At 63.9% G+C, this 57,671-nt stretch carries 42 protein-coding genes (2 of these 42 only partly in view); 18 read left to right on the top strand and 24 right to left on the bottom strand.

Annotated features, from left to right (window positions below):
* Positions 1–571, bottom strand: the 5' portion of a protein-coding gene (gene floA, locus SH412_RS28225) for a flotillin-like protein FloA (RefSeq protein WP_336521386.1). The gene continues 377 nt to the left of window position 1, outside the view; 571 of the gene's 948 nt are visible here — the first part of the coding sequence; the start codon lies at positions 569–571; the stop codon falls past the left edge of the window.
* Positions 572–849: 278 nt separating this feature from the next.
* Between floA and SH412_RS28220 the strand changes: the two genes are divergently transcribed.
* Positions 850–2,919, top strand: a complete 2,070-nt coding sequence (locus SH412_RS28220; RefSeq protein ID WP_336521385.1) for a thioredoxin-like domain-containing protein — start codon at positions 850–852, stop codon at positions 2,917–2,919.
* A gap of 39 nt (positions 2,920–2,958) precedes the next feature.
* Entirely contained in the window at positions 2,959–3,966 is a 1,008-nt protein-coding gene (locus SH412_RS28215; protein WP_336521384.1) for a ThuA domain-containing protein, read from the top strand.
* 24 nt (positions 3,967–3,990) lie between these two features.
* Here the strand turns inward: SH412_RS28215 and SH412_RS28210 are convergent, their stop codons facing one another.
* Entirely contained in the window at positions 3,991–4,182 is a 192-nt protein-coding gene (locus SH412_RS28210) for a hypothetical protein (protein ID WP_336521383.1), read from the bottom strand.
* Positions 4,183–4,359: 177 nt separating this feature from the next.
* On the opposite strand from SH412_RS28210, the gene SH412_RS28205 reads away from it, so the two are divergent.
* Complete coding sequence (locus tag SH412_RS28205; RefSeq protein WP_336521382.1) at positions 4,360–6,363, top strand: flagellar basal body P-ring protein FlgI; 2,004 nt, start codon at positions 4,360–4,362, stop codon at positions 6,361–6,363.
* Between the two features lie 103 nt (positions 6,364–6,466).
* Positions 6,467–10,255 carry a chromosome segregation protein SMC gene (gene smc, locus SH412_RS28200; protein ID WP_336521381.1) on the top strand — a complete coding sequence of 1,263 codons (3,789 nt, stop codon included), beginning with the start codon at positions 6,467–6,469 and terminating at the stop codon, positions 10,253–10,255.
* A gap of 15 nt (positions 10,256–10,270) precedes the next feature.
* On the opposite strand, the gene asnS is transcribed toward smc, so the two are convergent.
* Positions 10,271–11,683, bottom strand: coding sequence for an asparagine--tRNA ligase (gene asnS / locus SH412_RS28195; protein WP_336521380.1), 1,413 nt, complete (start codon positions 11,681–11,683; stop codon positions 10,271–10,273).
* A 642-nt stretch (positions 11,684–12,325) separates the two neighbouring features.
* Here asnS and SH412_RS28190 point away from each other — a divergent pair.
* On the top strand, positions 12,326–12,817 hold the full coding sequence (locus tag SH412_RS28190) for a hypothetical protein (RefSeq protein WP_336521379.1): 492 nt from the start codon (positions 12,326–12,328) through the stop codon (positions 12,815–12,817).
* A gap of 302 nt (positions 12,818–13,119) precedes the next feature.
* Complete coding sequence (locus SH412_RS28185; RefSeq protein WP_336521378.1) at positions 13,120–14,199, top strand: transporter; 1,080 nt, start codon at positions 13,120–13,122, stop codon at positions 14,197–14,199.
* Positions 14,200–14,491: 292 nt separating this feature from the next.
* Here the strand turns inward: SH412_RS28185 and SH412_RS28180 are convergent, their stop codons facing one another.
* From SH412_RS28180 to SH412_RS28170, 3 genes are all read right to left on the bottom strand, one after another.
* Entirely contained in the window at positions 14,492–15,118 is a 627-nt protein-coding gene (locus SH412_RS28180; protein ID WP_336521377.1) for a response regulator transcription factor, read from the bottom strand.
* Complete coding sequence (locus SH412_RS28175) at positions 15,115–18,228, bottom strand: ATP-binding protein (RefSeq protein WP_336521376.1); 3,114 nt, start codon at positions 18,226–18,228, stop codon at positions 15,115–15,117. The genes SH412_RS28180 and SH412_RS28175 overlap by 4 nt, the downstream gene beginning before the upstream one ends.
* A 141-nt stretch (positions 18,229–18,369) precedes the next feature.
* Positions 18,370–18,822: an acyl-CoA thioesterase gene (locus SH412_RS28170; protein WP_336521375.1), complete on the bottom strand. Its 453-nt coding sequence runs from the start codon at positions 18,820–18,822 to the stop codon at positions 18,370–18,372.
* 511 nt (positions 18,823–19,333) lie between these two features.
* Between SH412_RS28170 and SH412_RS28165 the strand changes: the two genes are divergently transcribed.
* Together SH412_RS28165 and SH412_RS28160 are read left to right on the top strand one after the other, a co-directional pair.
* Positions 19,334–19,720: a BlaI/MecI/CopY family transcriptional regulator gene (locus tag SH412_RS28165; RefSeq protein WP_336521374.1), complete on the top strand. Its 387-nt coding sequence runs from the start codon at positions 19,334–19,336 to the stop codon at positions 19,718–19,720.
* A complete protein-coding gene (locus SH412_RS28160; protein WP_336521373.1) occupies positions 19,713–23,969 on the top strand; it encodes a M56 family metallopeptidase in 4,257 nt (1,418 codons plus the stop codon). Before SH412_RS28165 ends, SH412_RS28160 begins: the two co-directional genes overlap by 8 nt.
* An 880-nt stretch (positions 23,970–24,849) precedes the next feature.
* Here SH412_RS28160 and SH412_RS28155 read toward each other — a convergent pair.
* The 4 genes from SH412_RS28155 to SH412_RS28140 all read right to left on the bottom strand — a co-directional run bounded on the left by SH412_RS28155 (position 24,850) and on the right by SH412_RS28140 (position 29,979).
* The gene (locus tag SH412_RS28155) at positions 24,850–26,025 is read right to left on the bottom strand and encodes a serine hydrolase domain-containing protein (RefSeq protein ID WP_336521372.1); all 1,176 of its coding nucleotides are present in this window, start codon (positions 26,023–26,025) and stop codon (positions 24,850–24,852) included.
* Between the two features lie 106 nt (positions 26,026–26,131).
* Positions 26,132–28,063 carry a PQQ-binding-like beta-propeller repeat protein gene (locus tag SH412_RS28150; protein ID WP_336521371.1) on the bottom strand — a complete coding sequence of 644 codons (1,932 nt, stop codon included), beginning with the start codon at positions 28,061–28,063 and terminating at the stop codon, positions 26,132–26,134.
* A 141-nt stretch (positions 28,064–28,204) separates the two neighbouring features.
* Positions 28,205–28,708: a hypothetical protein gene (locus SH412_RS28145; protein WP_336521370.1), complete on the bottom strand. Its 504-nt coding sequence runs from the start codon at positions 28,706–28,708 to the stop codon at positions 28,205–28,207.
* A 56-nt stretch (positions 28,709–28,764) separates the two neighbouring features.
* Positions 28,765–29,979, bottom strand: a complete 1,215-nt coding sequence (locus SH412_RS28140) for a hypothetical protein (protein ID WP_336521369.1) — start codon at positions 29,977–29,979, stop codon at positions 28,765–28,767.
* A gap of 189 nt (positions 29,980–30,168) precedes the next feature.
* Here SH412_RS28140 and SH412_RS28135 point away from each other — a divergent pair, with 189 nt between their 5' ends.
* From SH412_RS28135 to SH412_RS28775, 8 genes are all read left to right on the top strand, one after another.
* Positions 30,169–31,278, top strand: a complete 1,110-nt coding sequence (locus SH412_RS28135; protein ID WP_336521368.1) for an alpha/beta hydrolase — start codon at positions 30,169–30,171, stop codon at positions 31,276–31,278.
* 220 nt (positions 31,279–31,498) lie between these two features.
* Positions 31,499–33,316 (top strand): ArnT family glycosyltransferase, encoded by a 1,818-nt coding sequence (locus SH412_RS28130; protein WP_336521367.1) that lies wholly within the window; start codon positions 31,499–31,501, stop codon positions 33,314–33,316.
* A 270-nt stretch (positions 33,317–33,586) separates the two neighbouring features.
* Entirely contained in the window at positions 33,587–35,008 is a 1,422-nt protein-coding gene (gene glnA / locus SH412_RS28125) for a type I glutamate--ammonia ligase (RefSeq protein ID WP_336521366.1), read from the top strand.
* Positions 35,009–35,132: 124 nt separating this feature from the next.
* The gene (locus SH412_RS28120; protein WP_336521365.1) at positions 35,133–35,780 is read left to right on the top strand and encodes an NAD(P)H-dependent oxidoreductase; all 648 of its coding nucleotides are present in this window, start codon (positions 35,133–35,135) and stop codon (positions 35,778–35,780) included.
* Between the two features lie 202 nt (positions 35,781–35,982).
* The gene (trpB, locus tag SH412_RS28115; protein ID WP_336521364.1) at positions 35,983–37,203 is read left to right on the top strand and encodes a tryptophan synthase subunit beta; all 1,221 of its coding nucleotides are present in this window, start codon (positions 35,983–35,985) and stop codon (positions 37,201–37,203) included.
* 117 nt (positions 37,204–37,320) lie between these two features.
* The gene (gene trpA / locus SH412_RS28110; protein WP_336521363.1) at positions 37,321–38,136 is read left to right on the top strand and encodes a tryptophan synthase subunit alpha; all 816 of its coding nucleotides are present in this window, start codon (positions 37,321–37,323) and stop codon (positions 38,134–38,136) included.
* A gap of 92 nt (positions 38,137–38,228) precedes the next feature.
* Positions 38,229–39,404, top strand: coding sequence for a WD40 repeat domain-containing protein (locus SH412_RS28105; protein WP_336521362.1), 1,176 nt, complete (start codon positions 38,229–38,231; stop codon positions 39,402–39,404).
* Positions 39,405–39,470: 66 nt separating this feature from the next.
* Complete coding sequence (locus SH412_RS28775) at positions 39,471–39,632, top strand: group II intron maturase-specific domain-containing protein (protein WP_419555763.1); 162 nt, start codon at positions 39,471–39,473, stop codon at positions 39,630–39,632.
* A gap of 15 nt (positions 39,633–39,647) precedes the next feature.
* Here the strand turns inward: SH412_RS28775 and SH412_RS28100 are convergent, their stop codons facing one another.
* The 3 genes from SH412_RS28100 to SH412_RS28090 form a co-directional block, all read right to left on the bottom strand.
* Positions 39,648–40,856 carry a methionine adenosyltransferase gene (locus SH412_RS28100; protein ID WP_336521361.1) on the bottom strand — a complete coding sequence of 403 codons (1,209 nt, stop codon included), beginning with the start codon at positions 40,854–40,856 and terminating at the stop codon, positions 39,648–39,650.
* A gap of 186 nt (positions 40,857–41,042) precedes the next feature.
* Positions 41,043–42,137: a DUF481 domain-containing protein gene (locus SH412_RS28095; RefSeq protein WP_336521360.1), complete on the bottom strand. Its 1,095-nt coding sequence runs from the start codon at positions 42,135–42,137 to the stop codon at positions 41,043–41,045.
* A gap of 405 nt (positions 42,138–42,542) precedes the next feature.
* Positions 42,543–42,989, bottom strand: coding sequence for a hypothetical protein (locus SH412_RS28090; protein WP_336521359.1), 447 nt, complete (start codon positions 42,987–42,989; stop codon positions 42,543–42,545).
* Positions 42,990–43,456: 467 nt separating this feature from the next.
* On the opposite strand from SH412_RS28090, the gene SH412_RS28085 reads away from it, so the two are divergent.
* Entirely contained in the window at positions 43,457–44,383 is a 927-nt protein-coding gene (locus tag SH412_RS28085; RefSeq protein ID WP_336521358.1) for a ParB/RepB/Spo0J family partition protein, read from the top strand.
* A 126-nt stretch (positions 44,384–44,509) separates the two neighbouring features.
* Here SH412_RS28085 and SH412_RS28080 read toward each other — a convergent pair whose 3' ends face one another.
* The 8 genes from SH412_RS28080 to SH412_RS28045 form a co-directional block, all read right to left on the bottom strand.
* Positions 44,510–47,575, bottom strand: a complete 3,066-nt coding sequence (locus SH412_RS28080; protein WP_336521357.1) for a sigma 54-interacting transcriptional regulator — start codon at positions 47,573–47,575, stop codon at positions 44,510–44,512.
* A 511-nt stretch (positions 47,576–48,086) separates the two neighbouring features.
* Positions 48,087–49,433: an excinuclease ABC subunit UvrC gene (locus SH412_RS28075; protein WP_336521356.1), complete on the bottom strand. Its 1,347-nt coding sequence runs from the start codon at positions 49,431–49,433 to the stop codon at positions 48,087–48,089.
* Between the two features lie 242 nt (positions 49,434–49,675).
* Positions 49,676–50,767, bottom strand: a complete 1,092-nt coding sequence (locus SH412_RS28070) for a hypothetical protein (protein ID WP_336521355.1) — start codon at positions 50,765–50,767, stop codon at positions 49,676–49,678.
* Positions 50,764–52,197, bottom strand: a complete 1,434-nt coding sequence (locus SH412_RS28065) for a cytochrome ubiquinol oxidase subunit I (RefSeq protein WP_336521354.1) — start codon at positions 52,195–52,197, stop codon at positions 50,764–50,766. The genes SH412_RS28070 and SH412_RS28065 overlap by 4 nt, the downstream gene beginning before the upstream one ends.
* Before the next feature lie 225 nt (positions 52,198–52,422).
* On the bottom strand, positions 52,423–52,797 hold the full coding sequence (locus SH412_RS28060) for a hypothetical protein (RefSeq protein WP_336521353.1): 375 nt from the start codon (positions 52,795–52,797) through the stop codon (positions 52,423–52,425).
* Positions 52,798–53,016: 219 nt separating this feature from the next.
* Complete coding sequence (locus SH412_RS28055; RefSeq protein ID WP_336521352.1) at positions 53,017–53,286, bottom strand: DUF5615 family PIN-like protein; 270 nt, start codon at positions 53,284–53,286, stop codon at positions 53,017–53,019.
* Positions 53,283–53,513 (bottom strand): DUF433 domain-containing protein, encoded by a 231-nt coding sequence (locus SH412_RS28050; protein WP_336521351.1) that lies wholly within the window; start codon positions 53,511–53,513, stop codon positions 53,283–53,285. The genes SH412_RS28055 and SH412_RS28050 overlap by 4 nt, the downstream gene beginning before the upstream one ends.
* A gap of 130 nt (positions 53,514–53,643) precedes the next feature.
* Positions 53,644–54,342, bottom strand: a complete 699-nt coding sequence (locus SH412_RS28045) for an ABC transporter ATP-binding protein (RefSeq protein ID WP_336521350.1) — start codon at positions 54,340–54,342, stop codon at positions 53,644–53,646.
* Between the two features lie 428 nt (positions 54,343–54,770).
* Here SH412_RS28045 and SH412_RS28040 point away from each other — a divergent pair, with 428 nt between their 5' ends.
* On the top strand, positions 54,771–55,643 hold the full coding sequence (locus SH412_RS28040; protein ID WP_336521349.1) for a fumarylacetoacetate hydrolase family protein: 873 nt from the start codon (positions 54,771–54,773) through the stop codon (positions 55,641–55,643).
* A gap of 112 nt (positions 55,644–55,755) precedes the next feature.
* On the opposite strand, the gene SH412_RS28035 is transcribed toward SH412_RS28040, so the two are convergent.
* From SH412_RS28035 to SH412_RS28025, 3 genes are all read right to left on the bottom strand, one after another.
* Complete coding sequence (locus SH412_RS28035) at positions 55,756–56,220, bottom strand: hypothetical protein (protein WP_336521348.1); 465 nt, start codon at positions 56,218–56,220, stop codon at positions 55,756–55,758.
* 79 nt (positions 56,221–56,299) lie between these two features.
* Complete coding sequence (locus SH412_RS28030; RefSeq protein WP_336521347.1) at positions 56,300–57,259, bottom strand: DUF1559 domain-containing protein; 960 nt, start codon at positions 57,257–57,259, stop codon at positions 56,300–56,302.
* A gap of 90 nt (positions 57,260–57,349) precedes the next feature.
* Positions 57,350–57,671, bottom strand: partial view of a carboxypeptidase-like regulatory domain-containing protein gene (locus tag SH412_RS28025; RefSeq protein ID WP_336521346.1) — the 3' portion only. It continues 194 nt past the right edge of the window; 322 of the gene's 516 nt are visible here — the last part of the coding sequence; its start codon lies off the right edge, out of view; it ends in the stop codon at positions 57,350–57,352.

Raw genomic sequence — 57,671 nt, 5'->3', positions numbered from 1 at the left:
CGCCGACACGCGCAATGACGGTTTCCTCAGTGGCCCCGCCGATGAGCTGCTCGAGATTCGTCCGCACGGTGACGCGGGCGCGGGCTTTGAGCTGAATCCCGTCCTTCGCCACGCCGTCGAGAGTATTCCGCCCGGTACTGCGGTCCGGGCAGTCGATGACCTTTGGCTCGACGCTGGTCTGCACGGCTTCGAGCACGTTGCGTCCGGCGAGGTCGATCGCCGACGCGGTGTTCCAGTCGAGCTTAATCTTGGCGCGGTGGGCGACAATCATGGCCCGCACAACGCGGGGGACGTCGCCGCCGGCGAGGTAATGCGCTTCCAGGCGGTCGGTCGTGATCTCGCGCAGTCCCGCCTGGACCGACATGATCTTGGCGTCGACGATCGCGGTCGGGCTCACTTTCCGCAGCCACATGAACAGCAGCGCGAACGGACCGATCCGGGCACGGGTGACGAATGCCCGCAGCCACAGTTTGAAAAAGGCCAGGAAGACCGCAATGGAGACAAACACGACCAGCCCCGCGAGGATGCTGATCACGATCATCACGATTCTGAAAATGTCTTTCGGATCCATTGCGGATAACGCCTCCGGGTGCGGTTTCGAATGAGAATCGGACGCGCCGCATTCTAAGGCCGCGCACGCCGCCAAACCAGCCGGTCTCGCGGCGACGGCTACGAATTCGCCCGCCGGTCGGATTGCGCAGATCGGCGAGAATTCCCATCGCATATTGGAACCATGTCGCCTCTCTGATACGATTGACGGGTGCGGTTTCCGGGCCGATTGTCGGAATTCCGTCAGCCATCGTCCCTGCCAGATTTTCCCACCAGCGATCTTTCCGGGAGTCCGCTGCCATGCCCCGCTCGAATTCCGGCCTTTTCCGTCAGCTCCTGACATTCAGTCTTCTGCTCGCTCTGCTCGCCTGTCCGACGACACTGTTCGCTCAGGATGGAGAGGCCGAAGTCGACGCCAAAAACCCATTTCCGAACCGCGTGAAGGCCGTCGATCTGGACGGCGGCGTGGAATGGCTCAACACGGCGGGACCGATCAACCTGCGGGACCTTCGGGGCAAGGTCGTGCTGCTCGACTTCTGGACCTTCTGCTGCATCAACTGCATGCACGTCCTGCCGGATCTGGAGTTCCTGGAGAAGAAATACGGCAACGAACTGGTCGTGGTCGGCGTCCACTCCGCCAAGTTCGACAACGAAAAAGAAACCGGAAACATCCGGAAGGCGATTCTGCGCTACGAAATCGAACACCCGGTGATCAACGACGCCGAAATGACCGTCTGGCGCAAGTATGGAATCCGCTCGTGGCCCACGCTCGTGCTGATCGATCCGGAGGGCTATTACTGCGGCTACATTTCCGGTGAAGGCAACCGCGAAGTCCTCGACAACGTCATCGGCAAGCTGGTGGCCTTTCACAAAGAAAAGGGCACTCTCGACGAAACCCCGGTACGGTTCGACCTCGAACGCCATCGCGCCCCCGCCACACCCCTGAAATTCCCCGGCAAAGTGCTGGCGGACCCCGCCGGCGGCCGGCTGTTCATTTCCGACAGCAACCACAACCGCATCGTCATCGCCGGACTCGACGGCAAACTGCAGGACGTCGTCGGCAACGGCCTCCTCGGCAGCAATGACGGCGGCTATTCCGAGGCCCGGTTCGACCATCCCCAGGGAATGGCGCTCATCGACAACACGCTGTATGTCGCCGACACCGAAAACCACCTCATCCGGACAATCGACCTGCAGTCGAAGACGGTCAGCACTCTGGCGGGAACCGGCCAGCAGGCCAGCTTCCGCGCCGGCGGCGGTCCGCTCCTCGAAACGGCTCTCAACAGTCCCTGGGATCTCCTGCCGATCGACGGCGTCCTCTACATCGCAATGGCCGGTCCGCATCAGATCTGGTCGCACAAACTCGGCAGCCAGTCCATTCAACCGTATGCCGGGTCGGGCAAGGAAGACATCACCGACGGCCCCCTGGCGGACTCCGCACTCGCCCAACCCTCCGGTCTGGCGACCGACGGCGCCTATCTCTACGTATGCGACAGCGAGGGGTCTTCGATCCGCCGGATCAGCACGCGCGCCGTCAACAACTTGAACCGGCCCGACGGCGCAGTCACGACCGTCGCCGGCACTTCCGGTCTGCCGAACGGGCGCTCTCTGTTCGAGTTCGGCGACATCGACGGCCCGGTGCTCAAAGCCCGGCTGCAGCATCCTCTCGGCATCGCCTACTACGACGGCGATCTGCTTGTCGCCGACAGCTACAACCACAAGATCCGACAGGTCCATCTGAAGAGCAAACGGGTCGAGACCTGGCTGGGAACCGGCAAGGCGGGGAGCGGCCTAGATCCCGTGCAGTTTGCTGAGCCGGCCGGTTTGACGATCGCCGGAGACAAGCTGTATGTCGCGGACACGAATAACCATCGCATCGTGCTGATCGATCTGAAAACCAAGGCCGCTGCGGAGCTCCCGATCGCCGGCCTGACCCCGCCCGCTCCCCCTGCCGGCGAACCTTCCGCCAGCATGCCCCGCGACGAGCAGCAGGTGGAGGAGCAGTCGGTCAAAGCCGCCAGCGCGCTGGCGATCGACGTCGAGTTTCTGCTTCCCGAAGGCTACAAACTCAACAAGCTCGCGCCGGTCAGCTATCGCCTGACGGTCGACGACGGACAGCAGCTCATCTCCGATGACAGCTTGAATGTTCGCACCGAAGCCAAGGCCGGCGAGGCCGCGGCGACGCTCGAAATCCCGCTCGCGGCGAAATCGGGATCGGCGGTCCTGCATCTGGCCGTGACCTATCCATTCTGTCGCGACGGCGTAGGCGGGCTGTGCAAGATCGACACTGCGTACTATCGCATTCCGATCAGCGTCGGCGCGGCGGGAACCGCGGACCGCATCAAGTTGACCGCCGCACCGCGCAAGTAAGCCGGGCGACCGTTCGAATTCTCTCCCAGGACGAGCAACATGCGATTGTCGGTTTCTGTCTGTGCGGTTCTGCTGACGCTGACGTCTGTCACTTTCGCCGCCGATCCGTGGGTCGTCTACGAGGGGCAGTCCGGACCGGGGCGCGGCAAGCACATCGTGCTTCTGAGCGGGGACGACGAGTACCGTTCGGAAGAAGCGCTGCCGCAGCTCGGCAAGATCCTGGCGCTCCAGCACGGCTTCAAGTGCACCGTGCTGTTTCCCATCGATCCGGCGACGGGCGAGATCAAGCCCGATTTCCAGACGAATATTCCGGGGACCGAAGCCCTCAAGACCGCCGACCTGTTGGTAATCGCCACGCGGTTCCGCAATCTTCCGGACGAGCAGATGGCGCCGATCGTCGAGTACATCGAGTCGGGCAGGCCGATCGTCGCCATGCGAACCGCCACGCACGGTTTCAACATTCCCGCCGACCGCAAGTACGGAAAGTATTCGTGGAACAGCAAGGCATGGGACGGCGGCTTCGGCAAGCAGGTTCTCGGCGAGACCTGGGTCAGCCATCACGGTCACCACGGCAAAGAGAGCACGCGGGGCCTGATCGCTCCGGGGGCCGCCGACAACCCCATCCTGCGCGGCATCAAGGACGGCGACATCTGGGGGCCGACCGACGTCTACGGCATCAACCTGCCGCTGCCGGGCGACGCGCAGACACTGGTCCTGGGACAGGTCCTGTCCGGCATGAAGTCGACCGACTCGCCGGTGGAAGGTCCCAAGAACGCTCCCATGATGCCGGTCGCCTGGACGAAATCGTACACGGGACAGTCGGGCAAGACCGCTCGAACGTTTACGACTACGATGGGCGCCGCCAACGATCTGGAAAGCGAAGGGGTCCGTCGCCTCCTCGTCAACGCCTGCTACTGGGGGCTGGGGATGGAGGAACAGATTCCCGCGAAGTCGAAGGTCGATCTTGTCGGCGACTACAAGCCGACCAACTTCAGCTTCGGAGGTCACAAGAAGGGCCTCAAGCCGGCGGACTTCGAGCTCCGTTAGCTCCCCGCAGAGAAGCCGCCCCGATTATGTGACAGCCGCCAGTCCCGCCGCGGGACCGGCGGCTGCTTTCGTCGACTGACCGGCGCTGCTCCAGCCCATTGCAGCTTTTGCCGTGTGTTGATCGCGACCGTATGCGATCCGGACGCCCCCCCCCTGCGGCGTCGGCGCGTGGGGCCTCAGTTTGTCGACGCGAGTCCTGGCCAACTCGTGTTTCACGACGACGCCATTTCACGCGCAGAACCTCGTCTTGACGCTGCCCGGCCTCAAGACCTATGGTTCCTCCCTCCCCAAGTTCTCTCAACACGTCTGCAGGATGTTCCGGTCCTCCGCAACCGTCGCGCCGGGTTGGCGCGCGAGCGGCAGGATCGGGTAGGCGAAAGGAATCGCCCGGCCATGCGCAGCTCCAATCCCGCTCGAATCTGGCTGACTACGGCCTGCGCCGTCACGCTGTTGACCGCAGGGGCCGTTTCCGTGGCCGCACCCCCTGCACAGCGTCCGGCAGGCGGCGTGAATCTGGAGACCACGCTGGTCGGTGCGCACACGACGTTCCAGGGATACGGTCCGGTGGTCCTGACCGGCGTGGGCCTGGTGGTGGATCTCCCCGGGACCGGCGGCGATCCGGCCCCCTCGGCCTATCGAACGATGCTCCTGGACGAACTCAAGCGCCACGACATCCGCATCCCCAATACGATTCTTGCATCGCCGAATACGGCCCTGGTCGTTGTGCGGACCTACCTGCCGCCGCTGCTGCAGCCCGGCGACAAGCTGGACGTGGAAGTCATCGCGCCGGAGAGCGCCAATGCGACGAGCCTGGCGGGCGGGTGGCTGATGGAGTGCCATCTGACCGAACAGACTCTCGTCCCCGGACAGGGATTGATGAAAGGTCATACGTACGCCCGGGCGAAAGGCCCTGTCCTGGCGGCCGGGGTCGCCATGCCCAGCGAAAAGACGGCGGCATCGCAGATGCTGCGCGGACGAGTGCTGGCCGGCGCCATGCTGACCCGGAGTCGCGAGCTGGCCATCAACCTGCGCAACGACTTCCGCAGCGTCCGCAACTCGTCGCGTATCGCCAACGCCGTCGGCACCCGGTTTCACGACTACGACAAATACGGCATTAAGAAGCCGATGGCCGTCGCCAAGACGGACGCCAAGATCGCACTCGAACTGCAACCCCGCTACAAGGACAACTATCCGCGATACCTCGAAGTCATCAAGCACATCGCCTTCGCCGAGAGCCCCGTGGCGCAGCGAGTTCGCATGCAGCGGCTGCAGGAAGAACTGTTCGAGCCCGAAACGGCGGAGGAGGCGGCGCTGCAGCTCGAAGCGATCGGGGGCGCGTCCGTCCCGCTGCTGAAGGCCGCTCTGAAGGCGCCGACGCTGGAATGTCAGTTCCAGTCCGCCATGGCCCTGGCCTACCTGGGCGAAGCGGATGGAATTCCGGTGCTTGCCCAGGCGGCCCGCGAGGAACCGGCGTTCCGCGTGTTTGCGCTCGCCGCTCTGTCGACGATCGACGACGCCGACGCCCACATGGCGCTTCGCGAGCTGATGAGTCAGAACAGTGAAGAGCTCCGCTACGGGGCTTTCCGGGCGCTCTGGACGCTCGACCGGAGAGATCCGTTTATCCGCGGCGAACCGATGCTGGAGCCGATCGATCCGTTGCTGGCGGATGACATTGAGGCTCAGAAAGACCGCCAGCTTCACTTCGTCCTGCACGTGCTGGAAACGAGCGGCGACCCGATGGTTCATATCACGCTCCGCACGCGTCCCGAGGTCGTGATCTTTGGTGCGGACCAGAAGTTCGCCACGCCGTTGCTGCTGTCCGCCGGCCGCAACGTGATGATCACCGCGCAGCCGGGCAGCGAAACCGCCTCTGTGGTCCGCTTCGAGGCGAATCGCCCCGACCAGCGTAAGGAGGTCTCGCTCAACGTCGCCGAGGTGATTCGGACCGCGGTCGAACTCGGGGCCCGTTATCCGGACGTGGTTCAGATGCTGTCGGAGGCGTCCCGTCAGCGGAATCTCGCGACGCGCCTTGCGACAGATGCTCTGCCGGAAGCCGGCCGCGTCTACAACCGCCCGCGAAGCGCCGACGCACCGAGCACGCTGGAGAAACCGGCAAAGCCGACGAAGATCGGTCGCGATCACATGGCCCCGAATCTCTTTCCGATCGACCACGAAAAGGCCGAGCGGGAAGGGAGCGGCAGCGGAGACTGGGCCGACTCGGAGGGGGTCCAGGCCAGCGTCCCGGCCGACACAAAACCGGTCGCCGTGAAAGACGAGAAGCCGGCAAATTCCGACAAACCATCAACCCCTGCTGCGCCGGCAGCGGACAAGGTCGACAGCGACGACGCCAAGAAGAAACCCTTTGGACTGATTCCCCGACTCCGCGAGAGATTCTGAGCGACCGGGCTCGGACCGTGACCCCTGGAAACGATTCCTTCGACCGGCGAGTCTTCTCGCCGGTCTGCGGGCCGTCGGCTGCCGCCGGCGGCAGGACCCCGTCATGCTGAAGTCACTGGAACTGTTCGGCTTCAAGAGCTTCGCCGACCGCACCAGGTTCGACTTCGCCAAGGGCATTACCTGCGTTGTCGGTCCTAACGGCAGCGGCAAGAGCAATGTCGTCGACGCGCTCAAGTGGATTCTTGGCGACCAGTCGGCCAAGAGCCTCCGCGGCAAGGACATGGTCGACGTCATCTTTAATGGCTCTTCGAGCCGCAAGCCGAGCGCATTCGCCGAAGCCACGCTGACTTACGACAATTCGTCCGGCCTGCTGCCGATCGACGCGCAGGAAGTCCACATCGGCCGCCGCATCTGGCGCAACGGCGACGCGGAGTATCTGCTGAACCGCGCTCCGTCCCGGCTGAAAGACATCAAAGACCTGTTCCTCGGCACCGGCGCCGGGAGCGCCGCGTACAGCATCATCGAACAGGGGCGCGTCGACCAGATCCTGCAGGCCAACCCGACCGCCCGACGGCTGGTCTTCGAAGAAGCCGCCGGCGTCAGCCGCTTCAAGGCGCGGCGGCTCGACGCGCAGCGGAAGCTCGAACGGGTCGCGCAGAATCTGCTCAGGCTGACCGACATTGTCGACGAGGTCGAAGCGCAGCTCAATTCCACCCGCAGCCAGGCTGCCAAGGCGGTCAAGTATCGCGAAGTCAGCGAGGATCTCAAGAAGTGGTGGCTGGGGCTGGCGGGCGACGACTATCGGCAGCTCACCGCGGAGATCTCGGTTGTCGACGCTGCCCTCGCCGAATCCGAGGGACGCCTCCAGGATCTGACCGACCGGCAGAAGGTCATCGAATCGGAGGAAGCCGCTTTCGATCACCAGATCTCCGCCCTCGACGATCGTCTGCGGACCGTCGACCGCCGGAATTCGGCAGTCCGCGAATCCATCGTCGGCCAGGAAGCCACGATTCAATTTCAATCGGCCCGGCTGCAGGAGCTCGAAGCCGAGCTGACGCGTCTGCAGAAACAGCAGGCCCACCTCCGCCGCCGGACGAGCGACGCCCGCGGAGAAATCGAACTGCAACACCGTCGGCTCCAGGAAGTCGAAGCCGAGTACGCCGAGACGCGGGTCCGCGTCACGGAGCGGGACGCCACGCTGCAGGGCCGGGCTGCGGAGCTCGTCCAGTTGCGCGAGCGGATCGAAGCCCGCAGGACGGAACGCGAACAGATCGTCCAGCAGTCGGCCGGCATCGCCAATCAGCTCGCGACGCTTCACGCGCAACTCGAAGCGCTGCAGAACTCGCAGCAGAGGGTGACCGGCCAGCTCGAACATCTCGACGAACTGATCGCCCGCCTGCAGGCGGATCGGATCGAACACCAGCAGCGCCTCGATGCCGCGCAGACCGGCCTGGCCGCCGCGCAGCAGTCGCTCCGCGATGTTCAGAGCCGGCGTTCGCAGCTTGTCGGTGCGCAGGATGATCTCAAGTCGCGACTGGCCGCCGATCGCGAGCAGCGCAGTGCAGCGCTGGCCCGGAAGAGCCTGCTCGAAGATCTCGAACTTCGCCAGGAGGGCCTGAATCTGGGCGTCAAAGAGATTCTCTCGCGCGCCCGGACCTCCGATCTCCCCCCGTGGAACACGGTCATCGGCGGCGTCGCCGACCTGCTCGACGTCGACCTGGAGCACGCCGCGCTGCTGGAAGTCGCCCTGGGAAGCCGGTCGCAACTCATCGTCCTCCGGGAGTACCAGCCGCTGCTGGACTATCTCCGCTCCGGCGCGGCACAATTATCCGGGCGCGTCGGCTTTCTGGCGATTCCCGACAGACTTGCCGGCGAACCTCTTCCTCCCACGCTGCGCGGCGAAGATTTCCTGCATCTGGAGTTGAACAGCGCACTTCTGCCGGACCTGACCGGTTTTCCAGGGATCATCTCGCGGGCGGACGAGCTGATTACCGGCGATCACGGCATCCTGGGCCTCGCCGCCGCCGTCCTCGCCGACACCTGGGTCGTGGGAACTCTGGACGATGCCGTGCGCCTCGCGACCGGTCCCGGCAGCGGATGCCGATTCGTCACGCTCCAGGGCGAAGTGCTCGAACACGAGGGGTCCTTACATCTGGGAGCCGTCCGGAGCGACACGGCGCTGCTCTCACGAAAGAGCGAGCTTCGTCGAATCAAGAATGATCTCATTCAGCTCGACCGGCAGATCGCCGAGCAGGAAGAATCTCTCAAAGGCGTGTTCCGCTCGCTGACGTCCGCCGACGGTGAACTCGAAGCGGCGGCGTCCGCCGTCGATGTCGCCACGGCCCGGATGGTTGAAGCGCGTGCCGAAGTCACAACCTGCGACCAGGATCTCGACCGACTGCAGGGAGACCGGCGGCATCACGCCGAACAACTCGAACTCGCCGGTCAGGAGCTCGCGGCCCGCGAACTCGACGTCCAACGGGTCAGGCAGCAGGCGGAAGAGCTGGCGGCGAATGCCGCCGCGCTGGAGCAGGACCTCGAAGCCCACAAGGAGCAGCTCGTCGCCGCGGAGCGGGAGACGCAGGGTCTCGAACAGGAACGGGCCGCCCGTCAGCTCGATCTCGTCAAACAGAGCGAACGACTCGACGCCCTCAGAGCACAGTGCGAACGGCTTGAGGAGGAAGTCCGCCAGCGATCGCTGCAGAGCGACGAGGCCGAACGTCGACTTGAAGCCGCCGTCGCGAAACGGCGGCAGACGGTTCTGCATATTCTGAACACGCGCGACGCCGTCAACGGGCAGTATCTCGCCGCGGAAACCGTGCAGATCGAAGCCGCCGCGCTCCACGCCGAGAAGCGAGAGCTCCGCCAGCGCCGCAGCCGGCTTGTCGAAGCGGAGCTGGCGCTGCGCAAGGAGCGCCGCGAACTGGCCGACCGCCGGCACGCCGACGAAATCCGTCTCCGCGACATGCGACACGCTCTGGAAAGTCTGGCCGAGCGACTCGACGAAGAGTACCAGGTCAAGCTCGAGGACGTCGCGGCGTCGGGCGTCTCCGCCTACGCGCTGCATCTCGACGAACGGCACTCCTCCCAAGACCGCCGGCACCACGTGGACGAGCACGCCGAAGACGCCGGGCCGGAACCGGCTCACAATCCCCGCAAATTCGACGGCGCCGAGCCGCCGCCGTTTTCTGAAGTCCGCCCGGAGCTGGACGCCCACGTCACCCGGCTGCGACGCAAGCTCAAGATGATGGGGAGCGTCAACACCGACAGCCTGCGCGATCTCGAATCGCTCGAAACCCGCTTTCAGCAGCTCAGCGCCCAGCTCCAGGACCTCGTCGAAGCCAAACAGACGCTCGAAGACATCATCCGGCGGATCAACGTCGAAAGCCGGAAGATGTTCGCCGAGACCTTCGAAGTCATCCGCACGAACTTCCAGGATCTGTTCCGCAAAGTCTTCGGAGGGGGCGAAGGGGACATCATCCTCGAAGACCCCGAAGACATTCTCGAATGCGGCCTCGACATCCAGGCTCGCCCCCCGGGCAAAGAGCTGCGCAGCATTTCGCTCCTGAGCGGCGGCGAGAAGACCATGACCGCCATCGCCCTGATCATGTCGATCTTCAAAGCCAAACCCAGCCCGTTCTGCATCCTCGACGAAGTCGATGCGGCCCTCGACGAAGCCAACGTCGAACGCTTCACCTCGGTCGTCCGCGAGTTCCAGAGTTCGACGCAGTTCATCATGATCACCCACCATAAACGATCGATGGTGGTCGCCGACGTCCTGTACGGCGTGACGATGGAAGAGTCCGGCATCTCCAAACGGATGGCCGTCCGTTTCGAAGACGTCAGCGACGACGGCCACTTCAAACCGCCGGCTCAGGCTTCGGTCGCCTGACCGGAACGATCTCGCTCAGAAGTCGGCGCTCTTGGGCGTCCGCGGGAACGGGATGCAGTCGCGGATGTTCTGCATCCCGGTGATGAGCTGGACCGTCCGCTCCAGCCCCAGGCCGAATCCGCTGTGGGGGACCGTGCCGTATTTGCGCAGCTCCAGGTACCACCAGTAGTCGTCGGGATTGAGGTGCGACTCCCGCATGCGGTCGACCAGCACGTCGTAGCGTTCCTCGCGCTGGCTGCCGCCAATGATCTCGCCGATCCGCGGCACCAGCACGTCCATCGCGCGGACTGTCTTCCCGTCTGCGTTGCAGCGCATGTAGAACGACTTGATCGCCCGCGGGTAGTCGGTCAGGATCACCGGCTGCTTGAAGTGCTCCTCGGTCAGATACCGCTCGTGCTCGCTCTGCAGATCCTTGCCCCACGCGATCGGATACTCGAACGTCCGGCCGGACTTTTCGAGAATGTCGACGGCCTCGGTGTAAGTCAGCCGGATGAACTCGTGCGAAACGATGTTCTCCAGCGACGCCAGCAGCGTCGGTTCGATCCGCTCGTTAAAGAACTTCAGATCGTCCGGGCACTTTTCCAGCACGGCCCGGATCACGAACTTCACGAAGTCCTCGGCGAGCTGCATGTTGTCATCGAGCTCGTAGAAGGCCATCTCCGGTTCGACCATCCAGAACTCGGAGAGATGCCGCGTGGTGTTGGAGTTCTCCGCCCGGAATGTCGGCCCGAACGTGTAGATGTCCCCCAGCGCGCAGGCGTAGGTTTCTCCTTCGAGCTGACCGCTGACCGTGAGCCCGGCCTTCTTGCCGAAGAAATCCTGGCCGTAATCGATCTCGACGGGTTTCCCCTGTTCCTGTTTGAGCGCCGCCAGGCGAGCGAGATCCAGCGTCGTCACCTGGAAGAGCTGCCCGGCCCCTTCGCAGTCGCTGGTCGTGATGACCGGCGTGTGGACATACAGAAAGCCGCGGGACTGGTAGAACTCATGAATGGCGAAGCAGATCGCGTTCCGCACGCGGGCCACGGCCCCGAGCGAATTCGTCCGCGCCCGCAGGTGCGCCTTCTCTCGCAGAAACTCGAAACTGTGCCCCTTCTTCTGCAGGGGATACGTCGCGGGATCGGCCGTCCCGAGCACCCGCAGCGAACGGACGTGGACTTCAATCCGCTGCCCCTTGCCCGGCGACTCCTTCACTTCGCCGACGGCGTGAATGCTCGCTCCGGTCCCGATCTCCTTCATCAGGGCCGCGTAGTCGGGGACGTTTCCGTCGACGATGAGCTGCAGGTTGCCGAAGCAGCTTCCGTCGTTGACTTCGAGGAACGCGAACTCCCCCTTCGACTCGCGCTTTGTCCGCACCCAGCCGCGGACGTCGACGGTCTGCCCGGGCTGCCCGTCACGGAGAATCACGGCGATCCGGCTGAACGATGACATGGGGAACCTGAAAAGTAGTGAGTGATGAGTGATTCGTGGCGAGTGAGGAGCAGACTCCGGGCGCCACGTCCCTGAGTCTTCGAAGGGCATGTCTTCCGTCGAGAGTGACATCGCGTGACAGATTCTCGCTCTGTTCCGCTGCCTACCCACCTCTCTGCTTCTACTGAATCCAGCGTTCGGCGGCAAGCCGTCCGTTCACGGCATGGCGACGGCCCCTGCCCTCTCCTTGACCTCCGGGATTCCATTCGGATGTCGAGTTCCCTGACTCTACCCGGATTGCAGGTATCTGGTTTCTGTCGCCCATCAGAGAGGAGGAGGCCATCCCATCGGTTTGTGGAGTCAGTGTTCGCGGTCGCGTTTACCATTGAGCCGATGGGCCGGGCTGTCGTGAGGGCGCAGTCGGCCGCTGCGGGGGGCAAACGGGCGGAAGTTCCAGAGCAGCGCCCAACCCCGCAGGCGACGCTGCGCAGACGGTCAACACCGACGGCTGGGCGGCGACGCAGAACGTCTTCCACTCCCTGTTCGCCGCCATCACGGCGGACCTCTACGTTCTGCGCGGGTTCTTGAAACTCCGCGACCGCTGTCGCTCGTCGACAGGACTGCGACGATGTCCTGTTTGCGATCCGGGAGGGAACCGAACGAATGGCCGAGGTCCATCTTACCTGGCATCGGGAAACAGATCCCCGCTGGCCGCGTACCGTGCTGTTTCCGAACATGGCGGCCTGGATGGGATCGATGCGGTCCGAGCGAAAGGCGAAGGCCGAAAAGAATGCCGACGAGTTGCTTCGGCTGAATGGCTGGATCCAGCGCGCGGAACTGGCCGAGCCCTTTCCGGAATTTGATCCGCTGGCTGATGCTCGCAAGAAGATCGCCGACTCCACCTGGTCGTTCGATCGTCCGGCTCAAGGTCAGAAGGGGCGTATGACGTTTCACAAAGACGGCGCCTGGGAGACGACGATTCCACAAAAGGGTCATTGGATCATGGCCACCGAGCAGATGGTGATCTGCAGCTTCCGCGGCAAGGCGGGCGACGAAGTGTTCGTCTTTACGTTTGACGAGGATTATCGCAAGTACGAAGTGCGGGCGTTTACGGATACTCCGACGAATTTCGTCGGAGGACAGCGACAGCGCTGACGCCGATTCGACGCCGGCTCGCGGTCGGTGTTTACAGTCCGTTGGATGATTTTGTCGAGAAGCCCGGACGGGAATGTCTGGGCACCTTTAAGGGGTTTACTGCTGGCGGGGCAGGCATCTCTGTCAGTCGCCAATTCTTCAACAGGCTGTTCGTTGGAGAAACTGGTGTTGTCCAAATCGGCCAAGTCAGATACATCCCGCTCGCGCCCTTCAATCGCTCAGACTTCCAACTCGACTCGATTGCGAGTCGGGGGGAGGGGAGCAATCGTTTTTACCGGCGGTCGTCGAACTGGCGAAGCAATATGGCTGCGAGCCGCATTGGCACCGTCAGAGCCGTCGTGAGCCTGCTGTTGGCTGCGGCGATCCTGGCTCCGGGGACGTTTGCTTGCGCTGCACCGCCGCACAATGATTCCCTGGAATCTGTGGGGCAGATATCGCCGTCAGCCCCCTGGTGGTCGGCGGATTCCGAAGTCTTTCCCGCTCCGCGGGCAGCGGAGTTCGCGGCAACTGATGCGGAATTCCCCTGGCTGACTCAACGATCCGGCCTGGCCCGGAATCGGGCCGGAGATCCTGCCCGACTCCGCCTGACTCAGAATGACTCGAGTTCGACCGAAGAGGCGGATATCGCCAACCCCGGCCCGGACATGGGCGATTACCCGAATAGCGCGTACACGCTTCGAAAGGGGCAGGCATACGTCGAAATGGGGCCGGCGTCGTTCCGTACCAAGAACGCCAGCACCTCTTCAGCGTACGCCACTCCATTTCTGCTCCGGTATGGCGTCACCGACGACGTGGAGTTCCGCGTGCTGGGGACCGGGTTGACGTCTTTGATCAGCCCGAATCAAACAACCGGCTTTGGCGTCCTGACGTTCGACACGAAGATTCATCTCTGGAACGACCGGATGGAGTATTTCATCCCCGCTGTTTCGTTCGAGGCGTCGCTGCAGAGTCGACTCGGCAGCCCCGCATTTCAGGCGGGGATCGATCCGTCGCTGAATATCAACATGGACTTTCCGTTTACGGAGCAAACCAATCTGGAGGCGACCGTTTCGTATGCAGGAGGAGAAAGCAGCATCTACCTGATCACGGGGGGCGGCGGTCCGGCCGACAGGCATCCAACTGTCGTGAATGTCAGCCAGAACGATTTCACGTTCTCGGTCCAGGCGGCGTTGGAGCAGGAGGTGACCGACTCGTTTTCCGTATTCGTGCACGGCTACTACGGAGTGCCGGTCCAGGCATCCGGTGGGGCCGACGCGGTCGCTGGAGCCGGGTTCTTTTACCAGATCAACCGTCGGGTAATGACTTTCGGTTCGGCCAACGCCGGCCTGACAGAGACCGTGTCGCCGTTCCTGACGCAGTTGGGAGTCGCCATAGCGTTTTAGTTCCGACGGCTCTCGGTCCTGAAGTGGTCGGCGTGCCGGCGCCGGGCCGGCGATGAATTCACTACGTGGCCAGGCCGGGCTCTCTCCTTGAGCGAAAGAGGGGCGGGAGTTGAGACAGGGCCTCGGCAGCGAACGGTAACTCCGTGTTACCGTCGAGGGCAGAAGCCAACGTCCGCCGGGTTTCGCAGACCGGCGGGCGTTGGTATTTCAGACGATTGCAGCTCCTCCGGCCGTCGCGCCGGTACATCGCGTTGCCGCGGACCGCCAGCGCGTGTTTTGACCGGTCGGGCGTTCAGTTCCGCACCTGCCCCTGACGGGCCAGCAGGACCAGCGGAATCAGTTCGGCGAGCGAATCGACTTCGAATTTCTTGAGGAGCGATTGTCGGCGCGCCTCGACGGTCCGGAGGCCGAGATCCAGCTTTTGTGCGATCACCTTATTGGCTTCGCCTTCCATCAGCAGGTCGAGCACATCCTGCTCGCCCTGCGTGAGCAGGGCCAGGTGCGCCTGCAGTTCACGCTGGCGGGCTTCGAGCCGCACCTGCTCGACGTCCTGTTCCAGAGCCGCCCGGATCGCCTCCCACAATTCGGAATCGCGGCACGGCTTATCGAGCAGCGTGAAGGCGCCCTGCTTCATGGCCCGAACCGTCGTGGGGGTGTCGGCGTGCGCGGTCAGAACGATGACCGGCAGCAGCAGTCCCCGGCGGCCCAGTTCCACCTGCAGTTCCAGTCCGGTCATGCCAAGCATGCGAACGTCCGTCACGACGCAGGCGGGGCGTTCCCCCCGATAGCCGACAAGAAACGCTTCCGCCGACTCGAAGCCGGTCGCGGCGAGGCCGAGCTGCGTCACCAGGGTGGCGATCGCTTCCCGGACGTCGCCGTCGTCATCGACGATGAAAACTCGAGACTCTTTCGGAATCATGGCGAGGTCTCCGCAGCGCAAGGGAGCCAGACATGAAACGTAACACCGGGATCCGACGATTCGTACCAGATATGACCACGATGATCGGCGACGATGGTCTGACAGATTGCCAGGCCGAGTCCGGTGCCAGTCGGCTTCGTGGTATAGAGCAGTGTAAACAATTGATTGGCGGCTGCCTGCCCCAGACCGCGTCCAAAATCGCGGATCGAGATCTGGACGCCGCCATCTCCAGCGCGATCGGACCGGCGGCCCGTGACGACGATGCGCCGCCGGTCCGATTCGACTTCGGCGAGTTCATCGCAGGCATTTTTGAAGAGATTGACGAAGACCTGCTGCAATTGAATCCGGTCGCCAACGATCTGCGGGAGATCGTCGCCCAGCGACATCTCGATCGTCACTCCCTGTTCGTGGAGCTCGGTCTGCAGGATCGCGAGCGAGTCCCGAATCGGCAGCGAGACCGGCAGGCGTTCGCGTTCCTGCGTCGACGACCGGCAGAAGTCGCGGTATTTGCAGACGATCGCGTCGGCGCGGTCGACCAGTTCCGAGATCCGGCCGGCCCAGTACGCCAGTTTGTCGGCCGGCGGAGGCGCGCCATCCGGTGCGATTCCAGCGCGGGTCGCTCGTTCGATACTCGCCGAGAATGCGCGAATGGCGTGGAGGGGTTGCTTGACGTCGTGGGCGATGCCGGCGGCCATTTCGCCCATCATCGACAACCGCGACGCCAGGGCGAGTTCCTCGCGCTGGCGGTCGAGACTTCGCGCACTCCGTTCGCGCTGGATGGCGTGGCCGAGCAGGTCCCCGAGCATGGCCATCAGAGGCAGGCGATCGGCGGGCAGCTCCTTCACGCGTCGCAACGACACCAGGCTGAGCATGCCAATGGTTTCGAGTTCCACGGAGACAGGAATGATCACGATGGACTTGACCCCGTTGGCCAGCAGGACGCTGCGCAGCGAATCTTCGTCCTGCGACAGATCTTCCACGCGGGAGACCTGCCGAATTCGGGCGGGAGTAATCTCCGGCGCCAGTCGCAGAAAATCTCGTTCCATCAGCCGCCGACCTTCGTCGGACAACGGATCGATGCCCGGCGCGCACCATTCACTTCGGCGCTCCGCGACGTCGCGCGCCTCCGAAAGTTCAACGCACTGGCAGCGGTCGATCTGCAGAAATGTTCCGACGCGATCGAGCAGCCGCTCGATCTCCTGCGGGATTCGCCGCGCGTCGCAATTGATAAATCGCGAACTGGCGTCTCCGATCAGTCGCTCGAAATGCTCGCGAAACCGCAGCGAGCTCTCGTAGCGCGAGCGGGCGAGGACGTCGGCAAACAATCCGCCGATCAGGCGAATCCGATCGATCATGCCGACCGACCAGGCATGTTCGGTCCGGAGCGATTCCGCGTAGAGCGCGCCCAGCACCTTCCCTCCGGCGCGCAGCGGCACCTGCAGCAGCGACTTCACGGAGCACTGTTCCAGCTCGCGACGCTCATCGGCGGCGGATTCGGGCAGGTCGTCCAGCCGTTCGACGACGACAGTCGAACCCAGCACCGTCTGCTCGGCGAGCCAGCCGGCCGAGTTCCACAGGTCGCTCGATCTGGGGCGTCCCCAATCGCCCCCTTGCGTCAGTCCCGGGGCCCAGTATTCCGAGAGGACGCGCCAGGCCCCGGATTCTTCGACGAGTTCGATCAATCGCAGTCGGTCGACTCCCAGGTCGTTTCCCAGTTCGGTCAGAGCCTCGCGCAAGGCCGAGTCGTAGCGGCCCCGTTCGGCGTCCAGAAAGAGCCGACCGGTGCGGGCCAGCAGCTCGTCGAATCGCAGCCGCTCCTGAACCTGGTCTTCCAGGCTCTTGCGCGACGATACGTCGCGTCCGACCGACTGAATCTCGACAAGCCTTCCGGCTCCGTCAAAAAAGCCGCGATTCGTCCACTCCAGCCAGACGGGGAGATTGTCGTTCAGCACGGCGTACTGGGCGGACTGTTCGACGGGAGCTTCCGGGGTCAGGCGGGTGACGACGCTGAGGACGGCTTCAACGTCTGCGAACGGGAGTCTGTCCGGCGTTCGATGCTCCGGCGCGGCGCCCGTGGCTGCCATGAAGTTGCGGCAGGCGGAATTGGCGAACAGGATCGCACCGTCCGGGCGCCAGCGGACGATCAGATCCGCCTGGTCATTCACTACGGCCCGGTAGCGGGCTTCGCGGGTCGCGATGGCGCGCGTGCCCGCCACACAAATCGATCCCAGCAGCGTCGCCAGTCCGGCCGACAGCAGAAACAACTGCAACTCCACCGTCCAGACAGCGGGGATTCCGCGAGAGACGACCAGCGGGCCGATGGACAAATGGGGCGGGATGATCAGCGTCAGCGTCAGCAGCAACATGCCGATCGCTCCGACCCAGATCGGCAACCTCAGCGCCGCCCAGCCCTGCATGGAGAAGATGATCCCCAGCGGCAGCAGGACCCACGGAATCGCGCCCGAGGCCAACCAGCCGATGCCGCTGCCGAGCAGGATGAGGCTCCCCAGATAGATCAGCGATTCCCGGTCGATCGAGAGTCGCTGCCGGGCGCCGTTGACGTGGCGCAGCTCGAAGGCCAGCGGCGCCAGGAAAAGAACGCCCAGAACGTGAGCCAGCAGCGTCGCCGTGAAGACGGCGCTGGACGGTCCCAGATTCGGCAGCAATTGTCGCCACCAGGGGAGCGACAGCAGAATCGAGACTCCCACGGCGGCGGCCGCGCGCGTCACTGGTGGAGGGATCCGACGGACGCCAGACAGAGTCCCGACGCAGGACTCGATCCGGATCAGGAGCAGGGCGAGCAGCATCGATCCTGCCTGCAGCCCGGTGGACGCCACGATCCGGCTCAACAGAGGTTCGGCGGCCGTCCCGCAGAGCAGACCGCAGATGGCCAGGATCAGCCCGATCCGCGACCACTGACTTCGGGGCGCCTGGAGGTAAGCCACCAACGAGACGCCGGTCAGCAGATGGATCGCGGGGGGGGCCGACGGGGTGAGACGGGAGAGCTCCGTCAGACCGACGGCGAGAATCGCAGCGCCGGCCAAGGCTCCGCCGCGGGTTGCCGCGGAAGCCCCGTTGATGCCAACCCGTTCTGCAGCGGCGGACCCCATGCCAATTCGCCTTCCTGCTCGCCGCCAGTCCCGGAAGGAATCGCGCTGCGAATCGCCGATCGTAAGTTCCGAGGGAACGGAGTACCACGAGTCCGAAGCGAAACTCGCAGATGCTACCGACTGAAGTTCTCCCAGGGCCGGTCAAGTCGCCGGCTCGTCGATTTGCTCAGGAAGCGCAGGTCCGTCTGGAATGACGACAAATGCCGCCGCGACTTCCGGCGGGACCCGCTTCAGTCGATGTGTTGCGAAGTCGATGAAGGCCCAGTTGGTGGCTGCGACCGCCAGTCGGACGTTGTCGTGAGGGCGGAGAATCTGGTAGCGGCGGAGCGACGTCATTTTTTTCAGGTCGGCAATCCAGGTCTGAACAATGACCTCATCTCCGGGAAATGCCGGCCGCAGATACTCGATCTCGTGCGAGCGCACGACCCAGCCTGCATTGATGGCCCGATATTCGTCCATCCCCCAGCCCCGAGCGGCGGAGTGGCCGAACGCCGCGGACTGCATCCACTTGAGGTAGACGAGATTGCTGACGTGTCCCAGTTCGTCGGCTTCGTCGGCCCGGACGCGATGTCGCAGTTCGAAAATTGCCGGCATGAGGGGCTCACAGCTCAGGAATCGCGACGGACGAAGCGGGCAGGGACGATCCGCACCGGCCAGGACGAACGACGGTCACGGGAATGAAACCATTAAGGTAGCAGTCGCCCGTGGAACGGAACAGATGGTCCGTCTCCTCGAAGGGACGCGAGGGGAGAATCTGCTGATTTGGGAGAATCTTTGACGCAGCGAGAAACGGATGATCGCGCGCTGGAACGGACTGCGGTTGTGAGAGTATCGGGTGCCCTCTCTCTCTGCGGCAGCCGACGACCGGAGCATGAACGTCTCCCGGGTCGCCTTCGATCACATGGGATGGTGTGTTCAGCGGGCAGCCTGTGGCCCGGGGGGCGTTCTCCGGATCTTCTTTCCGGGCAAAGTATTACAGTTCGGAATCCCTCCCGTTGCGGCATTCCGCCTGCGTCCTTCGACACTCGCCCCGGAATCTCCTCTTGCTCCACGTACGCTTGTACGCCACACTCCGCGTACATTTGTTTGTCACGGAGGAGAGGCGATGGGCGACCGGCCGGGTTTATCGAAGGGCGAACTCGAAGTCGCCCGCATGCTGTGGCAGCTCAAGGAAGCGACCGTCCGCCAGGTTCACGAGGCCTTTCCCCCGGAGCGGGAGATCGACTTCGCCACTGTGCAGACTTACCTCCGCCGGCTGGAGGCCAAAGGCTACGTCACCGGTCGGCTCGACGGCCGGACCCGCGTCTATACCGCCAGCGTCCAGCCCCGGACCGTCATCCGTGAAACGATCAACGATTTCGTCGACCGGCTGTTCGGGGGAGAAGCCCTCCCGCTGGTCCGGCACCTGATCGAGGAGCGGGACATCAGCCCCGACGAATTGACCGAGCTCCGCCAGCTCATCGACCGCCTGGAGGGGGAGCGCCATGAGTGATCGCTGGCTCGTCCTCCTGCTGACCCAGGCCTGGCAACTGACGCTGGTGATCCTCGTCGTCGCGATGCTCTCCCGCCGGATCGCCCGCAAACGCCCCCATCTGGCCGTGGCCCTCTGGCTGATCGTCCTCGCCAAGGCCATTACGCCCCCCGTCTGGAGCAGTCCGCTCGGCGTCTTCTCGTGGACGATCCCGATTTCCGCGACGTCGCTGGTGGAAGTCGAACGCGCCAGGTCGACGTCGCTGCCCACGGCGGTGAGCGCCCCCCTGCCCTCCCCGGAACCGTTGCCAGCTCCATCGACGGAATTGATCTCGCTGCCCGATGAGCCAGAGATCGCGGTGCTCCCGTTCGAGCTGGCGTCGCCGACCGAGTCAACTCCCCAGCCGATCGACGTCGAGCCGCTCCGGCCCGCACGCTGGTCGTGGTCGGCAGCTTTCCTGACCGTCTGGCTATCCGGTGCTACACTCACGCTGCTGATCATTTTCAGTCGACTGCTGCATCTCTGGCGCACGCTGTCCCGTGCCGGAGCCGGCCCGAATGCCGAACTCGCCGGGCAGGTCGAAACACTCCGAAGGCGCCTGAAGCTCCGCCGCCGGGTTCGCGTCTGGGTGACACCCACCGATCATGGCCCCGCCGTGCTGGGGCTCTTCCGCCCGTGGCTGCTGCTGCCGAAGACGCTCGTCGACAGCGTCGCCCCCGACGATCTGGAGCCGCTGCTCGCGCACGAGTTGCTGCACATCCGCCGGGGCGATCTCTGGTTCGGCTGGTGGCAGGCGGCGGTACAGGCGGCGTGGTGGCCGCACCCGCTGGTCTGGTGGTCGAATCGCGTGCTCACCCGGCAGCTCGAACGCTGCTGCGACGAAGAAGTCCTGGCGGAGCTGGGCTGCGAACCGGGCCGTTACGCCCGGGGTTTGCTGAAGGCGTTGGAACTGAAGCACCGGCTGCGTCCGGTGCCGGCGGCCCCGGGAGTCCGGCCCGTCGATCTCACCGCGGAACGGATGGAGCGAATCATGCGCATGGGACAAGGAAGTCGCCGCCGCACCCCCTGGTGGTGCTGGGGAGTGCTGGGAATGGGGCTGCTGGTCGCGCTGCCGGGAGCGGGGCTGAAGCTCGGGGCGGAGGAGCCGGGGCAGGTGTTGTTGGGGGTGGGGGTGAATTCGGAGGCGGGGCTGACGGGGACGGTGGTGCTGACCGATGCGAGCGAACAACAGCCAGCCGAGCAAGCTGAGGAAGTCGACAAAGAGAATGTGACAATCATTCCTCGCGTCAATCTCCTTGTCGGCGATCTCGAAATCTCCGCGGATGCGATACGGATTTCAAGCAGGCAAACGCTGCCGACGGTGGAGGAGATTCTCAAGATCCACCGCGAGAACCGGGCGAAGCTGAATCCGCTGCACCTGCGGGTGACGGTGACGCACGAAAAGACAGAAGCGGCGCAGAAGCAAGCGAAGTCGGAAGTGATACGGCTGACCGAACTCCTGGAGCAATTGGGAGACGACGATGCCGTTGGCGAGGCTCCGGACGGCAACAAGGTCACGCTTTCCGCAGCGAACTTGAAATCTGAACTTCGCAACAACCTCAGATTTGCCGAGTTCGTCGCCAGCGGCACTCCTCACACTACGTTCCTGGAACTGTTCCTCGACGGCGAGAACTACCAGACCCGCACGCTGACAGGCAGTCTGCAGGTGAAGCGCCTCGACAAATGGGCGTTTTCCAACGAGCCGATCTCGCCGCAGAATCTGAAGACGATCTACAACGACTACCTGATCTACTCGCGGTCGACGCATCTGACCCCTCCAGCCCGCATCTGGCACGGCTCCGGAAACGAACGCCCGGCCGGTCCGGTGATGGTGACTGCAAAGCATGTGACCAATACGCAATCGCTGGAGCTGCCCCCCTATGCCGACAATCTCGACTCAAGTCGGCGAGGTCTGCACCCGATCAATCGGCTGATGTCTCAGGACGATTCACGATTCCGCGTGGCTGGTCGGGACGTCGTTGGCGACCGCACTCTCACTGTCGTCGAAGTCATCGTCCCGACGGGTCAGATACAGACTGTCGCTGACAAGAACGGAAAGATGGCTCCCGCCGAAATGGCAGAGTTCTACCGGGGCTGGCTGGACCTCGAACGGGGAGCGATTCCCGTAAAGATCGAACAGCGGATGAGCTCGCTCGCGACGAACTTCGCGACTTTTGACAGTTGGGGCGTCGACAAGGTGGTTTCTGTCGGTGAAATCCGCCAGCTCGAAAGTGGCGGGTTCTATCCCGTCACAACGACGATGGATGTCATGGCGGTCGACCCCGATGGTCTGCCGCTGACACCGGCGCTGCGCGAGGAAATCAACGCGGGCCGGGCAAAGTTCACCAAAGTTTCCTTTGAAAAGGTGACCTGGGCCTGCTCGACCGTCGAAAGCAGATTTCCGCATGACGAAAAGTTCTTCATTCTGAACTTTCCGGAGGGGACGGAGTACATCGACCTGGAGACCGGGACAAAGGTGGGAGCGCCGCCGCACGCTTCACCCCTCAAGCCTGGCCGACCTGCTCCAGAATTGTCTATCGCACGCTGGGTCGGCGGGACGCGCCAATCGCTGCAAGATGCGCGAGGACGCGTCACTGTTCTCAACTTCGGCGGCCTCACCTCGAAAGCGACGGACGGAACGCGCGAGGCGCTGAAACGGCTGCAGGTGCGCTATCGGGCGCACCCGGTGACATTCCTGAGTGTTCAGCCGGCTGACAAGAGCCCCGATTCGGTGGCTGTTGGGATGCAGGAGCAGGCCGTGCTGCGCGACTGGACAATCCCGACAGCGATCGACGCCGGCACGATGCGGGAGAACTCGCAGACCTACCACGCTTACGGAATCGCGTCGTCGGATGGCAACGTCGTCATCGACCCGACGGGCCGGGTCGTCTTCCACAGCGATGCGGCGTTTGCCGAGCTGAACGAGGAGTACGCCTCCATTTTCGTTAAGGACGAGCTCGACGAGAAGAAGGCCGAAGCAGGGTTTGAGGCAATCATGAAGCCAATCTTCGCAGCGATCGGCGAACCGTGGCCGCCGCGCGAAGACCTGACTGCCGAGCAGAACACCGCGCTGAGTATCCGCATTCAGGAGTACATGCTGAGTCGGGCCATCGACGAGGCGCTGAAGATAGTCGCCAGCCGCAGTCGCGCCGAGCCGCAGCAACCGCCGGCCAATGCGGATCGTAGCGCGGCGACTGTTCCGGAACGAAAAGCACCACTCGACCAGCGCGTCACGATGACCATCAAAGACCGCCCCCTCGACGAACTGCTCGCGGAACTCGCCCAGAAGTACGAGTTCTCCTTTGTCATCGATCAGATGGGCCTCGAAGAAGAGGGCGTCCGAAAGTCCGTTCCGGTCAGCGGCGAATTCCGCGACGTCGCAATTTCCAATCTGCTGAAACTCCTCGTCGAGCAGACGCAGAATCTCGTGCTGCTGGATCGCGACGGCGTCTTGGTCGTCACCAGTCGCGGGCGGGCCGAGCCCCTCGAAGTCCGGACCTATGCTGCGGCCGACCTCCTCGTTCCACTTCCGGGAGTCGATGCGAAAGCCAACATGTCGTCAGATCCTCGCAAGGACGCAGCCGCGCCGATCCAGTCGTCCAAAGAGCTGATCACACTGATTCAGTCGACAATCGCCCCCGATTCCTGGATCGAGGGAGGCGGCAAGGGGGCGATTCAGCTTTACGAAGCGAACCTCAGCCTTGTCATCCGGCAGAGGCAGAGTGTCCACGAGCAGATTGCCGAGCTGTTCGATCAGTTGCGGAGGCGGCACGATGCCCAGATCTCGCTGCAACTGGTCAATCGCGCTCTGACCGCCGAGGAATGGAAGGCGCTGAGCCCCGACGGACATCGACAGACGGTTTTCAAGGATGGAGCGGCCGACCTGAGCGCGGAGAACCCGCGGAAGGCGACACTCTTCAACGGTCAGAGGACTATGCTGTCCAGTGAACTCGATCGGCGCTACAAAGCTCAGGCCTCGTTACTGAGCTTTGATGTAATACCGGTGATCGCCGAAGACCAGAAGTCCATTGCATTAATTCTGCTGCCAACCAGCCATCTGTCGAGATTCATTCCTCGGTCGATCAATATCCCCGACGGCCAGACCGCTCTCGTCGATATCAGCGACACCCTCCCCGCCAGCGATCCCGCCGTCCAGAACGGCAAACGAATCGTCCTGCAGATCACACCGCGGATTGTGGTGGTTGAAGAACCGGAGGCATTGACGAAGTAACCGCGACGGCCTCAGCCGGGCACAGATCGGCGCGGGCCGAAGGCCCCGCGGCGATCGTGGGGAAGCTGAGTTCCTCCATCCGAGGCGTTCCAGTCTCAGCTCGGTTCGGTCGGGCGAGGGGGCCGGCGGCTCGGCATCGGGCGCTGATTCATTCTCGCCGGCCGTTGAAAGGTCCGCCGGAAAGTCGCACTGCCCTCGTCTCTCCGTGCCGGTCGAGTGGGTGGTGGATAGTGGGTGGTAGATAGTGGGAGAAGAAGGCGCGGAGCGTCTGAAGAGGCGTTCCCGGGCGGAGCCTGGGAATGCGGGAGGGCGAGGGGCTGGCGGAGCTGGCGCCATGCTGCCGTAGATGCCACATTTCGGCAGGCGGGAGCCTGCCCTACCGCGGCGGACGAGGACGTCCGCCGTACGTACCGCGATCGGCTCCGGCGGGTCGGCTTTCTTACGGCCGTCCCGCCGGAGTCCGTCTGGCGGTGATGTTGCGCCGGTGGAAGTCCCGGCGGTTCAATGACTTGATCAGGTTCGCCGGTCTTGCGGCCGGGTGAACGGGGAAAGCTCGACGTCGAGGCTGTGCGCACACGGGGTGCGCCCCTCGGACCGTTCTTGCGAACGGTCCGTCGCTGGGCCCTGATCAGGCCCGGGTGAAGGGGACATTCCGGACGCCTGCGGAGGTCCGCAGACACGAGTGCACTTCCTTGACCCCTTCATAAATAGGGGGTTTGTTGCGCGGAATTCACATAAGCGGTGGTTGGTGGGTAGTGGGTAGTGGATGGGGAGGAGAAGACGGAAGACAAAGAGGATGCTCTGAGTCGTTTTCGTAGGGCATGGTCCAGCGGCGCCGATCCATGCGATTCAAGTCGATTCCGGCGGGCGGGAGCCTGCCCTACTTGGCGAACAGCGCCCGGGCCGTTTCCGCGAACGTCGGGTAGATTTGTTTGCCGGTGTCGTTGAGGTAGCCGGCGTGCTGGACCATGTAGATCAGGACCAGGCCGCGTTCGCGGTCAATCTGCATGTTGGTCGCAAGGGCGCCGCCGTGGCCGAACGTGCCGTTGGGGCGTTTATCAGTGGAGAAGCCCAGGCCGTAGCCGGTCGGGAGGTCGCCGGTCTGGTTGGCGGCGAGTTGTCCGACGGCGTCCGCGGAGAGGTAGCGTTTGCCGTTGAGTTCGCCGCCGTTGAGGAGCATCCGGCAGAAGGCGGCCATGTCGGCGGCGGTCGAGAAGAGACCGCCGGCGGGCATGGGATAACGTCCTTCGCGGCGATTCAGCGGATACTGCAACTGATCGATCCTGGTCTCCTCGAGGCCCGACTTGTCTTTGTTGGGGCGGTACGCCCTGGCCAGCCGGGCGACCTGTTCTTCGTTCGGCCAGAAGGTGGTGTCTTTCATGCCGAGGGGATCGAACAGCCGTTGTTGCAGGAAGTCTTCGTAGGCCAGGCCGGTGACGACTTCGATGATCCGCCCGGCGGTGTTGATTCCGGCGTTGCTGTACTGGTACTTCGTCGTGGGTTCGAACTGCAGCGGCGTCATGGCGTAACTGCGGACGGCGACAGAGAGCGGCAGGGCGTCGAGGGTCGGCTGTTCGAGCGCCGAGCGGAAGGGCATGCCGCTGGTGTGGCTCAGGATGTGCCGGACGGTGATTTTCTGCCCCGGCCGCTTGAGGAGCTGATGGTCCTGGTCTTGTTCGACGGCGAGCCAGAGGTTTTTGAATTCCGGCAGGTATTTTTCGACGGGGTCGTCGAGGGCGACTTTGCCTTCGTCGATGAGGAGCATCAGGGCCGTGGCGGTGACCGGTTTGCTCATGGAGGCGATCCAGAAGACGTTGTCCGGCCGCATGGGTTTGCCGGCGGCGATGTCGGCCGAGCCGACGGTTTCCGTGGCCAGGACGCCGTCGCGATTGGCGACGAGGAGGACCGCGCCGGCGAGGGTGTGGCTGTCGACGAACGGCTGCAGTTTTGCAGCGAGCTTGGCGGCCTGGGCCGATTTCGATTCCTGAGCCGGAACGGGGGCGGAAACCGTCAGGGCCAACAGGAGGACGGGGAGAAAGCGGAGCGGACTGAGCATGGTGATTGTCTCGCTGAGAGATTGAACTGGGTGTCAAGAAGTGGTGAGCCTCGAAGACTCGACTCACCCTACTGCGAACTGGGAACTCCGAGAAGTCTCTCTCCGTTTATGCGGCCGCCCGCCAGCTTTCGAAGAGTTCCCAGCCGCCGCAGCACCAGAAGTACCACGAGAATGACAGCCAGACGACCAGCCCGTTCAAGAGCGTTGCGCCGGTGCGGACCAGTCGGCCGGCGACGACGTACACCGGCCAGCAGGCGGGGAGAAACCCGATGAGAAAGACCCACTCGTGGGGCAGGCTGAAGTGGCGCAGCAGGAGATAGTAGCTGATGCAGAGTCCCGCGAAGGACAGGAGCGCCAGTCGGGCGAGCAGGTGCTGGGTCCAGGTGAGCCGCTTGCCGTGCAGGGTATGGAACAGAGTCAGAATGGCGAGCAGCCCGCCGAAGAGTGCGGCGGGCCAGGTGAAGACGAATTCGTCGAGCCGCACGTTCAACAGCGGGCTGGCGACGGCCCCGGCAACGAACAGAACTCCGGAAACGGCGGCGGCTGCGACATTGGGACGCAGCCGCTGGACGAGCCAGCCGGCGGCGATTGCGGGAAGGACCGCCGTGGCGCAACTCCACAAGTACCACCAGAGGAGTTCGTCAATGGCGGGGCGCATGAAGGGGTGTTCGCGTTCGCCGTTGAGGAGCCAGAACCAGTTCCAGCCGATGGTCTGAGGCAATGACTCCAGCGGGACGCCTGTCGGCGGAATCGAGGGGGGCGAATCTGCGGTGACGGCGGCCGGCTCGCGGAGGTCGATACAGGCGGCGTGGCTCTGCGTCCGCAGGTAGAGCAGGCCGTCCGACAGGGCGGGGGCGGTCCAGCAGACTTCGTCGCGGAAGACGGCAGCCCGGCCGATTTCGCGATAGATGCCGGCGTCTGCGTGGGCGAGGATCAGCTCGCCCCGGTCGTTGAACAGGATGAGCTTGCCGTCGGCGGACAACACGGTCGCGTGACCGATGGAGGCGTCGCTCCAGCGGACTTCGCCGGTCTTCCAGTCGAGGCAGCGGAACTCGCCGCGCGAGGGGCGATGGGCTTTCGACTGGGGATCGCGCAGGTCGAAGCCGAAAATGGCGTCGCCGACGAGAATGCTGGAGGCGGTGTCGTTCGACAGTTTGCTGCTCTGCCAGATGTGGCGAGTGGCGATGGCCGGCGGGTCGTCGGCCGTCCAATAGAGCTGGTGTGCGCTGGCTCCCGCTTTGAACGGGGCGGAGATCATGAACTGGTCATTGCGGATAACGGGAAGGACCGAGTGCTCGTCGTAGCCTGAGGAGAGTTCTTCCCTCCAGAGGACATTCCCGTCGTCGAGCCGGCAGAGGAGGAGGCCGTTCTGGAGGTAGGCCAGGAGGCAGGGGACGTCGCCGATGGTCATCGGCTGGACGGGGCAGTAGCTGGCGGGTTCATCGCCGGCGGTCCAGACGGTGTTTCCGGTCTTCGCATCGAGAGCGACGACGGCGGCGTCCCGGCCGCCGACCGGCAGGATGACTTTGCCGTCGATGACGCGGACTGACGCGGAGTAGCCGAAGTCGGTCCCTGAACCACGAAAACGCTGCGCGGTGGGGACTGTCCAGAGCGTTTCGCCGGTGGCGGCGTCGGCGCAGTGCACGACGGCATCGGGCGAGACGAAGTAGACTCGGTCATTGGCGACGGCGGGGGTCGAGCGCGGACCGGGATAGATGCCGGCGGCTTCGTAGGGAGCATCGTAGCGGCGCGACCAGACGGTCTTTCCCGTGGCGCCGTCGAGGCAGACGAGGGACTGCCCCCAGAGATCCTGCGACAGCGTCCAGGCTTTGCCGTCAACCACGGCGAACGACGAGTACCCCTGGCCGAGCGGTTGATGCCAGAGGACGCGCGGGCCGCCGGCGGGCCAGGACTTCAGCAGGCCCGATTCTGGCGAATGTCCATCCCCGGCGGGACCGCCCCAGCCGGGCCAGTCTGCGGCGCAGACACATGCCGAGGTCAATGCCAGCGCCAACAGGACCAGCGATGCGCGGGGCATGCAACACCTGGAAGGAGATCACGGGACCATTCCGCGAGCATCTCCTGTCGATTGTCAGCCCGCAGCCGCGATCGTTGCAAGTCCCATCATGCGATTAGATCGTATCTGTCACAAACGCCGCGTCGAGGTCGTCCCGGATCTTCATGGTGCGGGGAGCGTGACGACGAGGTCGTTGACCAGTTTGGCGAGCTGCTGGTTCGTCAGATCGAGCGGCGTCAGGAGTCGCGTTCCGGCCGCCCGGTCGTACTCGTAGCGGCGGAGGGCAAAGCGTCCCTGGCCCAGCGATGTCAGCAGGACCTCGTAATACTGCGGGCGGGCGGGCTGCGTCGCGTCCGGCGACTTCGATCGAATCAGCACCTGCGGCCCCTGCGCGTCGTATTCCAGCGGTTCCAGCGTCTCGAGCAGGTAGGTGATGCGGCCGCACAATCCGGCGGCCCAGGTCTTCAGGACATCGACCGCGGCGCCGCCCAGCGCCGGGACATCCAGCCGCAATTCTTCGCACGACACGCCGAGCTTTTCGACGGACAGCAGATCGATGGCGAGCGACACGCCGCTGCCGTCGGAGACCGACACGGTCTGCGGCGGAACGAAGACCTGCCCGACCAGGGGCTGCAGCGCGGTTGCCAGATCCAGGCTCAAACTCATAGGGACTCAACTCGCTGGAGGACCGGGGATGGAGATGACGAACTGGCGCGCGATGCTCACGACTCCGATTTCTCGCTGGGTTTGGTGTCCGGCTTTTCGCCCTTGGGGTCGGGTTTGTCCTGCAATTCCCGACTGGGCTCGTCGTCGGTCTTCGGCGTATCTTCGGCCGCCGGTTTTGCGGCGTCGGCCTTCGGCTCCGATTTTCGCGGCCCGACAGTCACTTCGTCGGGCGCGACGCGGACGGTCAACTTTGCCGGAAAGCTGATCTTCGAACCGGAAACGGCGCGACCTTCGATCTGGAACTCCGACAGGCCGGGGGGGAGCAGGAAGTACAACGCCTGATCGGCCTGCTGATAGACGCAGGGGTAGAGCTGAGTTTTGTTGCGGGCGACCACATGGTATCCCAGTCCGCCCGCGAGTGCCGGGAGCGCCAGCGTATCGCGGTAGCCCACCAGATCAGCGATCATCGTCTGGCCCGACTGCACGCCCTTTGTTACGGGAACAAAGGACTTTCCGGCCCGGGCAAGCTGTCGTTCGCGGACGTCCTCCAGATCGGCGGAGTGCTTTTCAAGCCACGTCTGCAACGACGGATTGCTTGCCAGGTCGACGCGATAGAACATCGTGTCTGCGCCGGCGGTTACGTAGACATCCAGCCCCCGCGACGTCCCCCGCAACTGGACCTGCATCAGCGAACTGATGAGCGGGATCGGCTGATTCTCCAGGTCGGTCAGCACCGACCTGGCTTCCTCGTCGGTTCCGCCCAGCAGTGCTTTGTCGATCAGCACCGGTTCGAGGTCCGGGAACGTCATGCGCGTCGCCGTCAATTCGCCGGTGACTCGCGCCGGCAGCAGTTCCGGGAAATAGAAGAACGCCAGGCTGCCGCACAACAGCAGCCCGAAGACAACGGGGATCATCCAGACGAACGAGCGACGGCGTTTCTTCAGCTTCCGGGCGACGCTGGTGGAGACTTGCGGCAGTGCGGCGAGATTCACGGCTGGCGGGGCCGGGGGGGGCAGCACGTCGGGTGCGGCATCCGCGAAGACGATTTCATCGTCGGCCGCGGCCGGTACGGGGGGCGGGGCGGCGTTAAAGTCGGGCAGGCCGGGGGCGACCTGCGGCGGCGGGGCGGCGGTCACCGCCGGCATGGCGGCGCTCACCCGCGGGACCATCAGCTTGCGGACGCACCGGGGGCACTTCCCCGATTTGCCGGCCGCTTTGTCCGGCACGCGGATCTGGGCGTCGCAATACGGGCAAACGAACTCGATCGCCATCTCTGCCGATTCCCCGGAGGCCCTTGCGCACCGCGTCCGAACCTGATCCGATCGGACATCCGACTGGCAGAGGTGGTACGCTTACGGTACATCATCCGATATGCACCCCGCGCACTGCAAACCCAACCGCGGATTCGATGATCCGACGAAGACGGGTCATGCCTCCAATCCACTCGACGGAAGTCTGCGATGACACGACTTGCCCGCGCACTGCGACTTTTCCTGCTTCTGGCGCTCCCGTGCGGGCAGACTTTTCCGCTCCGGGGACAGGAGGCGAACCCCCGGCCGCTGGATCACCGGCAGCTCATGGTCGTCCGCGACTCCGACGGGACCGAGCGCCCGGTCAAGACAGTCGCGGACTGGGAGCTCCGGCGTCGGCACGTCCTGGCCGGGATGCAGCTTGCGATGGGTCCGCTTCCGGACGACAGTCGCCGGGTTCTGCTCGACGTGGAAGTCGTCTCCGAAGAGAAAACGGAGAAGTACCTTCGCCGCAAGGTCCGCTACACTCCTGAACCCGGGGACCGCGTGCCGGCCTGGCTGCTGATTCCGCAGGCAGTGATCGGCAAGGCGAAATCCGCCCCGGCGATGCTCTGCCTGCACCAGACGACGGGGATCGGCAAGGACGAGCCTGCCGCGGTGGGGATTCGCAACAACCTGAACTATGCTCACGAACTGGCCGAACGGGGCTTCGTCTGTCTCGTCCCGGACTACCCGTCGTTTGGCGAGTACCCATTCGACTTCAAGACCCAGGGGCGCGAGTACGCCAGCGGAAGTATGAAGGCGATCTGGAACAACATCCGTGCGGTCGACCTGCTCGTCGCGACGCCCGAAGTGCACCCGCTGCGAATCGGCGTCATCGGGCATTCGCTGGGGGGGCACAATGCCCTGTTCACGGCAATGTTCGAGCCGCGTCTGCGGGCGGTCGTTTCGAGCTGCGGCTGGACTCCGTTCCATGATTACTACGGCGGCAAGCTCGCCGGCTGGACCAGCGACCGCTACATGCCCCGCATCCGGGACGTGTATCACAACAGTCCCGATGAAGTCCCCTTCGATTTCTATGAGATCGCGGGCGGCCTGGCCCCGCGCGGTTTTTTCTCGTGCTCGCCGACCGGCGACGGCAACTTTGATGTCGGCGGGGTCCGCAAGGGGATCGCAGAGGCCCGCAAGGTCTACGAGCTGTACGGGGCGGCGGACAATCTGCGGTTGGAAACGCCCGACAGCGCCCACGACTTCCCGCCGGCGGTCCGCGAGGCGAGCTACGGCTGGCTGGAACAGCAGCTCAAGGCGCCTGCGCCGTAAGAAGACGTTTTACCGCGGGGACGCGGAGAAGACCGGGGGGGGGGGACGCTGGTTCCCGGGCGCGAGCCTGAGAACCGGCGGATTGCGAGGCTCCGCCTGGGATCGGGGGTAATTGGCCCTGCCACGGCGGCAATCCGCCGTTGTCCGAATTGGCGCAATCTCTTACAGTGCCTCACTTCTGAAGGGATTTCTGGGCGCTTACGAGATTGACGAGGTCGACGTGAACGGAAGCACGTCTCCACTGCTCCGGCATCAGGCGTGGATTCTGCTGGCGGCGGGTCTGGTGTTCTTCACCAACCTCGGCGCGTATCCCCTGTTTGACGAAGACGAGCCCAAAAACGCCGTCTGCGGCAAGGAGATGTTCGAACGGGGGGACTGGATCGTCCCCACGTTCAACCACGACCTCCGGACCGACAAACCGATCCTGATCTACTGGGTCATGCTGACGTCGTTCCACCTGTTCGGCGTTTCCGAACTGACGGCCCGGCTCGGGTCGTCGGTCCTCGCCATTGGCGCGTCGCTGCTGACCTATCACCTCGGCCGAAAGCTGTTCGACGCACAGACCGGGCTCTACGCCGGGCTGATTCTCTGCACCTGCCTGATGTTCTCCGCCGTCGGACGGTCGGTCACACCCGACGCCACGCTGATCTTCTGCACAACGCTGGCTTTCACGGCTTACGTCTGGGCGGTCGCCCGGCGGCACGGCGGCCGGTTCGGACGCACCGCGGAAGGCTCAGCCGACCGCCGGAACTGGGAGCAGTTCCTCCCCGCAACACGGCTGGGGAACGTTGCCATGTACGCGGCGATGGGGCTGGCGGTTCTGGCGAAAGGCCCCGTCGGCGTGGTTCTGCCGTGCGCCATCGTCGGGATGTTCCTGCTGGTCCGCTGGCGCGGCGACCGGTTGATCGACGGCTCGCTCGCCGCGCCGACCGGCGGATGGTGGCGGACCTGGCCGATTGCGATCCTTCAGACCTTCAACCCGGTCCGGATCGCCTCTGCCTCGTGGAAAATGCGAGTGCTGTTCGGGACGCTGGTCGTCGCGGCGGTGGCGCTGCCGTGGTACACCGCGGTGGGCATCCAGACCAACGGCGCCTGGCTCGCGGGGTTCTTCGGCCAGCACAACGTGGGGCGTTTTCTGGAGCCGATGGAGAATCACCGCGGCCCGATCGTCTACTACATTCCGGTTCTGCTGCTGGGGACTTTTCCCTGGTCGGTGTTTCTGCCGGTCGCCGTCTGGCGACTCATCCGTCGGTTGCGCGAAGGGGGACCGGACGCCGCCGCCTTGACCTTCCTGGCCTGCTGGGCCGGGGTGTGGATCACGTTCTTCTCGTTCGCACAGACCAAACTGCCGAATTACGTCCTGCCGACCTACCCGGCTCTGGCGCTGATTGTCGCCGTCTTCCTCCGCGACTGGCTCCGCGAGGTTGACCCCTCCAGCTCGGCGATCTTCCGTTTGGGCTGCCGGACGCTGGGGGGCGTTGGCGTGCTGATGCTGATCGGCCTGCCGATCGGACTGCACATTTTCCTGCCGGCCGAGCGCTGGCTGGGTCTGCTGGGCCTGATTCCGCTCGTCGGGGCCGGCTTCGCGTTCGGCTGTCTGCAGCGTCGGCAGCCGCAGATCGCAGTGCGCGGCCTGTTCGTGATGGCGGTTATGCTGGCAGTTGGAATCACCGGCTTCGCGTCGACCCGCGTTGGTCGCCACCTGGAAGCTCCGCTGTTCGCCGCGGAAGCGCGCCGGATTGCCCGGACTGATACGCCGGAGGTGGTGACGTACGAATACTTTACGCCGAGCCTGGTGTTCTACGTGGGAGGCCGGGTCGACAAGCTGGGGCAGCCGGAGGAAGTTGGTCAGTACTTCGCCGACCATCCTGCGGGGTTTGTGCTGACGCGGGAAGATCGGCTGTCGAATCTGGAGCCGCTGCTCCCGGAGGGGGTGAAGGTGCTGGCCCGTCAGCCGCGGTTTCTCCGACGCCACGAGCTGGTGATTCTGGGCCGGGAAACGACGCAGGTCGCCGCCCGTCCGGCGGACATTCGTTAGTTGAGCATGCCTCTGATGCACAACGGACGTGAACGTCCGTTGTCTTCCACAGGCGATGACATGCCAGAGAAAAAGGAAGAGACCGACGGACGTGGACGTCCGTCGGACGAAGTTCCCTTCTCTCGATGCACGTCGTGGTCCCCCGAGGCCCGCCTGCCCATCTGTTGGGCAGGGCTTGCCTGCTGGTATGGCGTTTGCATACAAGTGCTGTAGAAACAGGCAGCTTGTCGCGCCGGAAACCAGATTTCGGGCATCGTGGAGAATCTCAAAGTGCACGCCCCTACCCCTCGGGAAGTTCTCGCTCTGTGCCGGGAGAAAGAGCTCCGCGCGGTTGATCTCCGCTTTATGGATTTTCCGGGGACTCAAAAGCACTTCACAATCCCCGTAACCGCTTTGACGGAAAAGAGTTTCGACAGCGGATTCGGATTCGACGGCTCGTCGATCCGGGGCTGGCAGTCGATCAACGAGAGCGACATGCTCGTGGTCCCCGAGTCGGGAACCGCGTTCGTCGATCCGTTTATGAAGCAGACGCTGGCGATCACCTGCAACATCCAGGACCCGATCACCCGTGAGGACTATGCCAAAGATCCGCGCAACGTTGCCCGAAAAGCGGAGAACTACATGAAGTCGACGGGGCTCGCCGAAACGGCGAATTTCGGCCCCGAGGCGGAGTTCTTTGTCTTCGACGACGTCCGGTTCGACCAGAACGAGCACGAGTGCTACTACCACATCGACAGCGTCGAAGGTCAGTGGAACCGCGGCCGATCCGAACCCGGCGGGAACAAGGGGAACAAGATTCGAATCAAAGAGGGCTATTTCCCGATGCCCCCGGCGGACACACTGCAGGACATCCGCACGGAAATGATGCTGATGCTGCAGGACTGCGGCGTGGAAGTCGAAGCTCAGATGCACGAAACCGCCACGGCGGGCCAGTGCGAGATCGACATGAGGTACCAGCCGCTCGTCAAAACGGGCGATAACCTGCTGCTGTATAAGTACATCGTGAAGAACGTCGCCGCCCGTTACGGCAAGACGGCCACCTTCATGCCGAAGCCCCTCTGGAACGACAACGGCTCCGGGCTGCATATGCACTTTTCGCTCTGGAAGAACGGCACAAACCTTTTTGCGGGATCGGGTTACGCCGGGCTGAGCGACACCGCCATGTATGCGATGGGGGGGATTCTGAAGCATGCCCCGTCGCTGCTCGCCTTCTGCTGCCCGACGACCAACAGCTACAAGCGGCTAGTCGCCGGCTTCGAAGCCCCGATCAACCTGACGTACAGCAGCCGGAACCGCTCGGCGGCGATCCGGATTCCGGTTCACACGCCCCACCCGGAAAACAAACGGTTCGAATTCCGCTGCCCGGACAGCTCGTCCAATGGCTACCTGGCGATGTCCGCGATGCTGATGGCGGCCCTCGACGGGATTATGAACCGCATCGACCCCGGTCGGCCGCTTGACAAGGACATCTACGACCTCGGCCCCGACGAACTGGCCGATGTGCCGCGGACGCCGGTTTCGCTGGAGGAATCGCTGCACGCGCTGCGACGCGACCACGATTTTCTGCTCCGCGGCGACGTGTTTACGGAAGACGTGATCGACACGTGGATCTGGTATAAGTCAGAGAAAGAAATCGAAGCCCTCCGTCAGCGTCCGCATCCGTACGAGTTTGCGATGTATTTTGATATTTAATGTCGTTGAGCGTTGAGGGTTGAGCGTCGAGAAGAACGGTGAAGTGCCTCGCCCGCAGGACGCGCACGGTCGGAGGTCCTACAATGTGGGGCAGTCATCCGTCGCCGTTTCCGCAGGATTCCCCATGGCGCCCGCCACACCCGACCAGCTTCTGCAGCAGTTGCAGTGGCGTTATGCCGTCAAACGGTTCGATCCCGACCGCAAGATCCCCGCGGAAACCTGGGCGGCCTTGGAACAGTCCCTGGTCCTGTCGCCGTCTTCATTCGGCCTGCAACCGTGGAAGTTTTTTGTCATTGAGAATCCGGAACTGCGCCGGAAGCTCCTGCCGCTGACCTGGAATCAGTCGCAGGTTGTCGACGCTTCTCATCTGATCGTGATGGCCGTCCGCGAGCCGTTCGGCATGCACGATATCGACCGTCACCTGGCCCGGATTGCGGAGGTCACCGGCACGCCCGCCGAACGCCTCGCCGGCTACCGCCGGACGGTTTCCGGCTTCATCAATGACCCGAACTTTGACCCGACGGACTGGGCGAAACTGCAGGTTTACCTGGCACTGGGGGTCTTTCTGGCTTCCGCCGCCCTGCTGGGCATCGACGCCTGCCCGATGGAGGGCTTCCAGCCCCGCGCCTATGACGAAGCCCTTGGCCTTGCCGAAAAGGGTTACGCATCAGCCGTCCTGGTGACGGCTGGCTACCGGGCGGCCGACGACCGCTACGCCAACGGACCGAAGATTCGCTATCCCACGGATGAGGTTGTTGAGAGGATTCGTTGAGAGTTGAGAGTTGAGAGTTGAGGGAAGGCGAACCCGGCCGCCGGCGGCCCCCTCTGGGCACCTGGCTCTTGTCACACAGCACCCGGCAATTCCCGCCCCCTCATTTGACCCTTTTCCCCGCCCCGCCGCATAATGCCCGTTGGAACTTCCCTGCCCTGCGCGGCGGAGTTCCCTTCCTCTTTCACCGCGGAAAGTTGCGACCATGACCACGACGACGGCCCCGAAGGCCACGTCTCACGTTCCGGATCTTCACGGCTGCTTCGGCGAGTTCGGCCGTCGGTTCGTCCCGGAAACCCTGATGCACGCCCTCGAAGAGCTCACTACCGAGTACGAAAAGGCGCGCCAGGACCCCGCGTTTCAGAAGCAGCTCAACGAGCTGCTTCGCACTTTCGTCGGCCGGCCGAATCCTCTGTACTTCGCCGAACGCCTTACTCAACTCTGCGGCGGCGCCCGGATTTACTTCAAGCGGGAAGACCTCAATCACACCGGCGCTCACAAGATCAACAACACCATCGGCCAGACCCTGCTGACTCTCCGCATGGGCAAAAAGCGGGTCATCGCCGAGACCGGGGCCGGGCAGCACGGCGTCGCCACCGCCACCGCCTGCGCCCGCTTCGGCCTGCCGTGCGTCGTCTATATGGGTGAGGAAGACGTCCGCCGGCAGAAGCTCAACGTTTTTATCATGCGGACGATGGGGGCCGAAGTCCGCCCCGTCACCAGCGGGTCCCGCACACTCCGCGACGCGATCAACGAGGCGATGCGGGACTGGATGGCCTCCGTGGAAACGACTCACTACATCATCGGCTCGGTCGTCGGCCCGCACCCGTTCCCGATGATGGTCCGCGATTTCCAGTCGGTGATCGGCCGCGAAGCCCGGGCCCAGTGTCTGCAGGAAGTCGGCCGGCTGCCTGATGAAGTAGTCGCCTGCGTCGGCGGCGGGAGCAACTCCGCCGGCATGTTTCATCCGTTCGTCGACGACGAACTGGTCACCCTCACCGGCGTCGAAGCGGGGGGCCGCGGCGGGCAGCCGGGCGAGCATGCCAGCACGCTGACTTACGGCACCAAGGGAGTGCTCCACGGCAGCTACAGCTATGTGCTGCAGGATCCTGACGGGCAGACGATGGACGTCCATTCGATCTCCGCCGGCCTGGACTATCCAGGCGTCGGCCCCGAGCACAGCTACTGGAAGGACACCGGTCGGGTACAGTACGTCAACATTCTCGACCACGAAGCCCTCGACGCCATGAAGACCGTGGCCCTCAACGAAGGCATCCTGCCGGCTCTCGAAACCTCGCACGCCATGGCCTACGCCATGAAGCGGGCTCGCGAACGGAGCAAGGAGGACGTGATCGTGGTCTGCCTTTCGGGACGCGGCGACAAAGACCTCAACGAAGTCGCCCGCCTCACCGGGCAAACGATTTAATCAACAGTACGGGTGGCCGGGGCAGGAGCGTCCTCGCGATGCCCCGGTTTCTTTGTGTCTTCACGAGCCACCAGCCACTCATCACAAGCCACCCTTTTTCTGCCGGATTGATCCACCGTGAGCGCCATTGCCCCCGTATTCACCCGGCGAACTGCCGAAAATCAGCTCGCGTTCATGCCGTTCATCACGGCGGGCGACCCTGATCTGCCGATGACCGCCCGGCTGATCCGCGAGCTGTCGGCCGCCGGGGCCGACCTGATCGAGATCGGCTTTCCGTACAGCGATCCGATCGCCGACGGCCCGGTCATCCAGGCTTCGTACACGCGGGCTCTCAACAACAAAGTCCACGTGGCGGACATCTTCGCGACCGTCGCCGAAGTCACCCGCGACATCACCACGCCCCTTGTGGCGATGGTCTCCTACGCGATCATCTTCCGCATCGGCCCGGACAAGTTCGTCGAGCAGGCGGCCGGGGCGGGCTTTGCGGGCCTGATCGTCCCCGATCTGCCGGGGGACGAAGCCGACCAGTTCGCCGAGCTGGCCCGGACGGCGAAGCTCGATCTGATTCAGCTCATCGCTCCGACGACCCCCGGCGACCGGGCGGCGCGGATCATGCAGAACTCGACGGGCTTCGTGTACTGCATCGCCGTCGCCGGGACGACGGGGGTCCGTGAGGCCTTGCCCGACGAACTGCAGCAGATGCTGCGACAGCTCCGCGAGCGGACCGAACTGCCGCTGGCGGTGGGATTCGGCATCAGCCGGGCCGATCAGATCGACGGCCTCCGCGGCCTGGCGCAGGGAGTGATCGTCGGCTCGGCGATTGTCCGGTTCCTGGAGACGCTGGCGACTGATCCGACGCAGCGGGATGCGGTGCTGAAGCAGGTCCACGAGTTCGCCGCAACGCTCGCAAAAACTGCACATGAGAGCCGTTGATGCAGGGCCAGTCCATGCCGGCGCTGGCTGACTGGACGATCATGCCGTAATCTCGTGACACTCATGTCGGTCACAAGGTACGGAGCCGCTCAATGTCTCTCCACAACCTGATCGCCTTCACAACTGCAGGCGATGCATTCGCTCTGGCCGACAATCGCGAACTGCTGGTTCACGATTTTGCGACCCAGTCTCCTCTCTGGCGGCAGGAGCTGCCGGCCCGAATCGTCGGTCTCGGTGCGGAAGGATCTGCCATCGTCGCAGTCGACGATGCCGGTCAAATGACTCTGTGGGACGCGAAATCCGGCCAGGCGCGCGGCCAGTTGACGCTGGGGAGCACCGCGAACGGTCTGGCGATGTCGCCGACCGGCGCCGCCGCCGTCCTCCTGCCAGACTCCGTCGCCATCGTGTCTCGCAACAAGTCCGTCTCTTCTGTCAGGATCTCCGGCGCCTGCGCAGCCGCCTGGTCCAGCGACGGCGGGCTGCTGGCGATTGGCGCCACCGACGGATACGTGACGATCGTCGGCGCGAATCTGACCGCTAACGCGCCCGCAGCCGATTCCGCCCGCAGCGTCAAGCTTCCGTTCCCGGTGCAGTTCCTCTGCTGGCACGACGGCGGTGACTGGCTGGTCTCTGCGGGAAGTTCCATTTGGACGATCGACCGTCTGGCGGCCTCGCATCAGGAACTGATCACCGAGTTGCCGGAACCGCCGGATTTCGTGGCCTGTTCCCGCGACGGCGGACTGCTGGCCTTTACGACGCGCGGCAAGTCCGCCAAGGTCTTGAACGCCAATGACTACTCGGTTGTCGCCAGCGTGACCTACACAGACCGCTCAATACAGGGCCTGCTCTTCGGACCATCGCCATTCCTGGCCATTTCACTCGACGGTGGCGACGCCAATCTCTTCAATCTGGCTGACGAGCAAGTTCTGCGCAGCGATCCCCATCCGGGCCGGGACCACAATCGATGGGCACTCAATGTCGGCCTGCATTCGGAAAAGCTTCCCCCCACCTACATTGGTTCCGTCGGGAAGGCAAAGTCTCAGCCGACGCCAGGAGATTCCGCGACAGTACCGCGCAATCAATTGTTCCCGGGCTGGATGGGGCCGATCGTTGGCGCTGGAATTGGAGGCTTCTTCGGGACCAAAGTTAACACTGAGATCCCAATCGAACAGCGAATGCCCGCGATTCTGCTTGGAGCCGCACTTGGCTGCGCAGGCGGCCTCCTGATCTGGCTCTGGGACTGGTCCCGCTCGCGTGGCAAGAAGTAAGGAAGGCTGCGAACTCGTCCGGCTGAGCTGACGGGCCGACAGTAAGGCTAAAATCCGACCCCGCGTGTGGTCGAGGACATGAATCAGGACCTCCGCGGCTGGGTCGCGTACTTCCGGCACGGTTACCCGGCCCCAGCCTTTCCCCGAGTGAGGGACTGGGCGCGGGGCCGACTGCATCAACACCCGGCAGGATCGGCAGACCCGCGAGCACTCTGCACAGGCCACTGACAACTGGCCTCGCGCTCAACAGATGGGAAATTCGCCCCGAATCAGCTTCGCGGTGAATGCCTCCATCTGTCCCAGTTCCTGCTCCACCACCTGCCGCACGGCGGGGGCGACGTCGGACACCCCGGCCCCGGACGCCAGAGCCAGATCGACGGACAGGATCCAGGGCTCGTCGAGCGGCTGGCCAATCTGGCTGCAGAGCCAGACGTAGACTTCTTCGACGCCGGGGACATCGGCATGAATCTTTCCGGCGAGCTGATGACTGAGGACGCTGTAGATCTTGCCGACGTGACTGACCGGGTTCTTCCCCGCGGCGGCTTCGGTCCCCATCGGGCGGTGAAGGGCGATGACGCCGTTGACGCGGTTGCCGCGTCCTACCTCGCCGCCATCGGCGCCTTCGGCGGCGGTCCCCAGGACGGTGAGATACATTCCGCCTTCGCCACGACTCGGGTCATCCAGCGTGTTGAGCGCAATATCGACCCGGTCCAGCTCGCGCAGTCGGGAGGCGAGAAACTGTCGCAGGTCCTCGGCGATCTCCGCCTTGCGGGAAAAGTAGGTGGTCGCATCGGCGATGAACCGATCGACGAACGCCAGCGCCACGGTGAGGGAGAGCACCCGGCCCCGTCGGACGGCCATCACCTTCACGTCCTCTCCGGCCGCCGGAAACCGGACTTTGAACGGGGGAGAGTTGAGATAGCGTTCCGCCGCGATCACGAGCTGCTCCGTCTCGCTGAGCGGCGCGTACCCGACGGCGGCGGAGGTGTCATTGGCGGTGAGCCGGGTGCGGGCGAAGATGTCGGTCAGTTCAGGGGAGCCGGGGCGGATTTCGTTCTGGAATGCCACATGTTTGTCGGGATCGACGAACCGGAGATGGTCGCGGATCCACTTTCGCGCCGTCGCTTCGGCGATTTCTCCGACGGGGATTTTGACGCCGTTCCACTCGGCGGTCGCCCGGTCGCCGAAGATCAGTTTCAGCGGGGCGTCGATTCGTCCGCCGCCGAGCGCCGGCGTCGACTGCCCCGCCACGAGCAGGCTTTTGTCGACGTTGTGATGCAGGATGCGGCCGGCGGTCTGCTGATATGCGGCGCACAGAGCCACAGACACGGAATCCATGAGTGCGTCGCAGATCGAATCGGGGTGGCCGAGCCCTTTTCGCTCGACAATTTCAATCGGCTGCATTCCGAGCGGGGGCGCCGTCGCCGTCTGAATCGCGATCTCGTTGCGCATGGGAGATTGGTCCGGCAGGCTGTGCTGGTCGTTCACCGTCGTTGCGCGGCAGCATAACGCACAAAAGAGTCGGATGCTCGTTTGTGCTGGGGCAGGTCAGATTTCCAGCCTGTTCCGCGCTCCTCCGCCGAATTCGGCGACCACCGCACAACCTGGTTTTGAAGCGGCGACCGCCGGCCCTGCGGGCTATTTGCGCTGGTAAACGACCGAGATGATGGAGGTCACGTCGGTCGGTTTGCGGCCGGGGTTTGGAATCGAAACATAGTCGGTCTGCACCGTGAGCTTCAGTTTCCAGCGGTCTTTCTCATCCAGATCAACGCTCAGTCCGGTCGTGCTGAAGACGCGGACGAGTTCGAAGTTGGCCATATTCGGCTGGACGCGGAGCTTCTGCTCGATCGACGTCCGGTCGAAAAGGGGCCAGCGGAGTTCCAGTTCGGCGAAGATATCGGGCGTCGTTCGCGTCTGCGCCGGGTCTTTGTAGGACTCGACCGTGAAAGCGGGGCCGAAACGCGTAATCAGCCGCCTTTTCGGCTCGAAGTAGAATCGATAACCGACGCCGGTCGACACCGTCCCTCGATAGTTCAGGTTGGCCAGCCCGTTGTATTCGTTCTTGCTGGTCATAAACACGATCCAGGGGTCGGTCACGTCCCAGTCGAACGCTTCTTTCATGCTCCAGTCAAAGTTCGAGTTGAGCCACCAGCGATTCGCCGTCTGCTTGCCGGCGTTCCGCGACCATTGTCCGCCGACATCCATCTGGCGACTGTTCTCCGGCGTATTCCGTTCCAGGACCGAGGCGATGTTGAGCGCCTGCGTCCGCGCGTTGCCCTCCGTGAATGTTCCGCCGAGCGTCACCTGGCGGGCCCAGACGACCGCGGTCTTCTGGACCCCCTGGTAGATGTTCAGGGCCGGCGCGACCAGCGGCACCTTGTTGGTCCAGGGGGGCTCGGCGTCGGCCGGTTGATCGGGCTTCGGGGTCTCGCCGGCCGGCGGGGTGACTCCCGGCGGTTCCGTCGGCGCCGGAGGCAATTCCTCCTCGCGTCCGGATGAGACTTCCATGCGGTCGATCCAGTCCAGGGGGATTCGCAGTTCCTGTCCGGTTCCGATCTCCCACCGCAGAAAGCCATCTTCGACGCCGAGACTGACGCCCTCCAGTTCTCGGCCCCCTTTCAGAAACACGCGCTCGTGCGGAGCGTCGGCCTCGGCGCGGACCGTCGTCGTAACGCCGCCGGTCAGAACCAGCACCGCCAGGATGAACCCCGCTAAGATCCGGCGGCTCCGCATGCAGTCACTACAAGGAGAGTGTCGCCCTTCGGCCTCGAACGAGCACGCGGCGGAAGGGGCGCGGATTCTAGTGGCCGGAGCGAATCCGAACAACACGATTCCCGCGCTCGGCGGACGAACCTCGCCTGTCGGAAAGCGTTTCCCGCCAAGGAGAAACGGCGGCTCGACGCAGGAGTCATCGCGACCGGGATTCGCTCAACTCAGCCGTTTGCAGTCCGTGCCAGTTTGGAGCCGTTGCAGAGAGGATCTGAAATCCGGGTGGCTGGGGCTGGCGGCTCTGGTCCGGGCACTACGAGGTGGGCGAAGTCCGGGGGCTCGAAGACTCGGCCCCGGCCACCCGCCGACTCCTGCATCAGTTCCCTGGATTCAGCGGCACGACGCTGGAACGTCGTTCTGATCGCGGTACTACGAGCCCTGGAAGGGATCGTCCGTTCCGGGGAAACCGGTCGGGGGCGCAATGTGACCCGCGGGTCTGGGATCCTCATCGTCGATTGCGGTAGCCCGACCGGACTGGTCGGGTCGCGTGGCGTACAGCAGACCGTTCTCATCGAACAGCAGCGCAACATTGATATGCCAGCGCGAGCCGTCTTCCTGTTTCCAGATGTCGCAATAATAGATCGACTGGTTTTCGCCGAAACTCCCGGCGACGCCCGCCGTTTCGAGTTCTTTGAGGACCTCGTCGCGCGGCGTTCCCAGCGGCGCCACCTTCAGCACGCGCTGCACCTGCTCGGAGGCCGGCAACGGACAGGCCATCAGGCCCGGCGAAGGAGTCAGCCGACAACCGGTGCAGGCCCCCAGGGCCAGCAGAGCAGCAACCATCCCGCAACAGATCTGCAAACACATGCCTCGCATCGCCGGTTCCTTCCGGTTACACGGCCCTTCTGGCCGAGCGTCTTCTACGTCGAATCCCCCAATTCCGTCAACCCCCCCGCCACGGGCGGCCTGTGCCCCCCCGCCGCAGGCGGTCTGTGCCGACCCGCCGCAGGCGGCCTGTGCCGACTCAGAGAGGGGATTCTGCGTGGATGCCCCGAACGGCGGCGAGGGGGGGCTGGCAATGGACTTTATCGTCATGACTTCAACTTCCGCGGGGAGGGACTCTGTTGTTCTGGCGAAATGCGATTCGCGATTCTCGACCAGCCCGCCTTCGCTCCTGCCCCGCGATTTGCGATTCGCGGCTCAAAACCGATCTTTACCCGTTTCACACACCCTGACTATCATCCGCCCCGCTTAAGGCCCCCAGCCGACCTGAGGGCGGCCAAGTCCACCTTGCAGTGTGCCTGCGGGACAGGATGTCCCGTACCTGTCAGTAAGGAACGATCATGGAAGAACAAGCTCCCCAGGAACCGTCGCGTCGGCGACTGGGTCGCGGCCTCAGTGCGTTGCTCGGCACCGCTGCAGTCGGTGACGGCGAAGGATTCGCCGGCGATCAGGACAGCTCGACGATCTCCGCCGAGCTGATCGAACGGAATCCGTTTCAGCCCCGCAAAGACTTCGACCAGGAACAGCTCAACGAGCTGACCGACAGCATCCGGCAGCACGGCGTGCTGCAGCCGATTCTGGTCCGTCCCTTCGGCGACGGATATCAGCTCATCGCGGGCGAGCGCCGGCTGATCGCCGCCAAGCGGGCCGGGCTCGATCAGATTCCCAGTCGCGTGCTGCAGCTCAGCGACCAGCAGATGTGCGAAGTCTCCCTTGAGGAAAACCTCAAGCGGCAGGACCTCAACGTGCTGGAGAAGGCGGCCGCCTTCCAGGACTATCTGCAGCGGTTCCAGTGCACGATCGAAGAGCTGGCCCGTCGGCTGAGCCTCGATCGTTCGACCGTCAGCAACATGCTGCGACTGCTCGATCTGCCGGAAACGATTAAAGACGATCTGCGTTCCAACAAGCTGACGGCGGGCCACGCCCGCGCCGTTCTGTCCCTGTCCGAAGAAGACCAGCTCGCGCTCTGCAAGCGGATTCAGGACGAGAACCTTTCCGTCCGCAAAACCGAAGAAGCCGTCCGGCAGCTCGTCGCCGCCAATACCCCCGATACGGTCCCCTTCCCGACGGGCGACGTCGACAAACCGGCTCGGACCGCTCCGGCGATGACGGCCCATGTGCTGGGGATGCAAGACCAGCTCCGCGACTGGCTCGGCGCCAAGGTCGAGATCAAGCTCAAGGGGAAGGAGTCCGGCAAGATTCTGATCGAGTTCAAGACGAGCGACGACTTCGAACGGATTCTCGGCCGCCTGCAGCGCGCCGCCTGAAACCGCATCGCACGACAGACTTTGCCAAAACGGCCCGCAAACCACGAGGTTTGCGGGCCGTTTGCGTTTGAACTGTCAGGACCAGGTCCGATTCGGAAACTCCTGGAGCTCTGCCGGAAGTCGCGACTATGGCAGCAATCCGTATTTCTTCAGCTTGCTGAAGTAGGTACTGCGCGGGAGGCCCAGCAATCGGGCGGCTTCGGCTTTGTTGCCCCGGCATTGACGGAGGGACTGCACGAGGGCTTCCCGTTCGGAAACGGCGGCGGATTCCCAGTCCGCCGGAATGGCCGACTCCTCCAGATAACCGCGCGTCGCGCCCACCGATGTCAACGCCGGCCGCTGGGCGCGTCCGGCCGTTCGATGGCGGTCGGCAGGCGACTGATGCTGGATGTCCGGAGGGAGATCGGTGAGCCGGATGACTGCGTCGTCGGCCAGGACGACGGCCCGCTCGATGACGTTCTCCAGCTCGCGGATGTTGCCGGGCCACTGATAGCTGAGCAGCGCATCCAGGGCGTCCTCCTCGAATTCGAGGATTTTCTTCCCCCCTTTCGACGCCGCCCGCTTCAAAAACCACGTCGCCAGTTCCAGGAGGTCTTCCCGACGCTCGCGCAGCGGCGGCAGCGTGATACTGATCACGTTGAGCCGGTAGTAGAGATCTTCGCGGAACTTGCCCTCCGCGATCAGCCGCTCGAGATTCTGATGCGTCGCCGCGATCACCCGCACGTCGGTCTGGATCGTGACGGAGCCGCCCACTGGCTCGAATTCGCGTTCCTGCAGCACGCGGAGCAGTTTGATCTGCGTCTCGGGGGTGATGTCGCCGATCTCGTCGAGAAACAGCGTCCCGCCGTTGGCCAGTTCGAACCGGCCCCGTTTGTCGCTGGAAGCGCCGGTGAACGCTCCCTTCACGTGGCCGAACAGTTCGCTTTCGAGCAACCCGGCGGACAGGGCGGCGCAATGGACGCTGATCAGCGGTCCGTTCCGCCGCGGGCTGTTCTGGTGGATCGCCTGAGCGAGCAATTCCTTGCCGGTGCCGCTTTCGCCCCGGACCAGCACCGAGGTATCGCTGACGGCGACTTTGCGGACGGTGTCGAGCACGCGCAGCAGCGACGGGCTGTTGCCACGGATTTCGCCGCGCTGAAACTCCTCCGTCGGTTCGTCGGACCGGTTGCTGGTCATGCCGTCGGCCAGCTCCGCCTGCAGCATGGTGATCTGCTGCCGCTGCTGGGCGATCCGTTCGACCTTCAGTCGCAACTCTTCGTTGAGGTGCCCCAGGTCCTGATGGATCTTGGCGCAATGCAGGGCGACGCCGGTGATCTGACCCAGGGCGGTCAGAAACGTGACGTCTTCGCCCGTGAACGGCGTGCTGTTCTGTTTGGGTCCCAGGACCACCAGCCCGACCGGCTCGTCTTCCATCTCCAGGCTGTGAGCCAGCTCGGCATGCAGGTCGCGGAGCGTACTCTGAATGGGGGAGAGATCTTCGCGCGTTCCGTGCGAAACCCTCTGCAGCGCGGCGTCCTGCGTCAACGCCAGCAGGAACTCCGGGGTCGCCGTGACCTGTCGCGGCTGATCCGACGACATGCCCTGCGCGGCGACGAGCCGGAACGTCGCGGTTTTCCCCTCGCGCAGATAGAGGGCGGCGCGGTCGATCTGCAGGACGTCGCAGCACGAATTGAGCATGCGCTCGGACAGGAACTGCGGGTCGGCGAGCTGGCCGACGGCCCGGTTCATGCGCTGCAGCGCTTTGTCGAGGCGGTACTTCTCGCGAAAGAACTTACGGTCGACAAGCTGCTGCCAGTTGTCGCGGACCCACAGCATCAGCGTGACGGCGATCATCATCAGCATCGCCACCAGCAGCGTCTGCGGCCGGGACAGATTCGTGTTCCAATGGGCCGCGGCAAGACTGACGCTGGCGACCGTCAGCGCCAGTCCCGCGGTGGCCGCGAAGCTGAGGGCATAATACAGCATGCCGCGGTTAATGATCTGATCGATCAGCATCAGCTTGTAACGGACGATGCTCACCGCGTAAGCGACCATGAAGACGAGGCTCGCCGCAAACATCGGCACCCGGGCGCCTCCCAGGACGAACTTCGGCCGCGAGACATACGCCAGCCCAAGCGTGTAGCCAATGAAGACCGTGGCGATCAGGCCCGCCCAGAGAATGAATTTGACCTGATCCCGTTCGACGGGATTGCGGGTATGCACCACGCTGGAGATGAGCGCCACCAGCGTCCCGAGAAAATACAGCCCCGCAATCGCCAGATAGGCGTAGATGCCGTTCTTCAAATGGTTCAGCCAGGCCAGCGTTTCGGCCCGCTCTGCCGGCAACGGGTGGAGGGACTGCGACCAGACCAGGCTGTCGACGATCAGAAATCCGACGAAGGCCAGCAGAGGCACGGCATACATCACCATGACCGTCGTCCGCGGTATGACAGTCAGGGGAAACTTGGCGCGGGGATAGCTGAGGAAGAAGTGAAGCGTCACCACCGGCGCCAGGACGCCGCAGAGCACGAAAGGGAGGTTGAGCCAGAACGTGCCGGCCAGCAGCCACCAGTGGTAACCGCCGACGAAGGCTCCCATCGTCACGATGCACATGGCGTAGAAGAGCTGAGCCGGTCGATCGAACGGGCGGTTCCAGAACGCGAGAGCCCCCAGCGAAAAGATTCCCAGCTCCAGCACGAACCAGAGCAGCGTCAGCGCGACGTCACCCCACGGCAGCGAGCGGACCGGCAGCGCCGCCCGCAGGGTCTGCCCGGTCGAAGGGCGATAAAAACCGATTTCCACCCACCGTGGGCCATTCTCCTCCTGAATTAACTTCGGGAGTTCGCTGGCGAGCGGATCAGCCCCCTGCAGAATCACTCCCCCCGGCGGAACTTCCGCCGAACGGAGCTTCCAGAGGTAGTGCACGTATTGAATAAAGTCCTGCATCGGCTGATCGGCGACGTACTGCAGGCGATCTCCGGGTTCGGGTCGGTCGCCGCGCCAGTCAATCTTCTCTTCGAACAGACCTTCCGTCTGGATGATCTCGATGCCGGGCGTGGCCTCGCCCGCCGGTCGGGGCTGGTCGACCATGAGAAACCGGAGTCGGAGATCGGGGGCTGTCGCGACGAAGACCAGGACCGCCACGCAATACGTGACAACCAGTCCCCCGGCGACCGCCAGCGACCAGCGAATGAGACCGCCTTGTGAATTCACGACTTACGCCTCCAGTTTTCCGAGCGCCGAGAGTGTCGATTCAGCGCCGAAAGCGCCGAATCCCCTGAACTTTCGGTCGTTTTCGGCGCTGATTCGTCAGCGCCGAACTGCGTCACAGGTTCCCACACTTCCGGCCTGAAAATCATTCGCAGACGATGTAAGCTGTTCCTTATCAATACTATGGCGCAGATTTGACACCTGCGTCAAACGAGCGCCGAAGAATTTTTCGGCGCTCGTTCAAGTTTTGGCACGCTGACTGCATAGCCATTCTTCCGTCGACACGACCTCGTGACGACAACATTCGCGTGCCCCAGCCGAGCCCCTTTGCGGGATTCAGCCAACTACGCGGACCTGTGCTCTGATGGCCTATCTGCTTCGCAACTCGACCCACGTTGCCCTGCAGTCCCCAGTCGCCAGAACACCCACACAGGTCCTCGTCGGCTGACCGCAAGGGGCTTTTTTTATTGAGCGGAGAGTCGAGAGCTTAAAGCAGAAAGCCAGAAGTGGCGGCTCAGTCGCTTTCGCCGAAGGTGGATTTGCGGCGGAGGATGTGGTGGTAGTGCTGGGCGAAACGGTGCGATTCGTCCCGCACGTACTGCAGAAGCCGTAGCCCGTACGAGTGACGTCCCAGAATTCGGGGGTCCGACTCGCCGGGGACGAAGACTTCTTCTTCCCGCTTGGCGAGGGAGATGACCAGCGGGGGCTGGATGCCGATTTCCCGGAAGGCCTCCATCGCCGCCCCGAGCTGGCCTTTGCCGCCGTCGATCAGCAGCAGATCGGGAAAGGCTTCTCCCTCCTGCTGCAGGCGGCGGAAGCGACGGCTGACGACTTCGCGCATCGACGCGAAGTCGTCGACGCCTTCGACGGTCCGGATTTTGAACCGCTTGTAGCCCGGCTTGAAGGGCAGGCCGTCGATGAACTGGACCAGGCTGGCGACCGTTTCCCCCCCCTGCAGATGGGCGATGTCCATCCCCTCGATCCGCCGGGGGGGCGCGGACAGGCCGAAGACTTTCTGCAGGCCGCGGACCCCCTTGCGAGGATCGATCTGAAACACTTCCGGCTGCGCGTGATCCTGGAGGTTGCCCCGCAGATTCATGTTTTCCAGAGCTGTGATCGTGTCGCGCAGGCGTGCGGCCTTTTCAAACAGGAGCTCCTTGGCCGCCCCCTGCATCTCCTCGCGCAGTTCCTTCAGCAGGCGGTCCTTCTTGCCGTCGAGGAAGAGCATCAGTTTCTTCAGATCCTTGCGATAGTCCTCGCGTGAGATCCGCAGATTGCACGGTGCGGTGCACTGATTGATGCTCGCCAGCAGGCACGGCCGGAACCAGCGCCAGCGTTCGTCCTCCTCACGAATGTCGAGGTTGCAGTTCCGGAACCGGAAAATCTGCTGCAGCACGGCAATCGTCCCGCGCAGCTTGGAGGCGCTGGTGAACGGGCCGTAAAGCTTGACTCCCTTCAGCCGGGGCTTGCGGGTGAATTCGACGCGGGGAAACTGCTCGCGAGTGTGAATCTGCAGGTAGGGAAAGGTCTTATCGTCTTTGAGCTCGGAATTGAACCGCGGCTGAATATCCTTGATCAGCCGGGCTTCCAGCAGCAGGGCGTCGACTTCGCTGTCGGTCGGGACGAAGTCGATGTCGCGGATTTCCGGGACGAGATCGCAGGTCCGCCGGTCTTCCAGGGCCAGTTTCGTGAAGTAGCTGCCGGCCCGGCTGCGGAGATTCACCGCCTTGCCGACGTAAATCACCCGCCCGCGGCCGTCCTTCATCAGGTAGACCCCCGGCGTGGTGGGAAACGTCTTCACTTTTTCCCGCGGTTCGACGGCAGGCTCAGGAGGCGGATCAGCGGATACGGGGTCGGTCATGGACGGGGCGGTTTCGCGTGCGTAGTGGGAAGACGTCGAAGATTTTGAACCACGAAGCACACGAATGAGCACGAATTGCAGAGGGTGGAGAAATCCGCAAGATCTGTAAAAAGGAATCCAGCGGACTCGATTCCCGCGTTATACGGTCTTCGACGCATTCGTGGCGATTCGTGTCATTCGTGGTTCTCTCCGAACCAGACAACCCCCAATTATAGCGTCCTTCAACCGCCCGACAGGCTCTGTCAGGTTGCGTCGCCCGAATCGGCCGGCAGCCGGCGCACAAGTATGACGCTGTACGTGATCAGACCGGCGTTGATCGCAACGAAGACCAGGAACGCGACCAGGCCACCGACCTGCGCGGCTTCCGCATGGAGCTTTTCCAGCGGCGACAGATCGAGTGCGACCAGCCGGCGGCATTCGCGAACGACCGTTCCGCCGACCAGGCCGCACAGCCAGCCGGCCGTCAGCAGCCACAGCAGTCCCCGCGACAGCGACTGCCTGCGCCAGACCAGCCACCATCCACCCGCCTGAATCACCAGACCCGCAACGGCCAGGCCCAGATACGGTCCCGCCAGCCAGCCGAGCAATTTCCCGCGGACATCGCCCGGCAACACGGTCGCGTACCAGCCACCCGAGATCGCCGTCAGCAGCAGGCCGGCCAGGCCCAGCCCGGTCAGCAGGCGGACGGTCTCGTCGCCGTCGATCTGCGATTCCCCACGGATCCAGCGCGTCTGCCAGCCCAGCACCAGGGCCAGCGTCGGCAGCGCTCCGAAGTACCAGACCGCCAGCCGAGGGGGCAGTTCCGGCGAATAGTACAGCCAGCGACCGGAGGCGTAGTGCGCGACCCAGCCCTCGCGATCCAGACTCAGCAGGTGATTCTCGGTCCAGGACCACGCGATGAAGGTGAAGCAGAGCCACGCGACCGTCCGGACCAGCAGCACGACCGTCGTTCCGCGGGCTGTCAGCCAGGCGGTTTTCTGCAGATAGAGCAGGTAGAAGCCGACGATCAGCACCGGCAGAATCGCCATCCAGCGGTGCGAGAGGAGCAGGTTCGAGGTGTAGAACGATTCCTGATAGAGGATCTGCAGGAACAGCAGCGGCGCGACGCCGGCCGTAATCGCCAGTCCCAGGCAGAAGGGGAGCCAGTCCTGCAGGATGTGGGCCAGCGCGTTCCCCGCCGAGCCCGCCCGGCCGCGGCCCAGTCCGAAGACCAGGCAGGTCGCTCCGGCGAGGACGTAATTCATGAACGCCACGTGGATCAGCAGCGTGACGACGTACAGCGTCAGGTAGAACGCGGTTGCGCCGGGAAAGCCGAAGGGGAAAGGAGCATTCATCGGGACGCTCCTTTCACGGCAACTGTCAGATCGGGTCCGCCGGGCGGTTCGCGTCCGGGGCCTGCCTCCCGGAGCCAGTCGGCGATCTGCTGCAGCACTTCGGGATCGCTCGATTCCGGCCACTCCGCCGGGCGATGGGCCTGATGCCACGTCAGGAACTGCACGAGCGCCTCCACCTCCGCGGGGGTCCCGGCGAAGGGGGGCATGAAGGGCTTCGTCCGCTGCAGTTGCGCGAAGTTCAGCCGTTTCTGGTCGAGGCTCCACATCTGCGCCAGCTCGGAGAGGGGGTTTGCCCCGTCGAGCGTGTGGCAGACGCTGCATTGAATCCGGTAGACCTTCGCCCCAGTGATGAGCTGCAGATTCGGAAACGTCTCCGCGCCGGGGACCGGGTATGGGTCCAGGCTCGTGCAGCCCACCTCGCGCAGATGGGCGACTTCGTCCGGCGCGATCGAGTTCGAGTAGAGATACTCGCGGATCGTGAAGGGCTTACGGGCTCCTTCCCGCACGAACTCGCCGCCGGCGGTGGCCAGAAACGCCAGCGCCAGGAGCAGCGTCGCCGTCGCCCCGTTGATATAGAGCTTCTGCCGCAGCAGCGCCAGCACCGCATACCCGCCGATGAACGTCGAACAGCCAACCGCCAGCGTCAGGAACAACAGCATGGCGATGCTGCCCCCGAGCACCCAGCCCCGGCTGTCGGCCGGCATCACTGCGATGTACCACGCCCCCAGGAACGGCATCAGGACCATCGGCGCCAGGAATCGGGCCGCGATCTGAATGATCTCTGTCCGCTCCTCCCGGCTGACCGACGGGAAGACGTTGACCAGCACGCACGCGGCGAGGGCCGCCGTCGCCGTGCAGGTGATGGTGCGGAACAGGAGCGACGGCCAGAAGCTGGCGTTGAAGAAGCCGGTCCAGACGTTGTGACCGGTGAGCCAGCCCCCCGGCGTCAACTGCCACGAGAGGATGCCGTTGATCCAGAAGAGGCTGAACCAGGACGCGATGGAGTAGAAGACGAGCAGCGTCATGCGGGCCCGGTCATCGAGCCGGGGTCCGTAGCGGTAGAACATGTAGCCGGAGACGACTTCGAGGCTGAAGAAGGTCCATTCGATGGCCCACATCCAGTGAAATTCGCTGACCATCGTGCCGATGGTGCGCGGGCTGACCTGGATCGAGGTGAACCACATCGCCACGCCGGTGACGGCCCCGAGGACGAAGCTGACGAGCACCAGCACTTTGAAGTAGCCGTCGCTGAACCGTCGGGCGAGGGGATTGCGTCCCCCGGCGGACCGCCGCTGAAGATCGCAGAGGAGCATGCCGCTGCCGATGGCGAACTGGGCGAGGAAGACGTGAAAGATGGCGAGCCCGCCGATGGCGAGGCCCTTCATGACGGGGCCGAGGTCGGGGACGGGGTAGAAGATGAGGGGATTCATGGGCCACAGTGCGGCAGAAGGCCATCGGGGTTGCGCTGACGCCAGCCAGCGACGTCTCGCCCGTCACAATACCGCAATTATCGCCAGATTTTGCGAGGGAAAGACGCCCGCAGACCGGGACCGGCTGAGATTCTCAAAGGCGGGAGGAGAAATGCAGGCTTCACCGCGGAGGCTCGGAGGACGCGGAGGGAAGAGGGGGAGACGATGATAAGGTGTAAAGCGCCGTCAGGTGGCTTCTTCGCCATCTCCCCACAGGGTCTGCGACTCACGCAGGTACTCTTCGTGGAATTCGGAGTCGACTTTTTCGACGGAAGGGATGAAGTAGAACCACGGTAATCCGCCTCGTTCCAGTTCCGGTTCACATGTTGAATACCAGTCGTGATCGCCAGCAACCGGGTCAAGGCGAGTACAGACTCCGAATCTGCAGACGCACCCGCCATCAGGAACATCGACCCAGCTATCGCGACGCGCCAACGCTTCCTCAAGCGAGTTGTGCAATCTGCGGGACATGTCGACGAGACTGCCGGGAGGCGCCCAATGGAAGCAATATCGTTCCGGGCAGACATCGGCCGGAGGCTTCGTGTGTTTGTCCCAGGTCATGCGAGTTTTCGGCTAGCGGAGTTCGACTGGTACGCTCTCGCGTACCAAGTCCCACGAGACACTTCGATTCTGACACGCGGGAGCGTGCCCGTCCTCACAGAATTCAAGGAACGACCCCGCGTATGCGGACGGTCACAATGTCTCCCACGCGGCGCGCGACCAGCAGGAACGGGGGAATCACGTCCGGATCCGCACTCAACAGACTGCTGAGGGTACCGATCATAAATGCTGGATAATATGGCCTGGCCGCAGAAAAATCACACCGACCACAGGTTCTCCCTGCAAAACCGCAAGTGTGCCAAAGTCGGCGTCGTGAGTCACGATGATGCGATTTTCCGAGAAGGCCCGACGCATCAGTTCGGCATCGGACGTTCCCTGCAGCCCCGCCCGGCACACATCGAGTACACCGAAGCCGGCATCCTCCAGCCACTGGACGACCTCGGGATCAAGGTTCTCCTCGGTCAGCAGGCCGAAGTCTCGTAGCTTCATTCCGCAACCGGTGTCGTCAGCAGCACCTCGTTCCGCATTGCTGCCGCCGCATACCCGAGCGCCTGCTCGACATCAGCCGCCGCCAGGTGCGGATGCCGGCGCAAGATGTCGTCGCGGGACGCGCCCGAGGCGATCCATTCGAGAATCAGCTCCACGCTGATGCGTGTCCCGCGGATGATCGGCTTGCCACCAAGAATGGCAGGATCGGAGGTGATGCGGTCGAACATGGGAAGTCGCTCCAGGACACAGCGCGTTGGGAACTCCAGGATTCTACTCGATTCCGAGGGGTTCCTGCAGAATTGGGTTGGCCCGCCAATCGCTCGTATCGATCAGAAAGTCGGCCGGGCGCGCCCAGCCCTACGTGGAGGCCCCGCGGCGTTCCAGCTTACCGTCGCGCAGTTCCCGCTGGTCGGGGAAGCGCTCGGCCAGTTCCTGGCTGTGGGTGACGCAGACCAGGATCGTCTGCTCTTCCTGGTTCAACTCCAGCAGCAGCGAGCCGACCGAGTCCGCCGTCCGCCGGTCCAAGTTCCCCGTCGGTTCATCCGCCAGCAGCAGCACCGGCTGATTGATCAGCGCCCGGCAGACCGCCACCCGCTGCCGCTCGCCGCCGGAGAGTTGGGCCGGACGATGGTCCAGCCGCTCTCCCAGGCCGACCCGGTCGAGCAGCCGCCGGGCTCGCTGTTCGGTCTCGGGAGTGACGCCGGTGCCAGGGAGGGTGGGGATCAGGACATTTTCCAGCACGTTGCACTGCGGCAGCAGGTGATGGTCCTGGAAGACGAACCCGACATGCCGATTGCGGAAGGCGGCCTGCTCTGCCGGCGTCAGGTCGAACGGGTTCTGCCCCTGGAGCGAGACGCTCCCCGAGGTTGGCGTATCGAGCGCCCCCAGGATGTAGAGCAGCGTGCTCTTGCCCGCTCCCGAAGGCCCGGTGATGGCCAGGGCCGAGCCTCGCCGGAGTTCGAGGGGGATGCCGCGCAGAATCGACAGCGTCCCCGCCTCCGACGTGTAATCCTTCACGAGGTCGCGAACAACAAGGTCGGCAGGCGTCTCGGTCATCGAAAGAGCTCATCGGCAGGAGGCACGGCGGCAGACGGGGCACCGTGCCATCTTCAGGGACTGGCGGGCGGATGTCAAAAGCAGGGGAGGAAGTGGCGAGTGGTGAGTGGCTGGTGGCGAGTGAAGAGGGGGAGAAGGCGGGCTTGTCGCTGATCGCGAATCGCTGATCGCCAGAGCCGGTCTCGCGTTCCCCGGCTCCTCCTGGAAACGCCGGGCCTCGACGCTCCCGCGTCGCATCCATGTCCGGCTCTCGACTCCCGTTCGACATTCCGCGTTCGACATTCGACATTTCCGCTCTGCGGCCTCTCCCCCTCTCTGCGTCTCCGCGAGAGTTCTCCAACCTCACGTCACCTCCCGTCCAGCCTCCCAATCGGACCGGTCGGGTATTAGGATGCCTGTCGGCTCAATCTCTCCCCCGAATGAAAGGCGTGCTTGTGCGACTGGGAATGCTGCAGACCGAGGCCGGGCCGAAGCTTGTCGGCGTGAATCTCGAAGGACAGTTCGTCGATCTGTGCGACGTCGACGTCAAACTGCCGAACACGCTGCTGGAAGTTCTCCAGACGCCCGACGGCCTGAACAACGCCGCCCACGCCCTCGCCGCCGGCATGGTCAAGGGACCGTTCCTGACTGGCACGCCGCTGGCCCCGATCGCCCGGCCGGGCAAGGTGATCTGCATCGGCCTCAACTATCGCGACCACGCGGAAGAAAGCGGCCTGCCGATTCCGACCGAGCCGGTCGTGTTCAACAAGTTTTCGCAGTGCGTGATCGGGCCGGATGAGAACGTCGTGCTCCCGGCGGCCAGCACTCAGGTCGATTACGAAGCCGAGCTGGTGATGGTGATCGGCAAGCGGGGCAAGCGGATTTCGAAGAAGGAGGCCTGGAGCCATATCGCCGGCTATACGATCGGCAACGACGTTTCGGCGCGAGACTGGCAGATCGGCCGGCCGGGGGGCCAGTGGCTGCTCGGCAAGACGCCCGATACGTTTGCGCCGCTCGGTCCCTGGCTGGTGACTGCGGACGAAGTCGGCGACGCCCGCGAGCTGCGGATTCAGCTCCGCCTGAACGGCAGGACGATGCAGGACTCGTCGACGAAGGAACTGATCTTCGGCATGGACGACATCATCGCGCACCTGTCGCAGATCACCACGCTGGAACCGGGGGACGTGATTTTCACCGGTACGCCGCCGGGCGTCGGCATGGCCCGCAAGCCGCCGGTCTTTGTCCAGGCGGGGGACGTGATGGAAGTCGAGATCGAAGGCTTCGGCGTGTTGAGGAATCCGGTGGTTGCGGAAGTTGCGTAGGGGCGAGTCTCGCTTCTGCAACTCGTCATCCCGAGTCCAAGAACGCCGAGAAGCCGGGGAGCGATGCTCTCCGGCTTCTTGGATGGCGTGGACAGTCCGGCCTGAATCGTCTTCAGGGGACGTTCAACTGCGGCTTCACTTTGTTCTGCTTCATCAGGTCGAAACCTTTCGCACTCTCCGGGACCTCGAAGTTCTGCTCGCCGGCTGCGACTTCGGTTTCGATCGTGTAGCCCGAGAAGATCGGCGGCTTGTTCACGGTCGGCTTGGTTTCGTCTTCGGAACTTGGCTGCGGTCGTTCTTCAAACGCGCTGATGCGGACCAGATGCGGCCCCCGGACGACGCCGCGGCCGGAATTCTTCGTATCGTACTCGCCGTTGACGATCTCCGCCGAGCCTGCGGGCCCTTTGTGGTCTGCCGCCGCGTTGGGGATGAATTCAATGAGGCCGTAGACGATCGGTTGACCGCCAAACGTCACCTTGCCGTGCAGGTTTTCGAGCTTGAGGCCCGATCCGCCGCAACCGGCCAGCAGGGCGGCGCAGACTGCGGCGAAACACAAAGTTGCGAGCGTCCGTGTCATTGATCGGGAATTCCTTCTGGCAGGCGTGCTGCGACGGTCGCTGCCATCCCGACGGTCGCAGAAGGAGGTCATCCGCTTATTAATCGAGCTGGCGCGTTTCCGCGTCGCCCCGGCTGGCGGCCGCCTGGTAGGTGACGAAGTCGATGTTTTCCGAGACGAAGCGGACGGAACCGTCGCCCATCAGGAAGTGACAGCCCCCGACGTGCTGGCTGCTGAACCGGACATTGTTGAACAGCCGATTGGCCGTCCCTCCCTGATATCCGGAATACTTGCCGATCGGATGCGTCACGTTCTTGGATGAGTACATGGCCGTTCCGGTGGCGGCAGAGGTCGGAAACCCGGTGCCGTTGCTGGCGCCTTGGATCCAAGGGCGCCAACTGGTTGCATAGCCGGACGTCGGATCGGTCTGCCCTGAGATTTCGCCCATCAGAAAGGTATTGGTCAGCCCGTCGGTGCAATCGCCGAAGCGGAGCGACAGATTGCGCGTCAGCAGTCCATTGGTCGCAATGCCGCCGTGGTCGGTATTGGCCGCTGCGACCGAATTCCAGTCGTAGTTGCCGGTGAGCGGAGCCGGCTTCGGCCCGACGGCGCCGGCGACGCCGTAGTAATTCAGGGTCCAGTAGCCGGCGGTCGTCGAAGAGCGGTCGACCAGGCGGGCACTCGAACAGAAAAACAGCGGCGCCGAATTGGCGTTCAGAGCGAGGTTCGGAGCGCTGCCGTAGTTCAGGCTGAAGTTAAACTGGTTGTAGAGCGGGGCCTGGTCGATGTACGGTAGGAGCAGGACATGGAAGCCCATGTTGTTCGCGGGGGGGGTACCGGAATTGAGTCCCATGCAGCCGTAGGGCAGCCGGGTGAAGGTGTCGTGATAGTTGTGGAGCGCCAGGCCCCACTGCTTCAGGATGTTGCGGCATTCGGTCCGGCGGGCGGCCTCGCGGGCCTGCTGGACGGCAGGCAGCAGCAGGGCGATCAGGATCGCGATGATCGCGATCACGACGAGGAGTTCAATCAGCGTAAAGCCACGGCGGAGTCGCGTTTGCATGGATCGCCCTTTCTGCAGGAGCGCGGACAGAAACTGGCACTCAGAAAACGAGGCCGAAACAATAGTTCGATGGGATCCGGCGGAGTCCGCTTACGGGTCGTTGGCCCGTTTCTGAGGACCGGTCAGCTCAATTTCGGGCGGCTTGCCATTCGTTTTCAAATCGATGGTCTCCGGCTTGAGCCCGGAGGAGGTGACTTCGACTTCGAGACCCGAGGACGCCGGGTCGGCGTATTCGCGCGGGGTCGTCCACTTGTACTTAACGTTGGATGCCTCGGGGTTCTCTTCGCTGAAGTTCGCAGGAAGATTCCCCACAATCTCCCGCTTGATCACTCCAACTTTGTATTTGCCGACGGGCAGGCCGTCGTCATTGCCATAAGTCTGCGGGGTGAACGCCCCGCCGGGATCAGTCGTC

Origin of the sequence: Planctellipticum variicoloris (assembly GCF_030622045.1) — a bacterium.
Classification (GTDB): domain Bacteria; phylum Planctomycetota; class Planctomycetia; order Planctomycetales; family Planctomycetaceae; genus Planctellipticum; species Planctellipticum variicoloris.
This window is presented reverse-complemented; position numbering and strand designations above follow the sequence as displayed.

What these genes read in the sequence shown, in the direction of transcription:
- SH412_RS28095 (WP_336521360.1), bottom strand. Translation starts at nt 42,137, where the DNA reads ATGCGGAGCCGCCGGATCTTAGCGGGGTTCATCCTGGCGGTGCTGGTT.
- SH412_RS28075 (WP_336521356.1), bottom strand. Translation starts at nt 49,433, where the DNA reads ATGACCGACCCCGTATCCGCTGATCCGCCTCCTGAGCCTGCCGTCGAA.
- SH412_RS28185 (WP_336521378.1), top strand. Translation starts at nt 13,120, where the DNA reads ATGGCTGCGAGCCGCATTGGCACCGTCAGAGCCGTCGTGAGCCTGCTG.
- SH412_RS28055 (WP_336521352.1), bottom strand. Translation starts at nt 53,286, where the DNA reads ATGAAGCTACGAGACTTCGGCCTGCTGACCGAGGAGAACCTTGATCCC.
- SH412_RS28045 (WP_336521350.1), bottom strand. Translation starts at nt 54,342, where the DNA reads ATGACCGAGACGCCTGCCGACCTTGTTGTTCGCGACCTCGTGAAGGAT.
- smc (WP_336521381.1), top strand. Translation starts at nt 6,467, where the DNA reads ATGCTGAAGTCACTGGAACTGTTCGGCTTCAAGAGCTTCGCCGACCGC.
- SH412_RS28035 (WP_336521348.1), bottom strand. Translation starts at nt 56,220, where the DNA reads ATGACACGGACGCTCGCAACTTTGTGTTTCGCCGCAGTCTGCGCCGCC.
- SH412_RS28155 (WP_336521372.1), bottom strand. Translation starts at nt 26,025, where the DNA reads ATGCTCAGTCCGCTCCGCTTTCTCCCCGTCCTCCTGTTGGCCCTGACG.
- SH412_RS28205 (WP_336521382.1), top strand. Translation starts at nt 4,360, where the DNA reads ATGCGCAGCTCCAATCCCGCTCGAATCTGGCTGACTACGGCCTGCGCC.
- SH412_RS28090 (WP_336521359.1), bottom strand. Translation starts at nt 42,989, where the DNA reads ATGCGAGGCATGTGTTTGCAGATCTGTTGCGGGATGGTTGCTGCTCTG.
- SH412_RS28070 (WP_336521355.1), bottom strand. Translation starts at nt 50,767, where the DNA reads ATGAATGCTCCTTTCCCCTTCGGCTTTCCCGGCGCAACCGCGTTCTAC.
- SH412_RS28030 (WP_336521347.1), bottom strand. Translation starts at nt 57,259, where the DNA reads ATGCAAACGCGACTCCGCCGTGGCTTTACGCTGATTGAACTCCTCGTC.
- SH412_RS28050 (WP_336521351.1), bottom strand. Translation starts at nt 53,513, where the DNA reads ATGTTCGACCGCATCACCTCCGATCCTGCCATTCTTGGTGGCAAGCCG.
- SH412_RS28120 (WP_336521365.1), top strand. Translation starts at nt 35,133, where the DNA reads ATGGCGCCCGCCACACCCGACCAGCTTCTGCAGCAGTTGCAGTGGCGT.
- trpB (WP_336521364.1), top strand. Translation starts at nt 35,983, where the DNA reads ATGACCACGACGACGGCCCCGAAGGCCACGTCTCACGTTCCGGATCTT.
- SH412_RS28180 (WP_336521377.1), bottom strand. Translation starts at nt 15,118, where the DNA reads ATGATTCCGAAAGAGTCTCGAGTTTTCATCGTCGATGACGACGGCGAC.
- SH412_RS28100 (WP_336521361.1), bottom strand. Translation starts at nt 40,856, where the DNA reads ATGCGCAACGAGATCGCGATTCAGACGGCGACGGCGCCCCCGCTCGGA.
- SH412_RS28190 (WP_336521379.1), top strand. Translation starts at nt 12,326, where the DNA reads ATGGCCGAGGTCCATCTTACCTGGCATCGGGAAACAGATCCCCGCTGG.
- SH412_RS28085 (WP_336521358.1), top strand. Translation starts at nt 43,457, where the DNA reads ATGGAAGAACAAGCTCCCCAGGAACCGTCGCGTCGGCGACTGGGTCGC.
- SH412_RS28150 (WP_336521371.1), bottom strand. Translation starts at nt 28,063, where the DNA reads ATGCCCCGCGCATCGCTGGTCCTGTTGGCGCTGGCATTGACCTCGGCA.
- SH412_RS28170 (WP_336521375.1), bottom strand. Translation starts at nt 18,822, where the DNA reads ATGCCGGCAATTTTCGAACTGCGACATCGCGTCCGGGCCGACGAAGCC.
- SH412_RS28140 (WP_336521369.1), bottom strand. Translation starts at nt 29,979, where the DNA reads ATGGCGATCGAGTTCGTTTGCCCGTATTGCGACGCCCAGATCCGCGTG.
- SH412_RS28215 (WP_336521384.1), top strand. Translation starts at nt 2,959, where the DNA reads ATGCGATTGTCGGTTTCTGTCTGTGCGGTTCTGCTGACGCTGACGTCT.
- asnS (WP_336521380.1), bottom strand. Translation starts at nt 11,683, where the DNA reads ATGTCATCGTTCAGCCGGATCGCCGTGATTCTCCGTGACGGGCAGCCC.
- SH412_RS28175 (WP_336521376.1), bottom strand. Translation starts at nt 18,228, where the DNA reads ATGGGGTCCGCCGCTGCAGAACGGGTTGGCATCAACGGGGCTTCCGCG.
- SH412_RS28160 (WP_336521373.1), top strand. Translation starts at nt 19,713, where the DNA reads ATGAGTGATCGCTGGCTCGTCCTCCTGCTGACCCAGGCCTGGCAACTG.
- SH412_RS28220 (WP_336521385.1), top strand. Translation starts at nt 850, where the DNA reads ATGCCCCGCTCGAATTCCGGCCTTTTCCGTCAGCTCCTGACATTCAGT.
- SH412_RS28060 (WP_336521353.1), bottom strand. Translation starts at nt 52,797, where the DNA reads ATGACCTGGGACAAACACACGAAGCCTCCGGCCGATGTCTGCCCGGAA.
- SH412_RS28145 (WP_336521370.1), bottom strand. Translation starts at nt 28,708, where the DNA reads ATGAGTTTGAGCCTGGATCTGGCAACCGCGCTGCAGCCCCTGGTCGGG.
- SH412_RS28135 (WP_336521368.1), top strand. Translation starts at nt 30,169, where the DNA reads ATGACACGACTTGCCCGCGCACTGCGACTTTTCCTGCTTCTGGCGCTC.
- SH412_RS28165 (WP_336521374.1), top strand. Translation starts at nt 19,334, where the DNA reads ATGGGCGACCGGCCGGGTTTATCGAAGGGCGAACTCGAAGTCGCCCGC.
- SH412_RS28105 (WP_336521362.1), top strand. Translation starts at nt 38,229, where the DNA reads ATGTCTCTCCACAACCTGATCGCCTTCACAACTGCAGGCGATGCATTC.
- SH412_RS28065 (WP_336521354.1), bottom strand. Translation starts at nt 52,197, where the DNA reads ATGAATCCCCTCATCTTCTACCCCGTCCCCGACCTCGGCCCCGTCATG.